The organism is Streptomyces hokutonensis, from assembly GCF_042751305.1.
Classification (GTDB): Bacteria; Actinomycetota; Actinomycetes; order Streptomycetales; family Streptomycetaceae; genus Streptomyces; species Streptomyces hokutonensis_A.
In genome coordinates, this window is sequence record NZ_JBHYWD010000001.1 from 513,598 (window position 1) to 568,857 (window position 55,260).

The 55,260-nt window shown below is 71.3% G+C and carries 54 protein-coding genes (2 of these 54 cut by a window edge); 25 read left to right on the plus strand and 29 right to left on the minus strand.

Annotated elements, in window-relative coordinates:
- Positions 1–153, minus strand: partial view of a lipase maturation factor family protein gene (locus ACFXC1_RS02295; RefSeq protein ID WP_381237576.1) — the 5' portion only. The gene continues 1,275 nt to the left of window position 1, outside the view; 153 of the gene's 1,428 nt are visible here — the first part of the coding sequence; it begins with the start codon at positions 151–153; its stop codon lies off the left edge, out of view.
- Between the two features lie 135 nt (positions 154–288).
- On the opposite strand from ACFXC1_RS02295, the gene ACFXC1_RS02300 reads away from it, so the two are divergent.
- The 3 genes from ACFXC1_RS02300 to ACFXC1_RS02310 all read left to right on the plus strand — a co-directional run bounded on the left by ACFXC1_RS02300 (position 289) and on the right by ACFXC1_RS02310 (position 4,629).
- Positions 289–1,572: a DUF6777 domain-containing protein gene (locus ACFXC1_RS02300; RefSeq protein ID WP_381237579.1), complete on the plus strand. Its 1,284-nt coding sequence runs from the start codon at positions 289–291 to the stop codon at positions 1,570–1,572.
- 86 nt (positions 1,573–1,658) lie between these two features.
- Positions 1,659–3,734, plus strand: a complete 2,076-nt coding sequence (locus ACFXC1_RS02305; protein ID WP_381237582.1) for a SpoIIE family protein phosphatase — start codon at positions 1,659–1,661, stop codon at positions 3,732–3,734.
- A gap of 31 nt (positions 3,735–3,765) precedes the next feature.
- Entirely contained in the window at positions 3,766–4,629 is an 864-nt protein-coding gene (locus ACFXC1_RS02310; protein ID WP_381237585.1) for an Fpg/Nei family DNA glycosylase, read from the plus strand.
- A 31-nt stretch (positions 4,630–4,660) separates the two neighbouring features.
- On the opposite strand, the gene ACFXC1_RS02315 is transcribed toward ACFXC1_RS02310, so the two are convergent.
- From ACFXC1_RS02315 to ACFXC1_RS02325, 3 genes are all read right to left on the minus strand, one after another.
- Positions 4,661–5,311, minus strand: a complete 651-nt coding sequence (locus ACFXC1_RS02315; RefSeq protein WP_381237588.1) for a zf-HC2 domain-containing protein — start codon at positions 5,309–5,311, stop codon at positions 4,661–4,663.
- Positions 5,312–5,452: 141 nt separating this feature from the next.
- Entirely contained in the window at positions 5,453–5,968 is a 516-nt protein-coding gene (locus ACFXC1_RS02320; RefSeq protein ID WP_019068324.1) for a hypothetical protein, read from the minus strand.
- Between the two features lie 157 nt (positions 5,969–6,125).
- Positions 6,126–6,671: a sigma-70 family RNA polymerase sigma factor gene (locus ACFXC1_RS02325; RefSeq protein ID WP_043670802.1), complete on the minus strand. Its 546-nt coding sequence runs from the start codon at positions 6,669–6,671 to the stop codon at positions 6,126–6,128.
- Positions 6,672–6,893: 222 nt separating this feature from the next.
- Between ACFXC1_RS02325 and ACFXC1_RS02330 the strand changes: the two genes are divergently transcribed.
- Entirely contained in the window at positions 6,894–8,033 is a 1,140-nt protein-coding gene (locus tag ACFXC1_RS02330; RefSeq protein WP_381237592.1) for a CapA family protein, read from the plus strand.
- A gap of 7 nt (positions 8,034–8,040) precedes the next feature.
- Here ACFXC1_RS02330 and ACFXC1_RS02335 read toward each other — a convergent pair whose 3' ends face one another.
- Positions 8,041–8,517 carry a MarR family winged helix-turn-helix transcriptional regulator gene (locus tag ACFXC1_RS02335; protein ID WP_381237595.1) on the minus strand — a complete coding sequence of 159 codons (477 nt, stop codon included), beginning with the start codon at positions 8,515–8,517 and terminating at the stop codon, positions 8,041–8,043.
- A 57-nt stretch (positions 8,518–8,574) separates the two neighbouring features.
- Between ACFXC1_RS02335 and ACFXC1_RS02340 the strand changes: the two genes are divergently transcribed.
- The gene (locus tag ACFXC1_RS02340) at positions 8,575–9,402 is read left to right on the plus strand and encodes an alpha/beta fold hydrolase (protein ID WP_381237598.1); all 828 of its coding nucleotides are present in this window, start codon (positions 8,575–8,577) and stop codon (positions 9,400–9,402) included.
- Between the two features lie 200 nt (positions 9,403–9,602).
- On the opposite strand, the gene ACFXC1_RS02345 is transcribed toward ACFXC1_RS02340, so the two are convergent.
- Entirely contained in the window at positions 9,603–10,064 is a 462-nt protein-coding gene (locus ACFXC1_RS02345; RefSeq protein WP_381237601.1) for a universal stress protein, read from the minus strand.
- A 90-nt stretch (positions 10,065–10,154) separates the two neighbouring features.
- Between ACFXC1_RS02345 and lysX the strand changes: the two genes are divergently transcribed.
- Together lysX and ACFXC1_RS02355 are read left to right on the plus strand one after the other, a co-directional pair.
- Positions 10,155–13,427 (plus strand): bifunctional lysylphosphatidylglycerol synthetase/lysine--tRNA ligase LysX, encoded by a 3,273-nt coding sequence (lysX, locus tag ACFXC1_RS02350; RefSeq protein WP_381237604.1) that lies wholly within the window; start codon positions 10,155–10,157, stop codon positions 13,425–13,427.
- Positions 13,428–13,518: 91 nt separating this feature from the next.
- A complete protein-coding gene (locus ACFXC1_RS02355; protein ID WP_381237606.1) occupies positions 13,519–14,358 on the plus strand; it encodes a polysaccharide deacetylase family protein in 840 nt (279 codons plus the stop codon).
- Positions 14,359–14,397: 39 nt separating this feature from the next.
- On the opposite strand, the gene ACFXC1_RS02360 is transcribed toward ACFXC1_RS02355, so the two are convergent.
- The gene (locus tag ACFXC1_RS02360) at positions 14,398–15,069 is read right to left on the minus strand and encodes a class F sortase (protein WP_093623622.1); all 672 of its coding nucleotides are present in this window, start codon (positions 15,067–15,069) and stop codon (positions 14,398–14,400) included.
- A gap of 332 nt (positions 15,070–15,401) precedes the next feature.
- Here ACFXC1_RS02360 and ACFXC1_RS02365 point away from each other — a divergent pair, with 332 nt between their 5' ends.
- Positions 15,402–15,905, plus strand: a complete 504-nt coding sequence (locus ACFXC1_RS02365; protein ID WP_381237609.1) for a hypothetical protein — start codon at positions 15,402–15,404, stop codon at positions 15,903–15,905.
- Positions 15,906–15,999: 94 nt separating this feature from the next.
- Here the strand turns inward: ACFXC1_RS02365 and ACFXC1_RS02370 are convergent, their stop codons facing one another.
- The 4 genes from ACFXC1_RS02370 to ACFXC1_RS02385 form a co-directional block, all read right to left on the minus strand.
- On the minus strand, positions 16,000–16,557 hold the full coding sequence (locus ACFXC1_RS02370) for a hypothetical protein (protein ID WP_381237612.1): 558 nt from the start codon (positions 16,555–16,557) through the stop codon (positions 16,000–16,002).
- A 234-nt stretch (positions 16,558–16,791) separates the two neighbouring features.
- The gene (locus ACFXC1_RS02375; RefSeq protein ID WP_381237613.1) at positions 16,792–17,556 is read right to left on the minus strand and encodes a bestrophin-like domain; all 765 of its coding nucleotides are present in this window, start codon (positions 17,554–17,556) and stop codon (positions 16,792–16,794) included.
- Positions 17,557–17,572: 16 nt separating this feature from the next.
- A complete protein-coding gene (locus tag ACFXC1_RS02380; protein ID WP_381237615.1) occupies positions 17,573–17,701 on the minus strand; it encodes a hypothetical protein in 129 nt (42 codons plus the stop codon).
- Positions 17,702–17,858: 157 nt separating this feature from the next.
- Positions 17,859–18,089, minus strand: coding sequence for a hypothetical protein (locus tag ACFXC1_RS02385; RefSeq protein WP_381237618.1), 231 nt, complete (start codon positions 18,087–18,089; stop codon positions 17,859–17,861).
- A gap of 379 nt (positions 18,090–18,468) precedes the next feature.
- Between ACFXC1_RS02385 and ACFXC1_RS02390 the strand changes: the two genes are divergently transcribed.
- From ACFXC1_RS02390 to ACFXC1_RS02400, 3 genes are all read left to right on the plus strand, one after another.
- Positions 18,469–19,428 (plus strand): SCO0930 family lipoprotein, encoded by a 960-nt coding sequence (locus tag ACFXC1_RS02390; protein WP_381237620.1) that lies wholly within the window; start codon positions 18,469–18,471, stop codon positions 19,426–19,428.
- Positions 19,429–19,768: 340 nt separating this feature from the next.
- Entirely contained in the window at positions 19,769–20,581 is an 813-nt protein-coding gene (locus ACFXC1_RS02395) for an SAM-dependent methyltransferase (RefSeq protein WP_381237622.1), read from the plus strand.
- Entirely contained in the window at positions 20,578–22,722 is a 2,145-nt protein-coding gene (locus ACFXC1_RS02400) for a putative bifunctional diguanylate cyclase/phosphodiesterase (protein ID WP_381237625.1), read from the plus strand. Before ACFXC1_RS02395 ends, ACFXC1_RS02400 begins: the two co-directional genes overlap by 4 nt.
- 12 nt (positions 22,723–22,734) lie before the next feature.
- Here ACFXC1_RS02400 and ACFXC1_RS02405 read toward each other — a convergent pair whose 3' ends face one another.
- Both ACFXC1_RS02405 and ACFXC1_RS02410 read right to left on the minus strand, forming a co-directional pair.
- On the minus strand, positions 22,735–23,961 hold the full coding sequence (locus tag ACFXC1_RS02405; protein ID WP_381237628.1) for an outer membrane protein assembly factor BamB family protein: 1,227 nt from the start codon (positions 23,959–23,961) through the stop codon (positions 22,735–22,737).
- A 44-nt stretch (positions 23,962–24,005) separates the two neighbouring features.
- Entirely contained in the window at positions 24,006–24,887 is an 882-nt protein-coding gene (locus ACFXC1_RS02410) for a LysR family transcriptional regulator (protein WP_381237631.1), read from the minus strand.
- 120 nt (positions 24,888–25,007) lie between these two features.
- Between ACFXC1_RS02410 and ACFXC1_RS02415 the strand changes: the two genes are divergently transcribed.
- From ACFXC1_RS02415 to ACFXC1_RS02445, 7 genes are all read left to right on the plus strand, one after another.
- Positions 25,008–25,679 carry a succinate dehydrogenase gene (locus tag ACFXC1_RS02415; protein ID WP_381239404.1) on the plus strand — a complete coding sequence of 224 codons (672 nt, stop codon included), beginning with the start codon at positions 25,008–25,010 and terminating at the stop codon, positions 25,677–25,679.
- Position 25,680: 1 nt separating this feature from the next.
- Positions 25,681–27,633, plus strand: a complete 1,953-nt coding sequence (locus ACFXC1_RS02420) for a fumarate reductase/succinate dehydrogenase flavoprotein subunit (protein ID WP_381237634.1) — start codon at positions 25,681–25,683, stop codon at positions 27,631–27,633.
- Positions 27,630–28,379, plus strand: coding sequence for a succinate dehydrogenase/fumarate reductase iron-sulfur subunit (locus ACFXC1_RS02425; protein ID WP_381237637.1), 750 nt, complete (start codon positions 27,630–27,632; stop codon positions 28,377–28,379). The genes ACFXC1_RS02420 and ACFXC1_RS02425 overlap by 4 nt, the downstream gene beginning before the upstream one ends.
- Before the next feature lie 122 nt (positions 28,380–28,501).
- Positions 28,502–29,527, plus strand: a complete 1,026-nt coding sequence (locus ACFXC1_RS02430; RefSeq protein WP_381237639.1) for a hypothetical protein — start codon at positions 28,502–28,504, stop codon at positions 29,525–29,527.
- A gap of 172 nt (positions 29,528–29,699) precedes the next feature.
- Entirely contained in the window at positions 29,700–30,473 is a 774-nt protein-coding gene (locus ACFXC1_RS02435; RefSeq protein ID WP_200709147.1) for a GNAT family N-acetyltransferase, read from the plus strand.
- Entirely contained in the window at positions 30,473–31,408 is a 936-nt protein-coding gene (locus tag ACFXC1_RS02440) for a lysophospholipid acyltransferase family protein (protein WP_381237642.1), read from the plus strand. Before ACFXC1_RS02435 ends, ACFXC1_RS02440 begins: the two co-directional genes overlap by 1 nt.
- 118 nt (positions 31,409–31,526) lie before the next feature.
- Positions 31,527–32,717 carry an alanine--tRNA ligase-related protein gene (locus ACFXC1_RS02445; protein WP_381237645.1) on the plus strand — a complete coding sequence of 397 codons (1,191 nt, stop codon included), beginning with the start codon at positions 31,527–31,529 and terminating at the stop codon, positions 32,715–32,717.
- On the opposite strand, the gene ACFXC1_RS02450 is transcribed toward ACFXC1_RS02445, so the two are convergent.
- Complete coding sequence (locus tag ACFXC1_RS02450) at positions 32,687–35,002, minus strand: ATP-binding cassette domain-containing protein (RefSeq protein ID WP_381237648.1); 2,316 nt, start codon at positions 35,000–35,002, stop codon at positions 32,687–32,689. The genes ACFXC1_RS02445 and ACFXC1_RS02450 overlap by 31 nt on opposite strands.
- Before the next feature lie 166 nt (positions 35,003–35,168).
- On the opposite strand from ACFXC1_RS02450, the gene ACFXC1_RS02455 reads away from it, so the two are divergent.
- Positions 35,169–36,191, plus strand: coding sequence for an alcohol dehydrogenase catalytic domain-containing protein (locus tag ACFXC1_RS02455; RefSeq protein WP_381237651.1), 1,023 nt, complete (start codon positions 35,169–35,171; stop codon positions 36,189–36,191).
- Here ACFXC1_RS02455 and ACFXC1_RS02460 read toward each other — a convergent pair.
- Both ACFXC1_RS02460 and ACFXC1_RS02465 read right to left on the minus strand, forming a co-directional pair.
- Positions 36,181–37,176: an LLM class flavin-dependent oxidoreductase gene (locus ACFXC1_RS02460; protein ID WP_381237654.1), complete on the minus strand. Its 996-nt coding sequence runs from the start codon at positions 37,174–37,176 to the stop codon at positions 36,181–36,183. The genes ACFXC1_RS02455 and ACFXC1_RS02460 overlap by 11 nt on opposite strands.
- Before the next feature lie 52 nt (positions 37,177–37,228).
- A complete protein-coding gene (locus ACFXC1_RS02465; RefSeq protein WP_381237657.1) occupies positions 37,229–37,651 on the minus strand; it encodes a (2Fe-2S) ferredoxin domain-containing protein in 423 nt (140 codons plus the stop codon).
- A gap of 68 nt (positions 37,652–37,719) precedes the next feature.
- Between ACFXC1_RS02465 and ACFXC1_RS02470 the strand changes: the two genes are divergently transcribed.
- From ACFXC1_RS02470 to ACFXC1_RS02485, 4 genes are all read left to right on the plus strand, one after another.
- Positions 37,720–38,211, plus strand: a complete 492-nt coding sequence (locus ACFXC1_RS02470) for a phosphatase domain-containing protein (protein WP_381237660.1) — start codon at positions 37,720–37,722, stop codon at positions 38,209–38,211.
- Between the two features lie 84 nt (positions 38,212–38,295).
- Positions 38,296–38,637, plus strand: coding sequence for an ArsR/SmtB family transcription factor (locus tag ACFXC1_RS02475; protein ID WP_381237663.1), 342 nt, complete (start codon positions 38,296–38,298; stop codon positions 38,635–38,637).
- 3 nt (positions 38,638–38,640) lie between these two features.
- Entirely contained in the window at positions 38,641–39,153 is a 513-nt protein-coding gene (locus tag ACFXC1_RS02480; RefSeq protein WP_381237666.1) for an SRPBCC family protein, read from the plus strand.
- Positions 39,153–39,821, plus strand: coding sequence for a dihydrofolate reductase family protein (locus ACFXC1_RS02485; RefSeq protein WP_381237669.1), 669 nt, complete (start codon positions 39,153–39,155; stop codon positions 39,819–39,821). Before ACFXC1_RS02480 ends, ACFXC1_RS02485 begins: the two co-directional genes overlap by 1 nt.
- A gap of 9 nt (positions 39,822–39,830) precedes the next feature.
- Here ACFXC1_RS02485 and ACFXC1_RS02490 read toward each other — a convergent pair whose 3' ends face one another.
- The 5 genes from ACFXC1_RS02490 to egtA all read right to left on the minus strand — a co-directional run bounded on the left by ACFXC1_RS02490 (position 39,831) and on the right by egtA (position 44,504).
- Positions 39,831–40,046 (minus strand): dodecin, encoded by a 216-nt coding sequence (locus ACFXC1_RS02490; RefSeq protein WP_019068358.1) that lies wholly within the window; start codon positions 40,044–40,046, stop codon positions 39,831–39,833.
- A 93-nt stretch (positions 40,047–40,139) separates the two neighbouring features.
- Positions 40,140–41,102, minus strand: a complete 963-nt coding sequence (gene egtD, locus ACFXC1_RS02495) for an L-histidine N(alpha)-methyltransferase (protein ID WP_381237672.1) — start codon at positions 41,100–41,102, stop codon at positions 40,140–40,142.
- The gene (gene egtC, locus ACFXC1_RS02500) at positions 41,099–41,872 is read right to left on the minus strand and encodes an ergothioneine biosynthesis protein EgtC (protein ID WP_381237675.1); all 774 of its coding nucleotides are present in this window, start codon (positions 41,870–41,872) and stop codon (positions 41,099–41,101) included. The genes egtD and egtC overlap by 4 nt, the downstream gene beginning before the upstream one ends.
- Positions 41,872–43,203, minus strand: a complete 1,332-nt coding sequence (gene egtB, locus ACFXC1_RS02505; RefSeq protein WP_381237678.1) for an ergothioneine biosynthesis protein EgtB — start codon at positions 43,201–43,203, stop codon at positions 41,872–41,874. The genes egtC and egtB overlap by 1 nt, the downstream gene beginning before the upstream one ends.
- Positions 43,200–44,504, minus strand: a complete 1,305-nt coding sequence (egtA, locus tag ACFXC1_RS02510; RefSeq protein ID WP_381237681.1) for an ergothioneine biosynthesis glutamate--cysteine ligase EgtA — start codon at positions 44,502–44,504, stop codon at positions 43,200–43,202. The genes egtB and egtA overlap by 4 nt, the downstream gene beginning before the upstream one ends.
- Positions 44,505–44,784: 280 nt before the next feature.
- Between egtA and ACFXC1_RS02515 the strand changes: the two genes are divergently transcribed.
- Positions 44,785–45,609 (plus strand): TIGR02452 family protein, encoded by an 825-nt coding sequence (locus ACFXC1_RS02515; protein ID WP_381237690.1) that lies wholly within the window; start codon positions 44,785–44,787, stop codon positions 45,607–45,609.
- 4 nt (positions 45,610–45,613) lie between these two features.
- Here the strand turns inward: ACFXC1_RS02515 and ACFXC1_RS02520 are convergent, their stop codons facing one another.
- From ACFXC1_RS02520 to ACFXC1_RS02535, 4 genes are all read right to left on the minus strand, one after another.
- The gene (locus ACFXC1_RS02520; protein ID WP_019068365.1) at positions 45,614–46,060 is read right to left on the minus strand and encodes a type II toxin-antitoxin system PemK/MazF family toxin; all 447 of its coding nucleotides are present in this window, start codon (positions 46,058–46,060) and stop codon (positions 45,614–45,616) included.
- Between the two features lie 55 nt (positions 46,061–46,115).
- Positions 46,116–47,603, minus strand: coding sequence for a flotillin family protein (locus tag ACFXC1_RS02525; protein WP_381237693.1), 1,488 nt, complete (start codon positions 47,601–47,603; stop codon positions 46,116–46,118).
- A 143-nt stretch (positions 47,604–47,746) separates the two neighbouring features.
- Complete coding sequence (locus ACFXC1_RS02530) at positions 47,747–47,965, minus strand: hypothetical protein (RefSeq protein WP_381237695.1); 219 nt, start codon at positions 47,963–47,965, stop codon at positions 47,747–47,749.
- Between the two features lie 2 nt (positions 47,966–47,967).
- Positions 47,968–49,413 (minus strand): amidase, encoded by a 1,446-nt coding sequence (locus tag ACFXC1_RS02535; protein WP_381237698.1) that lies wholly within the window; start codon positions 49,411–49,413, stop codon positions 47,968–47,970.
- A gap of 237 nt (positions 49,414–49,650) precedes the next feature.
- Between ACFXC1_RS02535 and ACFXC1_RS02540 the strand changes: the two genes are divergently transcribed.
- Positions 49,651–51,039, plus strand: a complete 1,389-nt coding sequence (locus tag ACFXC1_RS02540; RefSeq protein WP_381237701.1) for a glycoside hydrolase family 43 protein — start codon at positions 49,651–49,653, stop codon at positions 51,037–51,039.
- A gap of 13 nt (positions 51,040–51,052) precedes the next feature.
- Here ACFXC1_RS02540 and ACFXC1_RS02545 read toward each other — a convergent pair whose 3' ends face one another.
- The 4 genes from ACFXC1_RS02545 to ACFXC1_RS02560 form a co-directional block, all read right to left on the minus strand.
- Positions 51,053–51,484 (minus strand): PucR family transcriptional regulator, encoded by a 432-nt coding sequence (locus ACFXC1_RS02545; RefSeq protein WP_381237704.1) that lies wholly within the window; start codon positions 51,482–51,484, stop codon positions 51,053–51,055.
- 26 nt (positions 51,485–51,510) lie between these two features.
- Positions 51,511–52,041: a hypothetical protein gene (locus ACFXC1_RS02550; RefSeq protein WP_381237707.1), complete on the minus strand. Its 531-nt coding sequence runs from the start codon at positions 52,039–52,041 to the stop codon at positions 51,511–51,513.
- A gap of 135 nt (positions 52,042–52,176) precedes the next feature.
- Positions 52,177–53,481, minus strand: a complete 1,305-nt coding sequence (locus ACFXC1_RS02555; protein ID WP_381237710.1) for a cation:proton antiporter — start codon at positions 53,479–53,481, stop codon at positions 52,177–52,179.
- A gap of 883 nt (positions 53,482–54,364) precedes the next feature.
- On the minus strand, positions 54,365–55,260 hold the 3' portion of the coding sequence (locus ACFXC1_RS02560) for an MFS transporter (RefSeq protein WP_381237712.1). Its footprint extends 412 nt past the window's final position; 896 of the gene's 1,308 nt are visible here — the last part of the coding sequence; its start codon lies off the right edge, out of view — the gene reads right to left on this strand; its stop codon occupies positions 54,365–54,367.

Genomic DNA, 55,260 nt, shown 5'->3' on the forward strand with positions numbered 1-55,260 from the left:
GACGAACCGGGGGACCGGCAGCATGCCGTGCTCACCGATCAGCGCGCGGAACTGCAGCGCCGCCGTGAGGAACGCGACCAGATAGACACCGGCCAGGGCCCGCTGGAAGACCAGCCGGCTCAGCCAGTAGTCGGGTGCGGTGAACCATCCCACGACCGTGCGCTCCTCCCTCCATCGTCACACCTCGGCCTACCGTCACTCTGTGTCTTCCATGCCTCCGGTTGCGTAACCCGAGCGGGTGAAGCAGACAATAGTGGCGAATCACCCGGCTTGAGGCGGGAGAACACGGTGCGCACATCGACCGGAACCATCGCCACGGCCTGCGCGCTCTCGGCGGCGCTCCTCGTCGCCGGCTGCGGCGGCGACGGCGCCCAAGGCATGAAGTCGAGCGGCGAGGCCGCGAAGTCGAGCGGCGAGGTCTTCCTGCAGCCAGTCGCGGCACAGGGCCCCGACCCCTTCACGGACTCCACGGCCACCGTGCCGAGCGCCCCGCCGCGGGTCACCCGAACGCCGCAGTCGACGCCCACGGTGCCCGCGCCCGCGTCACCGACGCCCGCGCGGACCCTCTCCGGCGCCACACCCGGCCTCTACGGCGGCACCGCTCGGACCGGCAGCTGCGATGTCGAGCGGCAGATCGCCTATCTCACCCGCGACCGGGCCAAGGCCGGTGCCTTCGCGCAGGCCGAGGGGATCTCCCGGAGCGCGATTCCCGGCTATCTGCGCGGGCTGACCTCGGTCGTGCTGCGCGCCGACACCCAGGTCACCAACCACGGGTTCCGTGACGCCCGCGTGACCGGCTTCCAGTCGGTCCTCCAGGCCGGTACCGCCGTCCTCGTCGACAACCGGGGCGTGCCCCGCGTGCGCTGCGCCTGCGGCAACCCGCTCAAGGCGGGCGTGGCGGGCGGGAACTCCGGCAGCAGCGGTCAGGGCTGGTCCGGGTACCGGCCCGCCGAAGTGGTCGTGGTGACACCGGCGCCGCAGGTGATCACCAACATCACGATCGTCGACGTCGTGGACAACACGTGGATCGAACGGCCCCTCGGCCATCGCGGGCCGCACCACGACCACGTCGTAGGACCGCCGGACCATGTGCCGCCGACACGGCCCGGCACCACGCCGGCTCCGCACGGGAGCACGGCTCCGCACCCGCACGACCCGCGCCCGCACGACAGCGGGTCCAGCACCCCGTCCAGCGGGACGAGCACCTCACCGAGCCCTTCGTGGAGCACCTCGCCGGGCCGGTCGCCGGACCCCTCGCTGAGCGTCGGCCCGAGCGCCTCCCCGAGCGCCTCCCCGAGCGCCTCCTCGGGCGACGAGAGCGTGTCCCCTGGTGACGGCCGTACCGCCGCGCCGGACAAGTCCACCACCGGCTGCACACCCCCGACCGGCACCGTCACCCCGGGCGCGACCGGCGTCACGGGCTGCCCGACCGCCACCGTCACGGCCGCCCCGAGGACAATCGCGCCCCAGCCCTCCCAGGACCCCGGCTCCCCGGGCGAGATCGGCCCGCCGACCGTCCCGGGGACCACCGGCAGCATCCTCGACAGCCCCACGGACGTCGTCGCCGGCTGACGGCGCCCGCAGCGGCCGTGGCGGAGAGGGTGCCGTAGCGCTCGGACAAGTCGAATAATCGGGCAAATCCTGGCAAGGTGGGCCGCATGGTTGATCGGGGAGCGAGCGCCCTGTCACTCCCGGACGACTGGCCCGCCCACCCGGACCCGATCCTGGCGCTCAACCGCATGGGCAGCTTCGACTGGGACCTGGACAACGGCCTGTTCCACATGGACGCCCAGGCCCACGAGGTCTTCGACCTGCGCCCCGACGAATACGACGGACGGCCCGAGAGCCTCGCGATCCGGGTGCCGCCGCCGGAGAGCTACCGGCTCGACGGTCTCGTCTCCCAGGCGATGAAGGACGGCAGCGAGAACTACGGCGCCTACTTCCGTATGCGCCTGCGCGACGGCACCCTGCGCTGGACCCACACCCAGGGCTACATCCGGCGCGACGAGACCGGCCGCCCGCGCCGGATCATCGGCATCGTGCGGGACGCCACCCAGGAACTCGCCGAGAACGCGGCCCGCCGTGAACAGGCCGCACTGGACGCGGCCCGGCGCGACCAGACCAACGTCGTCCAGCTCACCACCGCCGCCCTCGCGCACGCCCGTACCGTCCAGGACGTCATCGACGTCCTCAAGGACACCCACGGTCTCGTCCACCTCGGCGCGACCAGCCTGGTCATGGGCCTGGTCGAGGCCGGCCGGATCCGGCTGGTCGCCGAAGGCCCCGAGGGCAGCTTCGTGCCCGGCACGGAGGTCACCCGGATCGACGAGCCCTACCCGATGGGGGAGGTCGTACGGACCCTCGCCCCGGCCTTCATCGAGTCGCCCGAGGAGTTCGCCGAGCGCTTTCCGCTGCTGTGGTCGGAGATCACCGACCTGAACATCACCGCCGCGGCCTATCTCCCGCTGATCGCCCAGGCGCGGCCGATCGGCGCGATGGGGCTGCTCTACAGCGACCGGCGCGGTTTCTCGGCGGAGGAGCGCAATGTCCTGGTCGCGCTGGGCAGCAGCATCGCGCAGAGTCTGCAGCGCGCCATGTTCTACGAGCAGGAGAAGGACCTCGCGCAGGGCCTCCAGCAGGCGATGCTGCCGCGGGCCATCCCGAGCGTGCCGGGCGCCGATGTCGCGGTCCGCTACCGGTCCGCGAAGCTCGGGCGGGACATCGGCGGTGACTGGTACGACCTGATCCCGCTGCCCGGCGGGCGGGTCGGCGCGGTCATCGGTGACGTCCAGGGCCACGACACGCATGCCGCCGCCGTCATGGGGCAGCTGCGGATCGTCCTCAAGGCGTACGCCGCCGAGGGGCACACCCCGGCCACCGTGATGGCCCGTGCCTCCGTCTTCCTGCACGAACTCGACACCGACCGCTTCGCCACCTGCCTCTACGCCGAGGCCGACCTGTCCACCGGAGTGGTCCAGGTGGTCCGGGCCGGTCACATCGACCCGCTGGTGCGGCAGTTGGACCGGACCTGCCGTCGGATGCCCGTCGTGGGCGGGCTGCCGCTGGGCCTGTCCGCCGAGTTCGGGCGGCTCGAATACCCCGTCTCCACTCTCGAACTCGACCCCGGCCAGACCCTGGTGCTGTGCACCGACGGCCTCGTGGAACAGCCCGGCGCGGATCTCGACGACGGACTGCAGACCCTCATCGCGCTCATCGCCTCCGGCCCCGACGACGTACGCGACCTCGCCGACCTGCTCATCGACGTGGCCGAGGAACGCGGCGGCGAGGACGACGTGGCGCTGCTCCTGCTGCGCCGCCGCGGCCTCGACACCCCGCGCTCCGGCGGCCGGCTCCAGCAGCATGTGGCGCCCGGCGACTCCGAGGCCCTCACCGAGGCCCGGCACATGATCCGGTCCGCCGTCCGGGCCTGGGGCGGGCGCGAGCGCACCGACGAGGTCGAACTCGTCGCCGACGAACTGATCACCAACGCCCTGATGCACACCGAGGGCGCCGCGATCGTCACCCTCAGGGTCCTCAACGGCCCCGACCGCCGGCTGCGCGTCGAGGTCGAGGACTCCTCCAGCGCGCTTCCGCGCCGCCGTGAGGCCGGTGAGGACGGGGTCTCCGGGCGCGGTCTCCTCCTCGTCGACCTGCTCACGGACGTGTGGGGTGTGGAGGCGCGCGGCAGCGGCAAGTGCGTGTGGTGCGAGTTCGTGGTGCCGGACCCGAGCTGACCCCACGGCCCTCCGATGGCACCCTGGACGTATGCCGGAACTCCCCGAGGTCGAAGCGCTGAAGGACTTCCTGACCGAACACCTCGTCGGCCACGAGATCGTACGGGTACTGCCCGTCGCCATCAGCGTCCTGAAGACGTACGACCCTCCGCCGACAGCGCTGGAGGGACACGAGGTGGTGGCCGTGCACCGCTACGGCAAGTTCCTGGACGTCGAGACGGACGGCGGCCCGCACTTCGTGACCCACCTCGCCCGCGCGGGCTGGCTGCACTGGAAGGACCGCCTCCCGGACGGCCCGCCCCGCCCCGGCAAGGGCCCGCTCGCGCTCCGCGTGGCCCTGGAGACCGGCGAGGGCTTCGACCTCACGGAGGCGGGCACGCAGAAGCGACTTGCGGTGTACGTCGTGACCGACCCGCAGTCCGTCCCCGGCGTCGCCCGCCTCGGCCCCGACCCCCTGGCCGACGACTTCGACGAACCGCGCTTCGCCGAACTCCTCAAGGACGAGCGCCGACAGCTCAAGGGCGCCCTCCGCGACCAGACCCTGATCGCCGGAGTCGGCAACGCGTACAGCGACGAGATCCTGCACGCGGCGAGGATGAGCCCCTTCAAACTGGCCGCGTCCCTGACCCCGGCCGAGACCCACACGCTCTACACGGCCCTGCGCACCACACTCCTCGACGCCATCGAGCGCTCCCGGGGCGTCGCCGCCGGCCGCCTGAAGGCGGAGAAGAAGAGCGGCCTACGCGTCCACGGCCGCACCGGCCGGCCCTGCCCGGTCTGCGGCGACACCATCCGCGAGGTCTCCTTCAGCGACTCCTCGCTCCAGTACTGCCCGACCTGCCAGACGGGCGGCAAGCCGCTCGCGGACCGCAGACTGTCGCGACTGCTGAAATAGCCGGAGCAACCGGCCGCCGCAGCGCGGGACTTCAGTGAGAGGTGAGCCGTACCAGCTGCCGGCCGTCGGCCGTGCGGACGTCGTAGTGGTCGATCTCGTCGGGGTGCATCGCCGCGCCGCCCTGCATCGTGATCATCGTGGCGTCGTGCGCGGGTACGTTCCAACTGGTCACGACCTGCTCGGAACCGTCCTTGCCGACGACCACGAGGCGACAGGAGCGGGGGCCCGCGCCGTCCTTGATCCTGAGGGACACGTCACTGCCGTAGTTCTCGTTCGCGGCCGTGACCTGTGCCCACACGCCCGACTTGGCGTCGGTCGCGGTGAGTTGCACCGCCCCGTCGCCGCCCCCGGCGAGCGTCGCCACCGCGGGGCCGCCCACGGCCAGTACCACCGAGGCGGCCACGGCGTACAGAAAACGCCGCCGTCCGGCCCGTTTACGGGCGGACACCTCGCCGAGCAACCGGTCGAGCAGCCGGGGCCCGGGTTGCGCCATGGGGTGCACGTAGCGCGGCGTCGCCCGCCGGTACAGCATCAACTGGCGTGACGCGGGACCGAATTCGGTCACATGAGCCGCGCAGCTGGTGCACTCCATGAGGTGATCCTCGAAGCGGAAGGCCTCCGCCTCGTCCAGCACGCCGAGCGCGTACGCGCCGACGTCGCGATGCCTTTCCAGGGACCTCATGACGAATCCTCGTGCCGTTAGGTGCGGGTGGGGTTACTCCTTGCTCCCATCGGTACGCACCAGCCCGTCGAATCACTCAAGGCGCACACAGAATCGCCATCACGAATTCGTAGCGGTCGAACCCGTGGATTGGTCCCTGTTTCAAAAAAGATGGATGGCGAGATGGCCGAGCGGCAGACCCAGCTGCCAGGCGGGCGTCCAGACCTTCGGGCCGTCGTCCTCACCGGTCACCGGACCGCCTCCCGGCACCGCGTCCAGATCGGGCGCGAGCAGCTCGGTCTCCTCCAGCCAGCGCCAGGCGTTCTCCGCCAGCGCGAGGTCCGGTGCGTCGACGCCGGCTTCGACCGCCTCCGCCGTCAACTTGGACATACGTTCGCCGACCCAGTCCTGCCACGGCTGGTCGTACGCCGTGAGCGAAAGCCAGGTCTCAAGTTGGGTGACCACTCTGATACCGGACAACTCGCCGTCCGTGTCGGACAGAAAGATGGTCAGCGCCAGCGCGTCCCGTCCCGCGCGGAACTCGAAGGACGTCGGCGGCATCAGGTCGCCGGTCCGCAGCAGTTCGTCGGCGATGTACTCGGCGTACAACCAGGCCATGGGGACGGTGAGTTCACCGCCGCCGGTGCCGTCCGTGCTCTCTTGACCTCTGTGCAGCATCCCTTCCTGCCTTCCTCCGGTGCGTGCGCGTCGCCCGGCCCGAGGCTCCGTCAGGAACCGCCGGGCCCCCCAGTCCGGAACACGGATGAGGACAGCCGATTACTCAACCAGGGTCCTGAGCAAGGCGCTTTACGGAGGTTTGACTAAGGAGTTGGTTTCACCGCAGGTCGGCCGCATAGCCGGGAAGCACCCGGCGCAGGGCGCGGAGCGCGTAATAGGCACGGGACTTCACCGTACCGGGCGGAATCCCGAGGGCCGCCGCGGCCTCCGCCACACTCGCCCCCTGGAAATACACGAGCACCAGGACTTCTCGGTGCTCCGGAGTGAGAGTCTTCACAGCCTCCCGCACATCGAGCGTCGCCGCCGACCGTTCCGCGTGATCGGCACACACCCGCGCGTTCTCCAGCACCGCGTCCCCGACCTCGGGCGGCCGCGCCTGCCGGGCCCGCCGCGCGTCGATGGCGAGCCGCCGCCCCACCGTCAGCAGCCAGGGCCGTACGGACTCGAAGTCGTCGGCGCGCAGGGCCTCGGGGTGCTGCCAGGCCCGTACCAGGGTCTCCTGGACGAGGTCCTCGGCGCGCTGGCGGTCGCCGTCGCAGAGCCGGAGCAGCAGCGCGAAGAGCGGCCTGCCGTGCTCGCGCTGCAGTGCGGCGAGCTCGTGCTCGGCGGTCGTTCCGTTGGTGAGCGTGGGTCCGGCCGTCATGGCCGTATGGCATCGCAGGGGGCCGTCCGGGGACAGAGGGCGCACGAGGGGCGTGCGGCGGACGGTCGATCGCGTCGGCGAACGGTGCGACGAACGGTCCGCGCCCCCGGGGATCCCCCACACGCGCACACCGGACGGGTCATCGGGGGCCGCAAGTCGTTTGCGGGGGCGCTGAGGTTCATACCTATCGGTGGGTAAATATGACCACAGTGGGGTGAATTGATGATCGCACGCAGACGACAGGTGGCCGTTGCCCTGGCGGGCATTCTCACCGCGGCCGCCGCCTGCCAGGCCCAGCACCACGACCCGAAGGCCGCCGGCCGCCCGGCACCCCCCGCCGCCCGCGGCTTCACCCTCGTCGCCGCCGGCGCCATCCTCCCGCACAGCGCCGTCCTCGACCGCGCCCGCTTCGACGCGGGCGGCACCGGCTACGACTTCGCGCCCATGCTCTCCGGTGTCCAACCCCTCGTCTCCCGGGCCGATCTGGCGCTGTGTCACATCGAGACGGCCTACGGCGACCGCACCGGTTCCCCGTTCTTCGACTCCCCGCCCGAGGAGGCCCGGGCCCTCGCCGCCACCGGCTACGACAGCTGCTCCACCGCCTCCGAGCACAGCCTGGACGACGGCCCCTTCGGCATCCAGCACACTCTCGACACCCTCGACGGCGCCGGCGTACGGCACGCGGGGACGGCGCGCGGCGACGTCGAGGCGCGCACGGTCACACTGCTGCGCGCCGGTCCGGCGAAGGTCGCCCACCTCGCCTACACCGCGAACACGAACGGCGTTCCGCTCCCGGCCGGCGAGCCCTGGTCCGTCAACCTTCTCGACCCGGCCCGCGTCCTCGCCGACGCCCGCAACGCCCGGCGCGCGGGCGCCGACGTGGTCGTCGTCTCGCTGCGCTGGGGCACACCGGGCCAGGACGCGCCCGACCCCCAACAGGTGGCCCTGGCCGGGGAACTCACCGCCGCCCGCACCGACGGCCGCCCCGACATCGACCTGATCCTCGGCACCCACGCCCGCACCCCGCAGCCGTACGAGAAGGTCAACGGCACCTGGGTGGTCTACGGGCTCGGCGACCAGGTCACCGGCGCGATGTACGACAACGCGGGCACCCAGGACCCCGGCGGCAACACGAGCACCCTCGCCCGCTTCACCTTCGTACCGCCCGTCCGGCCCGGCGCGCGGTGGGAGGTGGCCAGGGCGGAATTCGTCCCGCAACTCTTCGACGTCGACGCGGGCCGGGTCGTCGACGTCAACCGGGCGATCGCCCAGGGCGCCGAACTGACCCCCGACCGCGACCGCATCCGCGAGCTGGTGCTGAGCCGGGGCGCGGCGAAGGACGGGCTGGTGATGGGGAAGTGACGGACGGTCAGTCCGCGTCCACGTCCACGTGGTCGAAGGTTCTGAGGATCTCGGTGAGCACCCGCACGCACGCGCTCACCTCGGCGTCGGTCAGATCGCCGCCGACCTGGCGGTTCAGGCGGTGCTCGCGGCCGAGGACGGACGTGATGACGGACCGGCCCTCCTCGGTGAGCCGGATCAGTGAGGACCGCTGGTGCGCGGGGTTGGGCGTGACCTCCACCCAGCCATGGACCGCCGCCTCGTTGACCATGCGCTGCACGAACTGCCGGCTCAGGGCCAGGGTCCGGCCCATCTGGGGCACCGTCATGGGCCCGTGCTGTCGCAGCAGGTCCAGTACGGCGCGCACGCCGACGGAGACCCCCTCGACCGGTTCGCCCTGCTCGACCTTGCGCAGGGCGCGCCGGTAGAGCGGGCCCACCAGGTCGAACACCTCGGTGAGGCGGTGGCCGAGTTCGTCGGGGGACAGGGGAGCGGAGTCGTTCACGACCCCATCATGACACCTGGGTTGCCAACTCTCCCCAGAGATGACACCTTGGTTGTCATGACAGCTGCTTCGGAACTTGCTTCGGAACTGAGCTTCTTCGCATCTGCCGACGGGGACCTGGCCTACCTCGACGTGGGCACCGGCGACCCCGTGGTCCTCCTCCACTCCGGCTTCGCCGACCACCGCGTCTTCGACGACCAGATACCGGTCCTCGCCCGCGGCTTCCGCGTCATCGCCCCGGACACCCGCGGCCACGGCTTCTCCGCCAACGCGAGCAAACCGTTCCGCTGGGCCGACGACCTCGCCGCACTCCTGCACCACCTCGACCTGGGCCCCGCCGTCCTGGTCGGCCTGTGCATGGGCGCGGCCGTCGCCACCGACACCGCGCTGGAACACCCCGAGCTGGTCCGGGCGATCGTCGTCTCCGGCGCGGGCACCAGCGCGTTCGAGTACACCGACCCCCAGCTGCTCGAACGCCAGGCCCGCAGCGGGCAGTTGCTCGCCGCCGGTGACTTCACGGGCTGGCTCGACCACTTCGCCCAAGGCGTGGCGGGCCCGCACCGCACGCCGGCGGAGGTCGCCCCGTCCGTCCTCCGCCGCCTGCGCCAACTGACCACGCACACGCTCCTCAAGCACACGCCCGGCGAGAAGGACTGGTACGTCCCGCTGGGCGATCCCTGGCCCCGCGTCCCGCAACTCGACGTCCCGGTCATCGCGATCAACGGCGCCCTCGACTGGCCCGACAGCCTCGCCATGGCGAACCGCTTCACCGACACGGTCCCGAACGGCCGCTCGACCACGATCGAGGGCGCCGCCCACTACCCGAACATGGAGCAGCCGCACGCCTTCAACGAGATCCTGACGGAGTTTCTCGGCACACTCTGACGAAGCGGGGCGACGGGCCGACCGGGGCGCGGCCGTCGGCGACTACAGGTACGACTGGCTACGGCACGGCCGCTGCCGCGCCAGGGCGTCACCACCCCACCCTCGCATCGCCGGCGGAGGTCAGGTCGTCATCGCCCGGCCACCGCCCAACACCGCCGCCGGCCGCCCCTCTCCGGCCCTCCCCGTGTAACCGCCGGAGGCTACGGCACCACCGTCACCGGCCACCGCCCCGCCTTCACCAACCGCACCGCGACCGACCCGACGATGCGGTGGCCGGCCTGTTCGGAGGCGCCGACGATGACCGCGTCGGCCTTCAGCTGGTCGGCGGCCTTCACCAGGCCGCCGTAGGGGTCGCCGCGGAACGTGTGGAACTCCCAGCGGATGTCGAATATCCCCTTCACCCGCTCGGTCTCGTGCCGGATCTGGGCGACCAGGTCCTCGGCGATCTCGTCGGTCGTCTCGGCGACCGGTGCCCCCATGGCCGCGCCCGCCGCCAGCACCGGCTGCACGTACACGATGGCGAGCAGCGCGTGCTGCCGCCTGGCCAGACCCGCGGCATATGCCGCGGCCCGCAGCGAGGACTCGGAGCCGTCCACTCCCGCCACGATGACCTTCGGCCCGTCCGTGCCCCGCTCGAACTGAGTTGAGTGCTGTTCCGTCACGGCTGTGAGGCTATCGGAACCCGCAGGTCCCGAACCCGCCCGGGAGTTCCCGACGGGCGCGCGGCCCGCCCTGTTCCTACAGTCGGAAGCATGACTGCCACCGTGGAGGCGCCCGGGTCCAAGGGCACCAAGGCTCCTGTACGGCCGCCCGGCCACGGCTTCCTCAGCAGGGTGCCGGAGGGCTTCGCGACCTTCTTCGGCGCCCTCGGCCTGCTCTGCGTCCTGCTGGCCTTCATCGCCCCGCTGCGCCGCGCGCTCCGCCCCGTCGTCCGCTTCCTGGACCTCCTCATCGTCCCGGTCAGCGCCAACCTCGCCTATGCGGTCTTCCTGTTCCTGCTGGCCGCCGCGACCGCCGCCCGCAAGAAGATCGCCTGGTGGCTGGTCGTCGTCTACCTCGGCCTGCTGGTCCTGACAGCCGTACTCGGCGTGGCCCTCGGCCTGTACGCCGAGTCCCTCCCGTCGCTCATCGTGTGCGGTCTGCTGCTCGTCCTGCTGATCGTCGCCCGCAGGCAGTTCTACGCCGCCTCCCGCCGCGCGGCGGTACGACGGGCCCTCGCCGTCCTGTTCGGCGGGCTCGCCGTGGCGATCCTCGCCGGCTGGGGACTGGTCTCCCTGTTCCCCGGCACCCTGCCCGAGAGCCAGCACCTGGCCCTGGCGGCCAACCGCGTCTGCGGCGGCCTGGTCTCCGACCGCTCCTTCAACGGCCGCCCGCCCCGCGCCGTGTCCTTCCTGCTCGGTCTGTTCGGCGCGCTCGCCCTCCTCAACGCGGCCACCGTCCTCTTCCGCTCCCAACGCCTCGAAGCGGCCCTGCACGGCGACGAGGAGGACCGCATCCGCGCCCTCCTGAAGGCCTACGGCGGCCAGGACTCCCTCGGCTACTTCGCCACCCGGCGCGACAAGGCCGTCGTCTTCTCGCCCAGCGGCAAGGCCGCCGTCACCTACCGCGTCGAGGCCGGTGTCTGCCTCGCCAGCGGTGACCCGGTCGGCGACCGCGAGGCCTGGCCGCACGCCATCGCCGCCTGGCTCGACCTCGCCCGCCGGCACGCCTGGGCCCCCGCCGTGATGGGAGCGAGCGAGGACGGAGCACGAGCCTTCGCCCGCGCCGGGCTCGGTGCCCTCCAACTCGGCGACGAGGCGATCCTGCACGTCACCGGCTTCGACCTCGCAGGACGCGACATGCGCGTCACCCGCCAGGCCGTGGGCCGCGTCCGCCGCACCGGTGCCACCTGCCGCATCCGCCGCCACGCCACCCTCACCGACGCGGAGATGGAGGAGGTCGTCGACCGCGCCGACGCCTGGCGCGACACCGAGACCGAACGCGGCTTCTCCATGGCCCTCGACCGTCTCGGCGACCCGGCCGACGGTGACTGCCTCCTTGTCGAAGCACTGGGCGAGGACGGCAAGTTGCTCGCCCTGCTCTCCCTCGTCCCCTGGGGCAGCGACGGCGTCTCGCTCGACCTGATGCGCCGCGACCGCACCGCCCCCAACGGCGTCATGGAGTTCATGGTCGCCGAACTCTGCGCCGCCGCACCGAAGTTGGGCGTCCACCGCATCTCCCTCAACTTCGCCGTGTTCCGCTCGGCCTTCGAGGAGGGCGCCCGCATCGGCGCCGGCCCGGTGCTCCGCCTGTGGCGCCGCCTCCTGCTGTTCTTCTCCAAGTGGTGGCAGCTGGAGGCCCTTTACCGCTCCAACGCCAAGTACCACCCCGAGTGGTACCCCCGCTTCATCTGCTACGGCGAGACCGCCTCCCTGGCCCGGATCAGCCTCGCCTCCGGCATCGCCGAGGGCTTCGTCTCCGTACCGTCGCTGCGCCAACTCTGGGGAAAGGGACACCAGAAGAGCGGACAGCGGCCCGCGACCACCGCAGGGCTGCCGTCCCTGTCGGCGCTCGGCCTCGACAGCGAGGACGAGGCCGACGGCCCGGAGAGCGGTCTGCCCGAACAGGTCCGCGTCCGGCACCACAAACTCGACCTGCTGCGCGCCGAGGGCACCGACCCCTACCCGGTCGGCGTCCCACAGCGCACCCACACCCTCGCCGAGATCCGCGCGGGGGACCAAGTCACCGTCGCCGGGCGGGTGATGAGGGTGCGCGACCTCGGCGGCATCGTCTTCCTCACCCTGCGCGACTGGTCCGGCGACCACCAACTCGCCCTCACCCGCGCCGAGTCGGGCCCCGCCCTCGACCGCTTCGTCACGGACACCGACATCGGCGACCACATCACCGCCACCGGCCGCGCGGGCACCAGCGACAAGGGCGAACCCACCGTCTTCGTCTCCTCCTGGCAGCTCACGGGCAAGTGCCTGCGCCCCCTGCCCGACAAACGCCGCGGCCTCACCGACCCCGAGGCCAAGGTCCGCATGCGCTACCTCGACCTGGTCGCCAGCCCCGCCGCCCGCGACGTGGTCCGCGCCCGCTCCACCGCCGTACAGGCCCTGCGCCAGGGCCTGTTGGAGCGCGGCTACCTGGAGGTCGAGACCCCGATGCTGCAACAGATCCACGGCGGCGCCAACGCCCGACCCTTCACCACCCACATCAACGCCTACGACCTCGACCTGTACCTGCGCATCGCCCCCGAGCTGTACCTCAAGCGCCTCTGCGTCGGCGGCCTGGAGAAGGTCTTCGAGATGGGCCGCACCTTCCGCAACGAGGGCGTCTCCTACAAGCACAACCCCGAGTTCACGATGCTGGAGGCCTACCAGGCGTACGCCGACTACGACGTGATGCTCGACCTCGCCCGCGAACTCATCCAGGGCGCCGCCACCGCCGCCTTCGGCTCGCCCGTCGCCCGCAAGGACGGCCAGGAGTACGACATCTCGGGCCCGTGGCCGGTCAAGACCGTCTACGGCGCCATCTCCGAGGCGCTCGGCGAGGAGATCGACGCCGACACCGAACTGGCCCGCCTGCACCTGCTGTGCGACCGCGCGGGCGTGCCGTACGGCGCCGACGACGGCCGGGGAGACGTCGTACTGGAGATGTACGAGCGGCTGGTCGAGGAGCCGACGCGGCTGCCGACCTTCTACAAGGACTTCCCGACCGACGTCTCCCCGCTCACCCGCCAGCACCGCACCGACCCGCGGCTCGCCGAACGCTGGGACCTGGTCGCCTTCGGCACCGAACTCGGCACCGCCTACTCGGAGCTGACCGACCCCGTCGAACAGCGCCGCCGCCTCACCGCCCAGTCGCTGCTCGCCGCCGGGGGAGACCCCGAGGCGATGGAGCTCGACGAGGACTTCCTCGACGCCCTCGAATACGCGATGCCGCCCACCGGGGGACTCGGCATCGGCGTGGACCGACTGGTCATGTTCCTCACGGGTCTGACGATCCGTGAGACGCTGCCGTTCCCCCTCGTCCGGCGCCGCTGAGGGCTCGAACGCTGGGCCGGGCGGGTGTTTTCCTGCCGCCGCACCGGTGTCGACGTGGGGCGGCGGTCTCCCGCCGGGCGACTGATGAGTCATGAAGAAGGATCAGTCGCTCACGCGCCGACGGGCCCTGCTCGCCGGCGCCGCCGCCGTCGGGGCGGCCGGCACCGCCGGTCTGCTGTACTCCGGACTCTCGGACGACGCCCCCGTCCGGGCCGCCGCTCTCGCCGCCGGACCCCCACCGCGCCTGGCGCGCAAGCCCTCCGCCTACCGCCTCCAGCCCGTGGCCGGCTACGGCGCACCCCACACCACCCTCGCCCACGTCCCGGTACGGCACGAACCCTTCCTGCGCATGTCCGGACGCGGCAACACCATGGTGCTCACCTTCGACGACGGACCCGACCCCCGCTACACCCCGCACATCCTGGACACCCTCGCCGAGTACGACGTCCGCGCCACGTTCTTCGTGTGCGGCGAGATGGCCGACTGGAACCGCGACATCCTGGCCCGGATGTCCGACGAGGGCCACGTCGTCGGCAACCACACCTGGTCGCACCCCCTGCTCACCAAGCTGACCCGGAGCCAGATCCGCTCCGAGATGGAACGCACCAGCGATGTCATCGAGGACGCCTACGGGGAACGGCCCCTTTGGTTCCGCGCGCCCTACGGGGCCTGGAACCGGGCCGCCTTCCAACTCGGCTCCGAGCTGGGCATGGAACCCCTCGCGTGGACCGTCGACACCCTCGACTGGGACACACCCGGCGTCCGCCACATCGTCAACGCGGTCGAGGACGGCGCCGCCCCCGGCGTCGTGGTGCTCTCGCACGACGCCGGGGGCGACCGTACCCAGAGTGTGAAGGCGCTGCGTGAGTATCTGCCGCACCTGCTCGACTCCGGCTACCACATGACGCTGCCGCGCCGCCGGACCACCTGACGGGTTGACGGGTCTTCGCCCGCCCGGCCGGGGAAACGCTCAGCGGACCTCGACCAGGCGGGCGAAGACGACGACATTCCCGTCGTAGCCGTTCTGCTTGGAGAAACCGCCCCCGCACGTGATGACGCGCAGTTCCGGAGTTCCCTTCGAGGCGTAGACGCGGTCGCCGGGGAAGTTGCTCTTCTCGAAGACCTCGATGCCGTAGATCTCGAACACGGCCGTCTTTCCGTCCTTGCGCTCGACCTCGACGCGATTTCCCTTCTTGAGGGCCCCGAGTCCGTAGAACACGGCGGGGCCCATTTTGTTGTCGACGTGGCCGACGACGACCGCGGTGCCCTTCTCGCCGGGCGAGACGGCGCCGGTGAACCAGCCCGCCAGGTTCGGGTCCTCCGGCGGTGGCGCGCCGACCCAGCCGTCCGCGTCCAGGCCCACCGGCATGACGGGGGCGTCGACGCGGATCGCGGGAATCCTGACCCGGTCGGCCACGGAGTACGGGAGCGGGGCCGGGGCCTTGCCGAAGGTGCCGACGCCGGTACGGCTGTCGGCGGCCGCCGCCGAAGCCGGCTGCGGCGGCCCCACATCGAACTCTCCCGAACCATTCCGAATGAGCGCGAGACCGGTCAGCAGAACAAGCGCTATCACTCCCCACGGGGCGCGCTTCTTCTGCCGCTCCTCCTCTTCGGCAAGCTCGGACAGCTCGGACGCAGACATTCGCCATCCCCTCTCGACGAGGCCGTCGCCACGTCAATCGCGCATACGAGAACGCTAAGTCCCGAATGCGGAACCGGCGACGGGGCAGGCGCGAACGGGTGGCCCGGTCATCCTTATGTGCGCCATATGAGGAAAGGGCGGCAGGAATTTTCTGACGGTCCGTGACCTGCGGCAATATCCGATTGTCCGGTTCTCCCTCGGCGTGTCCCCTCACCAGGACGGACCATTCCCGAAATGCGGGCGCGTGCAAGGCATCTGAGGGTGCGTCTGGGAGGCGTTTTCTCGCCGATCGACCGGGGACGGGTCCCGGGGCGCCTTCCGCGGAGGATGACATGCGTACAACTCGTGCCCTGGCTGCCGCCAGTGCCGCGGTGGCCGTTCTGGGGCTCGCCGCCCCTGCGGCCCTCGCGGACGGCATGGGGGAGAGCCCCAGCAACATCGTCGCCCTGCCCAGCGTGATCGCCCGCGGCGGCCAGCTGACCGTGACGGTCGACGGTTGCTTCACCGGCGCCACCGCCAACTCGCCCGGCTTCGAACGTCCCGCGAACCTGTCCTCGCTCGTCGGCGGCGCCGGCCAGACCGCCAGCGGAACGGCACGGATCAGCAGAAACGCCGGTCCGGGCCCGTACAGCATCACCGTGCGCTGCCGGAACGGCTCCGTGCTGACCCGCGACTCCGCCTACACCGTCATCGGCGGTGTCCGCGGCGGTCTCGGCGGCAGCAGCGCCAGCGGGGCGACCCCGACCGACATGGCGATCGGCGGCGGCCTGGTCGCCGCGGCCGTCGTGGGCGGCGGGGTGTTCTGGATGCGCCGCCGCAGCGAGCGCGTCATCTGACCTCCCCCCTTCGGAGGTCGCGGCGCACGCAACAGGCCTTCGCCCCGGACCCTTTCGGGTTCCGGGGCGAAGGCCTGTGCGGGTGGTGGTGCGGTCAGGCGCCGTCCTCTCCGGTACGGCGACGGGAGAAGTGGTACGCCGCCCCGACCGAGCCCGCGATGAGGGCCGCGCCGATGCCGAGTTCCTTGAGGTCGAAGCCGGCGATGCTGCCGCCCTCACCGGCCCGTACCCCTCGCGGCATCTGCTGCGCCGGCTGGAGTGGCTGGATGTTGTTGCTGTTGTTGTTCGTGCGGCCGGAGGCGATGGTCAGACCCGTGGAGCCGCTCTCGCCGTTGCACGTGAACGTCACCTGGTACACCGCGCCCGGCCTGGCGTCCCAGTCGACCATCGCGGTCGCCGAGGACTGGCCCGGCGAGATCCTGACGGTGTCGAAGACCCCGGAGGAGACCGTGACGGAGCCCTTGCAGCCGCCGCTGTCGCGGTCGACCTGAAGGGTCACCTGGCCGCCCGCCGCGATCGTCGAGGGCAGGACGCTGAAGCCGAACGGCGTGATGTTGTGGTTGCCGTCGCCCTTCGCGACGGCGGCCGGCGCCGAGAGGGCGAGGGCGCTGATGCCCAGCAGTGCGGCCGAGGCGACGCGTATCGCGCGCATGGTGGTTCCTCCGGGTCCCCGAGGAGCAGCCGCGGACCTTTTCCGCTGGCGCCGTAAATGCACCTCGATGTCCGAAACGCTAGGAACATGTGTGCGCTCCCGCGATCCCAGTCGCGCGAATGGGGCAACCGTGTGGGCCGCACAGGGGACGCCGTTCCTGCGACCGGGGGACGGCCGCGGCGTGGCGGACGTCCCCCGGCGGGTGACCCGTCGACAGGTCCCGGTGAGGGGCCGTCAGTCCTTGATGTGCGGGAAGAGGTTCAGGAACGGCTGCGCCGAGGCCGTGATGCCACGGCTGTAGGGCGCGTCGAAGTCCCAGATCAGGAACAGCAGGAAGGCGATCAGCGCCGAGAACAGCCCGGCGAGGACCAGCTCCCGTGGCGTACGCCGGATCTGCAGCGCGAAGACCATGCCGATGGTGATCACCGCCCCGGCCAGCAGCCCGAACCACACCACCGCCGGCATCGTCGCCCCGGTGGAGTCCGCGCGGGCGCTGCGGGCCAGGTCGGCCGCGGCGACCTGCTCGACGAGCGGCTGGTAGGCCTGCGCCTGGAAGTCCGTCTTCGGCTGGTAGTCCGTGACATCCGCGCGGATGCGCTCCAGGAGGTCGGTGCCGCGCTGAGTCAGCTTCTGGTGGTCCGCCATCGTCTTCCACTCGGTGTTGACGACCTGTGAGACATAGGCGTCGACATCCGCCCGGATGCGGTCGCGCTCGTCCGGCGGATAGGCCCGCACCCGCTCCGAGATCTCGTGCAGCGCCTGCGCCTCCGCCTGCACATGGTCCTGGGCGGCGCTGCGTGCCTCCCAGACACCGGCGATCGCCAGACCCAGGACGATGGCGTACACCACGCCGATCCACATCGTCATGTACTCGATGACGTCCGGGGTCTCGCTGGGGTCCTCGTCCTCGGACGCCGCGCGTTCGCGCAGGAAGGTGACGATGACGACGACGACACAGGCCGCCGCCATCGCGAGGGCGAGAACAAGCCATTCCGACAAGGGGTTCCTCCGGGGATCAGCGCGGACGCAGCGCGGCGATGGCGACCACCGCGGGCAGGGTGATGAGCAGGACGTAGACGACCGGCGGCGTCCGGCCGGTGGCGGGCCGCTGGCGCGGCTGGGCGTGGTACTTCGGATAACTCACCGGGGTCGCCGCGGGATGCGGGGCGGGCCTCGGCTTCGGGGCCGGTTTCGGCGGCGGGGTCGGTGTGGGCGTGGGCGTCGGGGCCTGCCGGGGCAGCGGAGCCGCGGGCGCGGGGCGCGGGGGCGCCGGAGCCGGCGGCGGAGGCGTGGGCCGCGGCTCAGGGGGCGGCGTCGGCCTGGGCGTCGGTGTCGGAGTCGGGGTGGGCTTCGGTTTCGGCGGGGGCGGCGGCGTCGGTTTCGGCGGTGGCGGAGTGGGTGTCGGCGAGGGGCAGGGCGGCGGGGTCGGTTTCGGGGGCGGCTTCTGACAGGCCGGGGGTGTCGGCCAGGAGCCGCTGCCGGCCACCGCCACCGCCTGCGTGCCGTCCGGCCCGGTGGAGGCGTACGCGCACGCGTCGGCCGCCGCCGGGCCCGCCGGTGCGCCCGTCAGCAGCCAGGTGAGCGTCACCAGGGTCAACACCCTTGCGGCGAGGGCGGTTCGGGTCGGTTCGGGTCCATGCACGACGGAGATCATGAGGCCTCGCGGGGCCGCGCACGCGGGAGCGCGAGGGGATTGCCCCGAAGGAGTGGAAGGCGCAGTGCGACGGTTTGACGATCCGACTGTCGGGGGTGGCCGGATGCGTACGCACATGCGACGCGGCCGCTGTGTCACAGGTGTCGGAAAGAAATTTGTGCGGCCGTTGAACACTTCCGTGGTCCCCACCCGTACCTAGGACCGTGCGGCGGCACAGACGGGCGCTGCAACATCCAGGTGATTATGGGGAGTTGACGATGAAGACCTCCTGGCGGAGCGCCTCACTCGCGGCGACGGCCGTGTCCGTCATGGCGTTGACGGCGGCGTGCGGTTCGGAAAATGTGACCACACCTTCCTCTGCGGCACAGAACGTCGGTGCCACGGCGGCGGCCGGAGGTTATGGCAGCGTGGGGGCCGCCACGTCGAGCCCCAGCGCTTCGAGCAACGGCTACGGCGCCGACGGCCAGCAGGCCGCGGCGGCCGAGCCCGCGGGCCAGCTGACCGTTGCCAACAACCCCGACCTCGGCAAGGTGTTGAGCGACGGAGCGGGTCTCACCCTCTACCGTTTCGACGCCGACACGGCCAATCCCCCCAAGTCGAACTGTGACGGCGCCTGCGCCACCACCTGGCCGCCGGTTCCCGCCGACGACGCCACGGCCGGCGCCGGTATCGACAAGTCCCTCCTCGGCGAGGTGACCCGCTCCGACGGCACCAAGCAGCTGACCATCGGCGGCTGGCCCGCCTACCGCTACGCCAAGGACGTCAACGCCGGTGACGTCAACGGCCAGGGCGTGGGCGGCAAGTGGTACGCGCTCGCCCCCGACGGCAAGAAGGCGTCCCTCGCCTCGCTGCCCGGTCTCTCCGTCCGCAAGGACGCCAAGCTCGGTGACATCGTCGTCGACAAGAACGGCCACACGGTCTACCGCTTCCTCAAGGACAAGGCATGGCCCAAGTCCGTCTCGAACTGCGTCGGTGCCTGCGCGGAGAAGTGGCCGGCCGTCGGGATCGTCTCGGCGAACGACACCAAGGGCGTCGAGAAGAAGGGCCTCATGGGCTTCACCCGGTCCGACGGCGCCAAGCAGATGACCGTCGACTGCTGGCCGATCTACACCTTCTCCGGTGACACGGCCGCAGGACAGACCAACGGTCAGGGCGTGGGCGGCACTTGGTACGCCGTCTCCCCTGAAGGGAAAGCGGTCGGCGCGCCCGCGGCGTAGCGAGAACCTCCCCAGGGTTGATCGCTCCCCGCCCACTCGGCAACGGATACGCGGAAGGGAGGGACGCGGGCAAGCGACAAGAGTGCCGATACACAGCAGCGCGTACGACTACAGGTCCGCCCCCTCCGCACCGCACGGAGGGGGCGGGCCGCTTTGGCATTTCCCGTACAGCAATTCCGGCATTCTGCGCGCCTCTCCGCGTGTCCCCGCACGTCAATTCGGCACGTGCCGCAGGCAGTGACCGGGAACGGACGGTCAATTTCCGTTTCCGCTCGCTCCTTTGGCGGGCGATCAGTAGCCTCAGCTCGAACACCGGATCGCCTACGCCTTGGAGAGATACATGGAGCGTCCCGCCTGGGCACCACGAAGCATCGACATCTCGGTGCCGAGCGTTTCGCGTATCTACGACTACTACCTGGGCGGTTCGCACAACTTCGAGGTCGACCGGGAGGCGGCCCGCAAGGCCATGGAGTTCCTCCCGGGACTTCCCAAGATCATGCAGGCGAACCGGGCGTTCATGCGTCGCGCCGTGCGCTTCGCGGCGGCCGAGGGCATCACCCAGTTCCTCGACATCGGCTCCGGAATTCCCACCTTCGGAAACGTCCACGAGGTGGCCCAGCAGGCCAGCCCCGGCGCCCATGTCATGTACGTCGACCACGACCCGGTGGCGGTCGCGCACAGCCAGGCGGTCCTCGCGGGCAACGCCACCGCGGGCGTCGTCGCGGCCGACCTCCGCAAGCCCCAGGAGATCCTGGCGAGCGCCGAGGTTCAGCGCCTGATCGACGTGAATCGGCCAGTGGCCCTCCTTCTCGTTGCCATACTGCACTTCGTGGAAGACGCGGACGACCCGTACGGAGCGGTGGCACAGCTGCGCGAGGCACTCGCGCCCGGCAGCCTGCTGATCCTCACGCATGCCTCGTACGAGGGAATCCCGTTGCCACCGGAGCGGGCGGAGGGCGCGGTCGACGTGTACAAGGACATTCGCAATCCGCTGATCATGCGCTCGCGCGACGAGATCGCGCGGTTCTTCGAGGGGTACGACATGGTGGAACCCGGACTGGTGCCGATGCCGGACTGGCGGCCCGACACCGCACCGGAGGACGAGGATCCGTTTTCCTTCTCCGGTTTCGCCGGCGTAGGACGCACGGCGTGATCGCGGAGCCGGACGGGCCGGAGGACAGACTGCGCAGGTTCGCGACCATCTGGAGCCGGGCGGTGTTCCCGGCGACCTCGACCTCGCTGACCCGCCCGGAGTTCGAGGAGCGACTCCTGCCGCTGGCACGGCGGTTGAGCGACGCGCTGCGCGCCAGGACCTTCGAGGCCGAGGAGGGCAAGCAGGTCGGCGCCGCCCTCGTCGCCGCCCACTGCACCGACCCCGACGCCCTCAGCCGCACCCTGGAGTGCGTCGACGCCTACCTGGTGCTCTACTGCGGCGGCGACGGCTCCCAGGAGGACCTGCGGATCCGCTCCGCCCGCCTCCAGCACGCCATGGCCGCCGGCTTCGCCCAGGAGCTGCGTGAGCGGACCCTCGCCGAGCAGGAGGCCATCTCGGTGGCCGCCCTCCAGGCCCAGGGTGTCGTCGCGCAGGCCCTGCACGCGACGGAGGCCCGCTTCCGCGCGGTCTTCGAGGGCGCGGCCATAGGAATCGGCATGGCCGACCTCGAAGGCAACATCCTCCAGGTCAACGGCGCGCTGCTGCGCATGTTCGGGGTCTCCGACCAGACCATGGGCGGACGCAACGTCCGTGAGTGGACCCATCCCGACGACGCGCCCCAGACCTGGACCCTCTACGACGAACTCGTCCGCGGCGAGCGCGAGCACTACCACGTCGAGAAGGCGTTCTACCGGCCTGACGGAACGGTCCTGTGGACCAACCTCACCGTCTCCCTGCTGCGCGACGCCGACGGCAACCCGCAGTACCAGCTCGCCCTCATGGAGGACACCACCGAGCGCCGGCTTCTCAACCTGCGGCTGCGCTACGAGGCGACCCACGACGCCCTCACGGGCCTCCCCAACCGCACCCTGTTCTTCGAACGCCTGGAGAAGGCGCTCGGCGCGGGCGACAACCAGCGGTTCGGGCTCTGCTACCTCGACCTCGACGGCTTCAAGACCATCAACGACAGCCTCGGCCACGCGGCCGGCGACCGGCTGCTCGTCGAGGTCGCCGACCGGCTCCAGTCCTGCGCGACCGCGCCCGGCGAGATGGTCGCCCGGCTCGGCGGCGACGAGTTCGTGGCGCTTACCACGGGCCCCGACACCGAGCGCGAGGTCGACGAACTCGCCGGCCGCATCATGAACGCGCTCATCACCCCCGTCAGCATCGACGGCCGCGACCTCACCGTGCGCGGCTCCATCGGCATCGTCGAGGGCCCGGCCGGCGAGCGCGGCCCGGCGGAGGTGCTGCGCAGCGCCGACATCACGATGTACCGGGCCAAGTCGGCGGGCGGCAACCGCTTCGAACTCGCAGACCCGGAGGCCGACGCCCGCGCGATCACCCGCCACGGCCTGACGACCGCACTCCCGGCCGCCCTGGACCGCAACGAGTTCTTCATCGAGTACCAGCCCCTGGTCCACCTCGGCGACGGCAGCGTGCGCGGCGCCGAGGCCCTGGTCCGCTGGCTGCACCCGCAGCACGGCGTCCTCGGCCCCGACCGCTTCATCCCGCTCGCCGAACACACCGGCCTGATCGTGCCGTTGGGCCGCTGGGTCCTCGACCAGTCCGTACGGCAGGCCAAGCAGTGGCAGGAACGACACGGTGGCAACGACGCCACCGGCCCGCTGCGCATCAACGTCAACCTCTCGCCCTGCCAGCTCAGCCACCCCGGCCTGGTGCAGGACACCGTCGACATCCTGGAGCGCGCGGGCGTCAGCCCCGACGCGCTCTGCCTGGAGGTCACCGAGTCCGCGCTCATCGGTGCCGACGACGACCTGCTCAAGCCGCTGCGGCGCCTCGCCGAGATGGGCGTCGACATCGCCCTCGACGACTTCGGCACCGGTTACTCCAACCTCGCCAACCTCCGCCGCCTGCCCGTGAGCATCCTCAAGCTGGACCGCTCCTTCACCCAGGGCATGCAGCAGTTCCCGGCCGACCCCGTCGACCTCAAGATCGTCGAGGGGATCGTCTCCCTCGCCCACAGCCTGAACCTCGCGGTGACGGTCGAGGGCGTCGAAACGGGCGCGCAGGCCGAGCAGTTGCGGATACTCGGCTGCGACACCGCCCAGGGCTGGTACTACGCCCGCCCCGGCCCGCCGGAGCGGCTGCACGAACTGGCGCTGGTCGACGCGACGGGCTGAGCGACCGCTGCCTCAGGGCAGCGGGATCGACCGCAGGCTGCGATGGGTGCCCGCCTGCACGACGACATGGTCCGGGTCACCCCCCGGCACTGCGAGCCTGGGGTATTCCCCGCCCCTCGCCTGCGAGTACCGCGGGGACAGGTGCGGCGCGGCGTCGCCGGTCCCCTTCGGACCGGCGTGCAGGTCGATCGAGATCACCCGGTCCCTGACGGCGGCGTCGTTGCGCGGGGTGAAGGTGAGGAACCGGTCACCCGCCAACTCCCCCTCCTCCGTGGTGTCGTAGTAACTCCACAGCCTCTTGGGGTGGACGAGGTCGTACGCGTTCCAGGAACCGGCGCTGGAGTCCTCCGCGTTGGCCTCGTACAGCACGAGCACACCGTCGGACGAGATCGCCCCGCGCTCGGGCTTGTCTCCCGTGTCCTCGGCGGTCTTCATCGGCCGGAGCGTGTCCGGGTCCAGCCGCTGGAGCGGCGGAAAGGTGTCCCCGGCGGAGATCGGGCTGCCGGTGCACACGAGGTACTTGCCGCCGGAGATGAGGTACGAGCACTCGACGCCCTTGGGAGTGGTCGCCACGGTGGCGCCGGTGCGGGCGTCGCGGGCGGTGACCTTCGTGCCGTCGGTGGTGTAGACGCGGCCCCCGAAGGCGGCCATGTCCCCGTACGGATCCACCGCGACGTTGCGGTGCCACAGCGTCTTGCCGTCGGACGCCCGGAAGGCGGCGAGGGTGATGATCTTCGTGCCCGCGGTCGGGGTTTCGAGAACGTAGACGGTCCCCTCCGCGACCCTGATGGCCACCGGGAAGGTGGAGCCGTCGGTCAGCGGGCGGGTCCAGGCGACCTTGCCCGTGCGCAGATTCGCCGCGCGCAGCGTCTTGCCGGAGTTGGTCACGGCCCGTTCGGTGGCCGGGTCGACGACCAGCTCCGCGTCCTTGCCGCGGCCGGCCGGCGGGACGGACCAGGTGACCTCGCCGGTGCTGCGGGACCGCCCGACGAACCCGCCGGAACCGGTGCGGCACACGACCTGGTGAGCCGTCGCCTCACAACGGCCCTCCGCCGCGGAGTAGGAAGCGGTCCACGCATTCCACCCAGGGCCGGAGACGGGGGTCGGCGAGGCGCTGGGCGACGCGGATGCCGAAACCGTCGTACGACTCGACTCGCCGGAAGGCGTACTGCCCGAGCCCGAGCAGCCCGCGAGTATCAGCCCGACCAGCGGCGCACCGGCCAGCCATGTTCTGCGCATCCTTGGTTCCCCCCTCGTACGAGAAGGGTTCATCGTACGGACGGTCAGCGCTCCAGCAGCATCCGCTGCAACTCCCTCGCCGCACGCGGCGGCGCCACATCGCTGCGATGTGCGAGCGCGATCGTCCGGTGCAGTCCGGGCCGCGCCAGCGGGGTCACCCGCAGCCCCCGCCCGGACCTCGTCGCGACCATGCGCGGTACTACGGCCACGCCGAGCCCCGCCCGTACGAAGCCGAGGACCGCGTCCATCTCGCCGCCCTCCACCGCGAAGTCGGGCTCGAAGCCCTCGGCGCGGCACGCGGCGACGGTCAGTTCGCGCAGGTCGTAGCCGTGCCGGAACATCACCAGGCGCGCGCCCTCCAGATCGGAGATCCGCACCGTCCGCCCGCGGCCCGGCGCAGGCTCCTCCGGTGACGACACGACCACCAGGTCCTCGCGCAGCAGCTCCACCGTGGTCAGGGCCGGCGACGGGGTGGGCAGCGGCAGCACCACCAGGGCCAAGTCCAGGGCGCCGCGCGCGAGTTCGCGTACGAGATCGTGCGAACCGCCCTCCTCGATCAGCAGCCGGATGCCCGGATAGCGGTCGTGGAAGGCGCGCAGCACGTCCGGCAGCAGCCCCGTGCACAGGCTCGGCGTCGCGCCCAGGCGGACCCGGCCGCTGCGCAGCTGGACCAGCTCCAGGACCTCGTGCCGGGCCGTGTCCGCGTCGGCCAGGATGCGCCGGGCCAGCGGCAGCAGCGCTTCGCCCGCGTCGGTGAGCGTGATGTTGCCCCGGGCGCGCAGGAACAGATCCGCCCCCAACTCCCGCTCCAGCGCCTTGATCTGCTGGGACAGCGAGGGCTGCGCGACATGGACGAGATCGGCGGCCCGGGTGAAGTGCCGGGTCTCGGCGACGGCCACGAAGTACTGGAGCTGTTGGAACTGCATACAGCCACGATAGTCATAGCCTATGGAATCCAGGTGGATCATGTCTTGGACCGATCGACCTTCCGGGACCTAACGTCCGTAGGCATGGCTCTGGCAACGCGGACGGACCGACGGCCGTCGATGGCGCGCACGGTGTGGGACAGCTCCGTCGGCAAGAAGACAGTGATGGCGGTCAGCGGCCTGATCATGCTGCTGTACCTGGTCGTCCACATGATCGGGAACCTGAAGATCTTCTTCGGCGCGGGGGAGTTCAACCACTACGCCCACTGGCTGCGCACCGTCGGTGAACCCTTCATGCACTACGAGTGGACGCTCTGGCTGATCCGGATCGTCCTCGTCGTCGCCGTGGTCGCGCACGCCGTCTCCGCGTACCAGCTCAGCCGCCGCGACATCAGGGCGCGCCCCAGCAAGTACGTGCACAAGAAGCCCCGCGCGACCTACGCGACCCGCACCATGCGCTGGGGCGGGATCATCCTCGCCCTGTTCATCGTCTGGCACATCCTCGACCTGACGACCGGAACCGTGCACTCAGGCGGCTTCCAGGAGGGCCACCCGTACCAGAACGTCGTGGACACCTTCTCCACCTGGTACGGCGACACCATCTACATCGTCGCGATGCTCGCCCTCGGCCTGCACGTCCGGCACGGCTTCTGGAGCGCGGCCCAGACCCTCGGCGCGGGCAGCCGCAGCCGCGACCGCGCCCTGAAGACCATCGCCAATGTCCTCGCACTGCTGCTCACGGCCGGCTTCATCGCCGTGCCCGTGGGCGTCATGACCGGAGTGGTGAGCTGAAATGGCCCTTGAATACGCCGACTTCACGACCGGGGAACCCGTCACCGACACCAAGGCGCCAACCGGCCCGATCAACGAGCGCTGGGACACCCGCCGTTTCGAGGCCAAACTCGTCAACCCCGCCAACCGGCGCAAACACACGGTGATCGTCGTCGGCACCGGCCTCGCGGGCGGCTCCGCCGGCGCCACCCTCGCCGAACAGGGCTACCACGTCGTCCAGTTCTGCTACCAGGACTCCCCGCGCCGCGCCCACTCGATCGCCGCCCAGGGCGGCATCAACGCGGCGAAGAACTACCGAAACGACGGCGACTCCGTCCACCGCCTCTTCTACGACACCGTCAAGGGCGGCGACTTCAGGGCCCGCGAGTCCAACGTCCACCGCCTGGCGCAGATCTCGGTGGAGATCATCGACCAGTGCGTGGCGCAGGGCGTGCCGTTCGCGCGGGAGTACGGCGGCCTCCTCGACACCCGCTCCTTCGGCGGCGTCCAGGTGTCCCGCACCTTCTACGCCCGCGGCCAGACGGGCCAGCAACTCCTCCTCGGCGCCTATCAGGCCCTGTCCCGTCAGATCGCCGCCGGGAACGTCGAGATGCACCCGCGCACCGAGATGCTCGACCTGATCGTCATCGACGGGAAGGCACGCGGGATCGTGGCGCGGGATCTCATCAGCGGCCGTATCGACACGTACTTCGCGGACGCCGTCGTCCTCGCCAGCGGCGGCTACGGCAACGTCTTCTACCTGTCGACGAACGCCATGAACTCCAACGCCACCGCCGTCTGGCGGGCACACCGGCGCGGCGCGCTCTTCGCCAACCCGTGCTTCACACAGATCCATCCGACCTGTATCCCGCGCACCGGCGAGCACCAGTCCAAGCTGACCCTGATGAGCGAGTCGCTGCGCAACGACGGCCGGATCTGGGTACCGAAGGCCAAGGGTGACACGCGCCCCGCGAACCAGATCCCCGAGGACGAGCGCGACTACTACCTGGAGCGCATCTACCCGTCCTTCGGCAACCTGGTGCCGCGCGACATCGCCTCCCGCGCCGCGAAGAACGTGTGCGACGAGGGCAGGGGCGTCGGTCCCGGCGGACAGGGCGTCTACCTCGATTTTGCGGACGCCATCAAGCGGATGGGCCGCAAGGCCGTCGAGGAGAAGTACGGCAACCTCTTCGACATGTACGCCCGGATCACCGCCGAGGACCCGTACACGGTCCCGATGCGGATCTACCCCGCCGTGCACTACACGATGGGCGGCCTCTGGGTCGACTACGACCTCCAGACCACGATCCCGGGCCTGTTCGCGATCGGCGAGGCCAACTTCTCCGACCACGGCGCCAACCGGCTCGGTGCCTCCGCGCTGATGCAGGGCCTCGCCGACGGCTACTTCGTGCTCCCGGCGACCATCAACGACTATCTCGCCCGGCACCCCGGACACGAGGAGATCGACGTCCAACACCCCGCCGTACAGCAGGTGTTGGCCGAGACCGAGGACCGCATCAACCTGCTGCTGGCAGTGGACGGCGACCGCACCCCGGACTCCTTCCACCGTGAACTCGGCGAGCTCATGTGGGAGTTCTGCGGAATGGCCCGCAGCGACAGCGGACTGCGCAAGGCGCTGGAGCGCATCCCGCAGATCCGCGAGGAGTTCTGGCGGCGGATCAAGGTCCCGGGCACCGGAGAGGAGTTCAACCAGTCGCTGGAGAAGGCGAACCGCGTCGTCGACTACCTCGAACTCGCCGAGCTGATGTGCCTCGACGCGCTCAACCGCGCCGAGTCCTGCGGCGGCCACTTCCGCGAGGAGTCGCAGACCCCGGACGGCGAAGCGGCGCGCAGGGACGAGGAGTTCAGCTACGCGGCCGCCTGGGAGTTCACCGGTACGGGGTCATCTCCCGTGCTGCACAAGGAAGACCTGGTCTTCGAGTACGTCCACCCCACTCAGCGGAGCTACGCATGAAGCTCACCCTGCGCGTCTGGCGGCAACGCAACGCCGACGCCGAAGGCGCCATGTCCACCTACCAAGTGGACGGAATCTCCGGCGACATGTCGTTCCTGGAGATGCTCGACACCGTCAACGAGGAACTCATCCTCAAGGGCGAGGACCCGGTCGCCTTCGACCACGACTGCCGCGAGGGCATCTGCGGCGCGTGCAGCCTGGTCATCAACGGCGACGCGCACGGCCCCGAGCGCACCACCACCTGCCAGCTCCACATGCGGTCCTTCCAGGACGGCGACACGATCGACATCGAGCCGTGGCGCGCCTCGGCCTTCCCGGTCGTCAAGGACCTGGTGGTGGACCGGTCGGCCTTCGACAGGATCATCCAGGCCGGCGGCTACATCACCGCGCCGACGGGAGCGGCCCCTGAGGCCCATGCCACCCCTGTCCCCAAACCGGACGCCGACTTCGCCTTCGAGCACGCCGAGTGCATCGGCTGCGGGGCATGCGTTGCCGCGTGCCCCAACGGCGCGGCGATGCTGTTCACTTCGGCCAAGATCAACCACCTCAACGTGCTCCCGCAGGGCGCCCCCGAGCGCGAGACCCGCGTCCTCGACATGGTGGCCCAGATGGACGACGAGGGATTCGGCGGCTGCACGCTGGCCGGCGAATGCGCCACCGCCTGCCCGAAGGGCATCCCGCTGGTCTCCATCACCAGCATGAACAAGGAGTGGCTGCGGGCGACGCGCAAGGTCGCCAAGCGCTGAACACCCCTACGAACTCCCTTGGGGGACAAGAACGTTCGCCGACAGGATGCGGACGGGCGGGACCGGGAGTGGTGCTCATCCCCGGTCCCGCCAGGCATCGTGGCGCTCGGTAGGCTGCGCGCATGATCTTCACAGGCAGGGGGAGGGCGCGGTTTCCCGACGCGGTGGCGGCCTTCGAGACCGCCGTGCGCCAGGGGGACGGTGAGCGAGCGCAGCAGGCGATGCAGGACATCCAGCGGCACTTCGAGCACGCGGGGGACGCCGACCTCGCCGAGGTCGGCCCGCGTCTGGCGGCACTGCTGCCGACGGTGCCGCCCGGACCCCGCGCCCTGGTCGCCGTACTGGTCGGCGCCTGTGTCGAGCGGGGCGCGGACGCCGGCGCCTGCGCGCCGCACACCTTCGAAGGACTGGCCGAAGTACTCGGTGTCGCCCAGGAGTTCTGCGCACGCTGGGCGGCGACCGGCGGCGGAGACTTCCCCGATCCCGACCCGGCCGCCCTCACCGAGGCCGCCCTCGAACGGGTCGGACAGGACGCCGCCGTCGGCTGGATCACCTTGCCGCAGTGGGAGATGGCATCCAACGCCATGCTCAACCACCTCGCGGTGCGCACCACCTTCCCGCCCGAAGTACGCCTCCGACTCCTGCGCGCCCTGCACGAGATACAGGAGGCGTCCGGCCACGACTTCAAATGCCTGCGCTACGCCCTCCTCGTCCTCGACGACGAACCCCTCCTCGCCCTGCACCGCCCCACCGGCACCGGCTATCTGCTCCGGATGACCGGCATCGGCGACAACTTCCAGCTGCACACCCTCCTCGCCGACGTCCTGATCGGCGGCGGACACGTGCCCGGGCAGGCGCCCTCCGCGCAGGAGGCGGCCGTGTGCCGGGACGCCCCGGGGCAGGTGCCGACCACCGGGGCCTTCAACCTCGTGACCCCGGGCGGCGATTGGGTGTGGAACGAGGGAACTCCCACCGACATCCCGGTCGTTGAAGGCGTACGGGTGGTGGTCCTCGACCCGCCGCCGTACAAGCGAGGGTGGCCCGCGGGCCGGTTCTTCCCAGGGATGACCGGTGACCTGGTGCTGGAGCGGGTGCTCGGTGCCGACGAGACCCGGGAGTGGCTGGGGCGGTGCGCCCCGCCGAAGTGAGCGGCACACCCTGAGGACCCGGGTGTGGGGACGCCGTTCAACAACCCCACATCCCGGCTCCGGGCACAGGTCACGCGCAGGACGCCCGGCGTAGGAAGAACTGTTGCGGCTGGACATACGGAACCGGCCAGCTTGTTCCTTCGCCGAACCCGGCCCGTGATCAGGGAGAGCCATGACCGGCGTTTCCACCCTCGACCGTCCCTCGCAGCCCGCCGCGCCGACCCGCTACACCGTCACGCTCGCCCGAGACGAGGACGATGTGCGTGCCGCGCAGCGGCTGCGGCACGACGTCTTCGCCGGGGAGATGGGCGCCCACCTGTCCAGCCCGCAGCCCGGCCTGGACGTGGACGCCTTCGACGCCTACTGCGACCACCTCCTCGTCCGAGACACGGTCACCGGCCAGGTGGTCGGCACCTACCGGCTGCTGCCGCCGGAGCGCGCCGCGGTCGCCGGACGGCTCTACTCGGAGAGCGAGTTCGACCTCGCCCCCCTCGACTCGATCCGCCCGGGCCTCGTCGAGGTCGGCCGCTCCTGCGTCCACCCCGACCACCGCGACGGCACGGTCATCGGTCTCATCTGGGCAGGCATAGCCCGCTACATGGTCGACCGCGGCCACGAATGGCTCGCCGGCTGCTGCTCCATCCCGCTCGCCGACGGCGGCGCCCTCGCCGCCGGCACCTGGGACCGGGTCAGCGCCAAGCACCTCGCCCCCGAGGAGTTCCGGGTACGCCCGCTGCTCCCCTGGAGCCCGGACGGCGTCACCCGCCCCACCGACCGCGTCGAACTCCCGCCGCTGCTGCGCGGCTACGTCCGGCTCGGCGCCTGGGTCTGCGGCGAACCCGCCCACGACCCGGACTTCGGGGTCGCCGACCTGTACGTGCTGCTGTCGATGCGCCGGGTCAACCCGCGCTATCTGCGGCACTTCCTCTCGCTCGTCCCGGCCTGATGAGCGTCTGGCTGCCCAGCGCGCCCTGCACCCCCAGGACGTGCATAGAGTCGACGGGGTCCGTCACGGCCGTACCGCGCGCCGTGCTGAGATTCGTGGCCGTACTGGTCGTGGTGGCCGCCGGGGCCGCCCTCACCCCCATCGGCGGGCGCATCCCGGCCCGCGCGGTGCGCTGGTGGTGCCGGACGATCGTCCGGGCCGCCGGCATCCGGCTCCGCATCACCGGAAGCACCACGCCCACCGGCGGACTGCTGCTGGTCGCCAACCACATCTCGTGGCTGGACATCCCGCTGATGGCCGCCGTACGCCCGGCCCGCATGCTGGCCAAGGCCGAGATCCGGCACTGGCCCGTCGCGGGGACGCTCACCGCGGGCAGCGGCGCCCTGTTCATCGACCGTGACCGGCTGCGGGCCCTGCCCGAGACGGTCGCCGCCATCGCGGGCGCCCTGCGCGCCGGCGGAGCGGTCGCCGTCTTCCCCGAGGGCAGCACCTGGTGCGGCCTGGCCCAGGGGCACTTCCGGCGGGCCGTCTTCCAGGCCGCGCTGGACGCCGGAGTACCCGTCCAGCCGGTCGGCCTGCACTACCGGACCGACGGCGGTACGGCCAGCACCGCGCCCGCATTCGTCGGCAGCGACTCGCTGCTCACCTCGGTGTGGCGGGTGGTGTCGACGCGCGGACTGGTCGCCGACGTCGAGGTGGGGGAGACCATAGCGCCCGGCAGCCACCCCGACCGCCGCTCCCTCGCCCACGCGGCGCAGACCGGGGTGTCGGGCCGGGCCCACCACCCGGACCACTGCACCTCGGTGGTGCGGACCCCGGCGAAAATTCGCAGGACGACGCGGAGGCGTCCTGCTAGCGTCGCGGCCATGAGGATCATCAGGCACACCGGCACCGCTACCGCGCGAGCGACCAGCTCGCCGGCCGCCGACGTCTGACCTCACCACCTCTCCCGGCGGCCGGAAACGGACCGCCGGGACGTGTCGTTTCCAGCCTGTTCGCAGGTCTCTTCGCGGTCCTTTTCCGGTCCCCATCAGACCCGAAGGACCCACCGCCATGAATACCGAAGACACCGTCCGCACCTTCCTCGACTTCTACCGCGAACGCGGGCACGAGCCGATCACCGGCAGCACCCTCCTGCCACCGCCGTCCGACCCGGTCCTTTTCACCACCTCCGGCATGCACCCGCTCACGCCGTACCTCCAGGGCCGCCCCCATCCACAGGGCCGACGCCTGGTCAACGTCCAGCGCTGTCTGCGCACCACCGACCTCGACGAGGTCGGCGACCCCACCCACCTGACCGTGTTCGAGATGCTCGGCTCCTGGTCGCTGGGCGACTACGACCATCCGCAGAGTCTGCGCTGGGGGTACGAGCTGCTGCGGGACGGCTTCGGCATCCCGCGCGAGAAGCTGTACGTCACGGTCTTCGGCGGCGATGGGCGGATCGGCCCCGACCTTGAATCCCTGTACACCTGGCGGGAGTTGGGCCTCCCCGTGGAGCCGACCCGGGACGAGAACTGGTGGTCCAACGGACCGACCGGCCCCTGCGGCCCCGACTCCGAGATCTTCTTCTGGTCCGGCGACGGCCCGCCGGAAGGGAGTCCGACCACCGACTCGCGCTGGGTGGAGATCTGGAACCACGTGCACATGCGGTACGAGCGTGGCGAGGACGGCGAGCTGGTGCCGCTGCGGCGGGTCAACGTCGACACGGGCATGGGGCTGGAGCGGTTCGTCTCCGTGCTCCAAGGGTGCCGCTCGGTATATGAGACGGATCTGTTCGAGCCGTGGATGCGGCTGGTTCCACGGCTGTGGGATCTGGACGAGGGGTCCGTGCGGGTGGTCTGCGACCATCTGCGGTCGAGCGTCGTGGTCCTCGGCGACGGGGTACGGCCGTCCAACACCGGGCGTGGGTATGTCCTACGGCGGCTGGTGCGGCGGTTGCTCACGGTTTTGCGGCGCGATGATCCTTCGCGCACGCTGGGTGATCTGCCGGGGGAGCTTGTCGAGTACACGCTCGACCATTTTCGGCAGTCGCTCGGTGTCGATGTCGTGCGGGGCGTGTTGATGGACGAGGAGCGGCGGTTCGATCAACTTCTGGAGCGGGGGCGGCGGGTGTTGTCCCGACGGGAGTTTCGAGGTCCTCTGAGTGAGGAGAACTACCACTACCTGCACGACACTCATGGGTTGCCCCGTGAACTGGTCGACGGCCTGTGGGGTCAGGGCGTTGCCAGCGCCCTTCTCAAATAAGGAGCCGTAGCGCTTCCTGCCACTCCCGCCACATCCCTCGGTGGGCCCGTTGCCACGATCCGGCCGGCGTCCAAGTCGATCACCCAGTCCGCGCCCGCCACCACCGCCATGTCGTGTTCGACCACGATCACGGTGTGGCCGGCGTCGACCAGTCCGTGGAGTTGGCGTAGCAGGACCTCGACGTCGGCCGGGTGGAGGCCGGTGGTCGGTTCGTCGAGGAGGTAGAGGGTGTGGGCGCGTCGGGTGCGTTGCAACTCGCTTGCCAGTTTGATGCGCTGGGCCTCGCCGCCGGACAGCTCGGTGGCGGGCTGGCCCAGCCGGAGGTAGCCGAGGCCGACGTCCAGGAGTGTGGTGAGGCTGCGGGCCACGGCAGGGGTGTCCGTGTCCGCGAAGAAGTCCGCCGCGGCCTCCACCGTCAGGTCGAGCACCTGCGCGATGTTCCGTTCCCGGTACGTCACTTGGAGTGTCTCGGGGTTGTAGCGGGCGCCGCCGCAGTCGGGGCAGGGGGCGTAGGTGCTCGGGAGGAAGAGCAGTTCGACGCTGACGAATCCCTCGCCCTGGCAGGTCTCGCAGCGGCCGCCCGGCACGTTGAAGGAGAACCGGCCGACGCCGTAACCCCGTTGCCGTGCCTCGTCGGTGGCGGCGAACACCTTGCGGACGACGTCGAAGAGGCCGGTGTAGGTGGCGAGGTTGGAGCGCGGGGTGCGGCCGATCGGTTTCTGATCGACCGACACCAGGCGCCCCACGCCCGGAAGTTCCTCGGAGATCTCGCCGATGAGGGTCGACTTTCCGGAGCCCGAGACGCCGGTGACCGCGGTGAACACGCCCAACGGGAACTCCGCGGTCACGTCCCGCAGGTTGTGCCGGGTGGCCGGCCCGACCTTCAACTCGCCCAGCGGGGAACGGACTTCGCGGGCGGGGACTGGTGAGTGGTCGAAGAGGAACCGGGCCGTCGCCGACTCCTTCACCTTCGCCAGGTCGGCCACCGGGCCGCTGTGCAGCACCCGCCCGCCGTGCTCGCCGGCCCGCGGGCCCACGTCCACCAGCCAGTCGGCGGCGCGCATCACGTCGAGGTGGTGCTCCACCGCGAACACCGAGTTGCCCGCCGACTTCAGTCGCGCCAGCACCGTGAGCAGGGCCTCGGTGTCGGCGGGGTGCAGTCCGGCGGAGGGTTCGTCGAGCACGTAGACGACACCGAAGAGACCGGAGCGCAACTGCGTTGCCAGGCGCAGGCGTTGGAGTTCCCCGGTGGAGAGGGTCGGGGTCGCGCGGTCAAGGCTGAGGTGGCCGAGGCCGAGTTCGAGGACGGGGGAGATGCGGGAGGTGAGGTCCTCGGTGAGGACGCGGGCCGCCTCCGAGGTACCGCCCAGCGCGCCCGCCAACTCCGCCAGCGGCAGGGCGGCCAGGTCGGCGATCGTGCGGCCCGCGACGGTCACCGCCATGGACTCGGGGCGCAGTCTGCTGCCTCCGCAGACCGGGCAGGGGGCGCTGGTCAGGAAGCGTTCCGCCTTGGCCCGGAGCGTGGGGCTCTTCGTGTCCGCGAAGGTCTTCATGACATAGCGGTGGGCGCTCATGTACGTGCCCTGGTACGGGCGTTGGATGCGGTCGGCGTCCCGGACCGGATGGACCGTGACCACCGGCTGCTCGTCCGTGAACAGGATCCACTCCCGCTCCTCGGCGGGGAGCTCGCGCCATGGCACGTCCACGTCGTGGCCGAGGGTGTCGAGGATGTCGCGCAGGTTCTTGCCCTGCCAGGCGCCCGGCCAGGCGGCGATCGCGCCCTCGCGGATCGAGAGGGAGGGGTCGGGGACCAGGGACTCCTCGGTCGTGCGGTGCACCCGGCCGAGGCCGTGGCACTCGGGGCACGCGCCCGCCGCCGTATTGGGGGAGAAGGCGTCCGAGTCGAGGCGTTCGGCGCCGGGCGGGTAGTCGCCGGCGCGGGAGAACAGCATGCGGAGAGAGTTGGAGAGGTTGGTGACCGTGCCGACCGAGGAGCGGGAGGTGGGGGTCGAGCGGCGCTGCTGGAGCGAGACGGCGGGCGGGAGGCCGGTGATCTCGCCGACCTTCGGGGCGCCGATCTGGTGGATCAGCCTGCGGGCGTACGGCGCGACCGACTCGAAGTAGCGGCGCTGCGCCTCGGCGTAGATCGTGCCGAAGGCGAGGGACGACTTCCCGGAACCGGAGACGCCCGTGAACACGGCCAGCACGTCCCGGGGGATGTCGACGTCGACGCCCTGGAGGTTGTGCTCGCGGGCGCCGCGGACGCGGACGTAGGGGCTGTGCATGACCCGGCGAGTCTATGCGACCGCGCCGGGTGACGCCCGCTGACCTGCGGGGGTGCGGTGGCGTCCGTGCTGTGCCACGTTGGAAGACACGGATACCGGCGTCGGCCGGCGCGGCAGACGGCCTACCACGGGTCGAGCTGTAGTCGCATCCCTCCGGGAGACAGGTATGAGCAGCTATCGAGTCGCGCAAGTCGGTGTCGCCGGCGGCGAGTTCGAGGTCGTCGAGCGCGATGTGCGGCAACCGGGCCCCGGCCATGTGCGGATCGCCGTGGAGGCCTGCGGGATCTGTCACAGCGACACCTTCTTCGTCAACGCCGGGGTGCCGGGCGTGAGCTTCCCGCTCGTCACCGGGCACGAGATCGCCGGACGGATCGACGCGCTCGGCGAGGGCACCTCGGACCGGGGCTGGCGGGTCGGCGACCGGGTGGCGGTCGGCTGGTTCGGCGGCAGCTGCGGCTACTGTCTCCCTTGCCGGCAGGGCGACTTCATCGTCTGCGAGAACCTGAAGGTGCCCGGCTGGGCGTACGACGGCGGCTTCGCCGAGATGACGATCGCGCCCACCGACGCGCTCGCCCGGATCCCCGAGAGCATGTCGGCCAGTGCCGCCGCGCCCATGGGCTGCGCGGGCGTGACCACCTTCAACGGGCTGCGGCACAGCGCGGCGGGACCGGGCGACCTGGTGGCCGTACTCGGACTCGGCGGCCTCGGTCACCTCGGTGTGCAGTACGCGGTCGCGATGGGATTCGAGACCGTGGCGATCGCGCGCGGCGCCGAAAAGGCCGACTTCGCCAAGCAGTTGGGCGCACACCACTACGTCGACAGCACGGCGGACACCGAAGTCGCCGAGGCGCTGCGGGCGTTGGGCGGCGCGAAGGTGGTACTGGCCACGGCGGGCAACGCCGGCGCCGCCGCGGCGACCGTGGAGGGGCTGCGGCCCCGCGGCGAACTGGTGGTCATCGGCGCGGACAACGCGCCGTTGGAGATCAGCCCGCTCCAACTCCTCATGAGCGCCAAGGTGGTTCGGGGCCATCCGTCCGGCACCGCCCAGGACGTGCGGGACACGCTGGCCTTCAGCGCCCTGCACGGGATCCACCCGATGGTGGAGACCGTGCCGCTGGACCAGGTCGGCGCGGCCTATGAGCGGATGCTGTCCGGCGCGGCGCGCTTCCGGATGGTGCTCACCCCCTGAGTGAGGCCAGCCGCCGGTAGGAGTCCAGCAGCGCTTCGCGGTCGTAGGTGCTGGTGGTGACGAGGACCTCGTCCGCGCCCGTCTCCTTCAGTACGGTCTCCAGTTCGTGGGCCACCTGCTCCTCGGTGCCCGCGAGCTGTCCGGTGAGCCCGGCCTCGTAGAAGCCGAACTCCTTGTCGGACATGGCCAGTTGCTCCACCCGCTCGGCGGGCGGCAGCGGCGGGAACGTGCCGTGGGTGCGCGAGTACGCCATCGACCAGGCCTCCGGGACGAGGAGCCGTCGGGCCGCCTCGGGGGTGGCGGCCACGGCGATCGTGCCCGAGACGACGACATACGGCTCGGCGGCCCAGGGGGAGGGGCGAAACCGGGCGCGGTAGTGGTCGATGCCGCGCCGCATCTTGTCCCGGTTGCGCAGGTCGCCGATCACCATCGGCAGCCCGGCCCGGGCCGCGATGTCGGCGCCCTCGCCCATCGCGAGCACGAACGGCGGGACGTTCAGCCCCTCCGAGGGGCGTGCGTGCGCGCCGGTCGGCGAGGCGCCCCGGAACCAGCCGAGGAGTTCGTCGAGCTGTCCGGCGAAGTCGTCGGCGTCGTCCTTGTCGCGGCCCAACGCCTTGCGCACGCCGTCGGTGAAGCCGACCGAGCGGCCCAGGCCCATGTCGATCCGGCCGGGGAAGAGTGACTCCAGCACGCCGAACTGCTCGGCCACGACCAGGGGTTGGTGATTGGGCAGCATCACCCCGCCCGTCCCCACCCGGATGTTCCGGGTGGCCGAGGCGACGGCGGCGGCCAGCACGGTCGGCGCGGAACCGGCGACTCCCGGCACACTGTGGTGCTCCGACACCCAGAACCGGTGATAGCCCAGCTCCTCGACCTCCCGCGCCAGCCGCACGGTGTCACGCAGCGCCTCACCGGCCGTGTGCCCCTCACGGGTGCGGGAGCGGTCGAGCACGGAGAACGGGGTCGAGGCGATCAAGGAGCTCACATGGTGTTCAACGCCCGCAGGCCCCCGGCATTCCCCGGGTCGGTCGGTGCCGTCACCGCCGGGACCGTACGCGTGCGTCCCGAGGCGGGTCGATGAACTGCAGCTCCAGCGTCACGGGCGGCTCCGCGAGCCCCGGCCCGCCCGCCGCCGCCCACTCCAGCACTTCCTCCGTGCAGTCGTCCTCCATCGCGAACCCGACCCAGGTCGGCCGCCCGCCGGCCCGCCGCCCCGCGGCCGACGGCTGGACCACGATCACGTTGGCCTGGTCGCACGGGCCGAGGCAGTCCGTCGTACGCACCGCGAAACCGTGTTCGGCCGCACCCGACCGCAGCCGTTCCAACTGCCAGACGTGGTCCGTGCCCGGGTGCTTGCGCGGGTCGCCGCAGCAGCATCCCCGGCAGACGACGAGAGTGCAGGGCCGTTCTCGGGCGGCGCCTATGAGGAACGTACGGGGAGCGGGAGTTGGGGCAGACATACGAGAAGCATGAGGCCAGGGCCTCGGACGCCCGCCGCCGGGGTGCGCGGGCTGTCTATGGTGGCCCGGTGACAGCAGACAGCAGGCGGCCCCTCGCCGTGTTCGACCTCGACAACACCCTCGCCGATACGGCCCACCGGCAGCGGTTCCTGGAGAACAAGCCGCGCGACTGGGACGGCTTCTTCGGCGCCGCGCCCGACGACCCGCCGCTGGCGCAGGGTGTCGCGCTCGCGCTGGAGAGTGCCGAGGAGTGCGAGGTCGTCTATCTGACCGGGCGGCCCGAGCGCTGCCGGCGCGACACGCTCGACTGGCTCGCCGCGCAGGGACTGCCCGAGGGGCGGGTCTTCATGCGGCGCAACGACGACCGCAGGCCGGCCCGGCGCACCAAGCTGGAGATCCTCAAGCGGCTCGCCAGGGACCGGGACATCCGGGTTCTCGTGGACGACGACGAGCTGGTGTGCGACGACGCCGAGCGGGCCGGGTTCAGGGTCGTACGGGCCCGCTGGACCGTTCCATCCGCCGCGCTGGAGGCGGCGCAGGAGGGGGAGGGCCGGACCTGAGAGGGCCGTACCCGCGTCGTCCGACAGGGCGCGCCAGGGTCCCGGTCCGCTTGACGCATTCCCATATCGGCATACGATGGCCGCATGGCACGAGCAGCGACGACGTCGGACGTCTTCAACGCGATCGCCGAGCCGCAGCGCCGGGAGATCCTGGCGCTGTTGCGGGCGGGCGAGCGGCCGGTGACCGAGTTGGCGCACGAGCTGGGGATGAGCCAGCCGGGGGCGTCCAAGCATCTGCGGGTGCTCCGGGAGGTAGGCCTGGTGCGGGTCCGCGAGGCGGGCAAGCAGCGGCTGTACGGCCTGGACGCCCGCGGGCTGCGGCCCGTCCACGAGTGGGCCGGCGGATTCGAGCGGTTCTGGAACGAGAGTTTCGACCGGCTGGACAGCTATGTGCAGGACCTCAAGCAGGCACGGCAGGAGGAATGACCGATGGCAGGGACAAGGCAGGAGACGGGGGCGGGGGCGGAGTCGGCCACGGACGACCGGGAGATCGTGATCTCCCGGGTCGTCGACGCCCCGCAGGAGCTGGTGTTCGAGGCGTTCACCGAGGTGCGGCATCTGTCGCGGTGGTGGGGGCCGGACGGGTTCACCACCACCACGCGGTCCTTCGAGTTCCGCGAGGGCGGGGAGTGGGTCTTCGTGCTGCACGGGCCGGACGGGACCGACTACTCCGAGTGGATCCGCTGGACGCGGATCGTCCCGCCGGAGCGGATCGAGCTGCTGCACGGTGAGACCCGCGACGACCCCAACGCATTCGAGTCGGTCCTGACCCTCGCGGCGGACGGCTCGGCGACCCGGATCGTCATGCGCACCCTGTTCCCCAGCAAGGAACTGCGCGACGAGGCGGCCGAGAAGTACCACGCGATCGAGGGCGGCGAGCAGACCCTGAGCAGCCTCGCGGCCTACGTCGCCGACCTCGCGCGGAAGGGGGCGGAGGGCTGATGGCCGGGAAGGTGTTCTTCAGCGTGTCGATGTCGCTGGACGGCTTCGTCGCACCCGAGCCCGTGCCCGACCCGGACACGCTCTTCGCGCCCGGGAGACGGGACGACCCGGATGTGCGGCGCTGGCTGGCGCAGTGGACGGAACTGCAGCAGTGGGTGTTCCCGCTGCGGTTCTTCCGGGAGAACCTCAAATTGGGCGAGGGCGGCGAGGAGGGCCTCGACAACGACATGGCGCGGGAGACGTTCGAGCGCACCGGCGCGAGCGTCATGGGCAGGCGCATGTTCGACCTCGGCGAGCGGTCCTGGCCGGAGGAGGCGCCCTTCCACACCCCGGTCTTCGTGGTGACGCACACCAAGCGCGACCCGTGGGAGCGGCCCGGCGGCACCACGTTCCACTTCGTCGACGACGGCATCGAGCACGCCCTCGACCAGGCCCGCGAGGCCGCCGGCGACCGCGACGTCCGCATCGCAGGCGGCGGCACGACGATCCTGGAGTACCTGAACGCGGGCCTGGTCGACGAGTTCTCGATCACGCTGGCGCCGGTGCTCTTCGGCACCGGCACCCGGCTGTTCGACGGCGTGGAAGCGTCCAGGATCGCGCTGGAGCCGGTCCGTTCGCAGCCGTCTTCGCGGGTGACGCACCTGACCTACGCGGTGCGCCCACGCTAGTTCCGGCCGTCAGTCCTCGTCCTCGATGCGGAAGCCGACCTTCAGGCCGACCTGGTAGTGCTCGATCTGCCCGTTCTCGATCTGGCCCCTGACCTGCGTCACCTCGAACCAGTCGAGGCTGCGCAGGGTCTGCGCGGCGCGGGCGACGCCGTTGCGGATGGCCTGGTCGATGCCCTCGTGAGAGGTGCCGACGATCTCGGTGACCCGGTACGTGTGGTTGGACATGCGGGTACTCCTCTCGGCCGTGACGGGCGCGTCACGCGTCACTCCACCGTGCCCCAAGGTGCGGCGGTACGCGAGACGGCCCGTCACCCGAGGTCAGCGCACCACGCTCAGTGACAGCGCGAAGCGGCCCTCCCGGTCGGTCCACCAGTGGGCCAACTCCAGCCCGGCCGCCGCCAGTTCGCTCCGCACACCCTCCTTGCGGAACTTCGCCGAGATCTCCGTGCGCAGTTCCTCGTCGGCCGCGAAGTCGACGGCGAGATCGAGCGCCGGGATCTTCACGGTCTGGTCCGTGCGGGACCGCAGCCGCATCTCGATCCACTCGTTGCCGGCGTCCCAGAGGGCCACGTGGTCGAAGGCGGCGGTGTCGAAGTCGGCGCCCAGTTCGCGGTCGACCACGGTCAGGACGTTCTTGTTGAACGCTGCCGTCACCCCGGCCGCGTCGTCGTAGGCCCTGACCAGGACCTGTTCGTCCTTGACCAGGTCCGTGCCCAGCAGCAGCGCGTCGCCGGGAGAGAGCAACGCGCGGAGACCGGCGAAGAACGTGGCGCGTTCGGCCGGCAGCAGGTTGCCGATCGTGCCGCCGAGGAACGCCAGCAGGCGCGGTCCCGGAGTCTCCGGGAGCGTGATCGCGCCGGTGAAGTCGGCGATCAGGGCGTGTACGTCGAGCCCCGGCCGCTCCTCGATGAGGGCGTGCCCGGCCTGGGTGAGCGCGCTCTCGCTGACGTCGACGGGCACGTACAGGGCCAGATCGGTGAACGCGTCGAGGAGGTGGCGCGTCTTGTCCGAGGAGCCGGAGCCCAGCTCGACGAGCGTCCGCGCGCCGGTCGCGGCGGCGATCTCGGCGGCCCGGTCGATGAGGATCTCCCGTTCCGCGCGGGTCGGGTAGTACTCGGGCAACTCGGTTATCCGCTCGAAGAGTTCGCTGCCGTGGGCGTCGTAGAACCACTTCGGCGGGAGGGTCTTCGGGGTGCGGGTGAGGCCGTGCAGGACGTCGGCGCGCAGGGCCGCGTCGGTGGCGTCCTCGGGCAGGGTGCGGGTGAGAAGGAACGGACTCACGTGCGGGGCTCCTTCGGTGGTGCGAGGTCTTTCAGGGGGGTGAGGAGGACCTCGGCGCGGTTCGCGGTGAGCAGAGTGCGGTCGGGGACCTCCTGCCAGTGCGGGTCGTCGTCGTAGGGCTCGGAGGCCACGACCGTGCGGCGGCCGGGCCCCGAGAGGTACCAGAGGGTGTCCCCCCAGGCCGTCGCGGCGATCGACTCGCCGTTGGTGACAAGGAGGTTGAGGCGCGAGCCGGGGGCGGCATGGGCCACCTCCAGCACCGTGTCGGCCAGCGCCTGGCTCTCCTCGTCGCCCGCCCGCAGCCGGCCGAGGACCAGTGCCCACACCAGCGCCGAGTCGCAGCGGGCCTCAAGGGACAACAGGTCGACCGGCGGCAGCCGTTGGGCGAGAGCGGCGAGCGTCTGGGGCCAGCCGGTGACGGCGCCGTTGTGGCTGAACAGCCAGGGGCCCGCGGCGAACGGCGCCGCCGCGGCCTCCCCGTCCGCACCCGCGAACGTCGCGTCCCGTACGGCGGCCAGCAGCGCCCCCGTACGGACCACGCGGGCCAGGTCGGCGAAGGACTGGTCGCCCCAGATGGGTACGGCCCGCCGGTAGCGGCCCGGCACCGGGTCGCCCTCGGCGTACCAACCCACCCCGAAACCATCGGCGTTGACCGTCCCGTGCTTCTGGCTGCGCGGTTCCCAGGACTGGCGGTACAGGCTGTGTTCCGGGTCCACGAGGAGCCGGCCGAGCGGCTCCTCGGGTCCCAGGTACGCCAGGTGACGGCACATCAGACGGCTCCCGAGCGGGCGGTGCGGAACCCGGAGAAGATCTGCCGCCGGATCGGATAGTCCCAGTTGCGGAACGTGCCCCGGCAGGCCACCTCGTCCACGGCGAACGAACCGCCGCGCAGCACCTTGTACTCGGGACCGAAGAACACCTCCGAGTACTCCTTGTACGGGAACGCCCTGAACCCCGGGTAGGGCAGGAAGTCGCTCGACGTCCACTCCCACACGTCACCGATCAACTGGCGTACGCCCAGCGGTGATTCGCCCGCCGGATAGCTGCCCGCGGGTGCCGGGCGGAGGTGCCGTTGGCCGAGGTTGGCGTGTTCCGGCGCCGGGTCTGCGTCGCCCCACGGGTAGCGCATCGAGCGGTCGGACGTCGGGTCGTGGCGGGCGGCCTTCTCCCACTCCGCCTCGGTGGGCAGCCGGCGTCCGGCCCAGCGGGCGTAGGCGTCGGCCTCGTACCAGCACACGTGCACCACCGGCTCGTCGAGCGGCACGGCCTCCGTGACACCGAACCGGCGCCGCAGCCACTGGCCCGCCTCACGGCGCCAGAACAGCGGCGCGACAACGGAGTTGCGGCGGATGTGCGCCCAGCCCTCCTTCGTCCACCAACGCGAGTCGTCGTAGCCGCCGTCCTCGATGAACGCCAGATACGCGCCGTTCGTCACCGGGGTCGTGTCGATGTAGAAGGGCGCCACCTCACGCCGGTGCGCGGGCTTCTCGTTGTCCAGGGCCCACGGCTCGGTGGAGGTGCCCATCGTGAACGGGCCGCCGGGGACGAGGACTTCGGCCGGGCCGGTGAACAGCGGTACCGGTTCCGGGTCCGGAGCCGTCAACGCCTGCGGCCCCGTACGGAGCTGATGGGTGATCAGCATCGTTTCGTCGTGCTGCTGTTCGTGCTGGGCGACCATCCCGAAGGCGAATCCCGCCTCCGTCAGCCGCGACCCGCGGAACGCCGAATCGGCGAGTACGTCCGTCACCCGGCCGCGCACCTCGGCCGCGTACTGCCGGGCCTCCGCGGGCGGCAGCAGCGGCAGCGAGGGGCGTTCGGAACGCGGGTGCTCGAACGCGTCGTAGAGGCCGTCGATCTCGGGGCGCATCGCGTCCCGGCCGCCGACGGCCCGCAGCAGCCACAGCTCCTCCTGGTTGCCGATGTGCGCGAGGTCCCAGACCAGCGGGGACATCAACGGCGAGACCTGCGCGGTGAGTTCGGGCTCGTCCACGCAGCTCGTCAGGAGTGTGGTGCGGTCCCGGGCCGTGGTGAGGGTGGTCAGCGCCCGTTCCCTGAGCGCCTCGATATCGATGTCATCAACGGTGGTGTCGGCGTCGGTCATGTGCGGATGTCCTTCCCGTGCGGGCGGCTGTCCGTGCCACGCACGCGGTCGAGCAGATCGTCGGCGGGGCAGCGGCCCCGGATGACATAGCGGTCGAAGTACGCGCGGACGGCGTCCACGACCCCGGCGCTCGCGCCCAGCTGGGGCAGCGCCTCCAGTGCCGTCGCGAAGCAGACGAGCGCCACCTCGTGCAGCTCCGGGTCGGACAGTCCGTAGCGGGCCGCGTCGATCCACAGCGGATTGTGCGGCGCGGGCAGCCCGAGGGACCGCTCGGCCAGCGGCTTCACGGCCCGGTACGCGGTCTCGGCGGCCTCCGGGTCGTCGAACAGCGCCGTCGTCACCGCCAGCGGCACGATCCAGCCGTCGTCCCCGGGCTGCGCGTCGATCATGCGCAGTTCGAGATGGCCACGCGGTCTGACCGGCGGGAACAGGGTCGTGAGGTGGTAGTCGAGGTCGTCACGGGTCGGGGGTGTGGACGAACGGGTCCACTCCCGGAAGGTCAGTCCCTCGGGCACGTCCCACGGGCCGTCCTCGCGCCGGACGCACATCACCGGCGAGTCGAGGACGTGCTCCGCCCAGGCGCCGCGCGGTTCCGCGTCCAGCGGGGGCGCGCCCGCCCGGCCGGGGCCGATCTCCATCCAGATCAGCTGCCGGGAGGAACGCCAGCCCGTGGGGCTGCGGCCGACCAGCGGGGAGTTGGCGAACGCGGCCACCAGCACCGCGCCCAGCTGGTGCGCCAGCCACCAGCGCCGCCCGTGGCCGAGCGGTCCCGGCTCCTCGTAGCCGGCGTCCAGGCACACCTGCACGGAGGCCGAGCTGCACATCATGCGGCGGCCGGCGGGGCCTGTGCGGTCGAGGTGGCGCTCCATCGCGTCGTAGCGCGGCTCGTGCAGGAACCGGCGCGGCGGGTGCCAGGGGTCGTGGCCGACGCCGACCAGCCCCAGGTTGTCGCGGGCCAGCACCGCGCGGACGGTGTCGAGGTCTTCGGAGACGGAACCGATGCACTCCATCAGGGAGGTGGCGGGCGACGAGCTCAGTTCCAGCTGGCCGCCGGGCTCGACGGTGAGCGCCGACCTCAGGTGCACGGTCTTCAACGCGGCATAGGCCGCTTCGAGTCGTTCGGGTGTCACAGGGAGCTGCGGCAGCCGCAGCTCGTGGACGAGCCATTCCACTTCGACCCCGAGCGTTCGGGGCGGACCGGTCTTGAAGCAGATGCCCCTGACCAGGGCCTCCACCTCGGGTTCGGTGACCGCGGTACGGGGCTCCGTACAGTCGCCACAGTCACTTGCCGTATCGGACATGTCGGGATCCTCCTGAGATTCCACCATGCCACCGGCCCGGTTTCGGTTGGGCCCGGGCCGGCACACCTGTCCCACCCAAGACCCTCGCGGCTGGTCGCACAAGGGTGCGTATTGCCACGTTCGGGATCGGTAATCTCCGGTTCGCCGACCGTTCGCGGAGCCCGGAAACTCCGTTGCACCGCACCACCAGCATCGCTCAGGATGCTGGTATGAGCACGACGGGGGAGAACACGGGGGAGATCGCGGGGCGCGCTCTCATGGCGTACACGGGGGTTATGCCATGAGCGCGCGCCTGCGCGGCATCGCGCACCAGACCGAGCAGATCGTGGCGGCCGGGGGGTACCGCACGGCGGACGGGCGCGAGGTGTCCGTCGCGGACGGGATCGAGACGGCCCGGGCGGGCACCGGCCTGCACGGACCGGAGCCGGTGCGCATACCGGCGTTCTCTCCGGTGGACACGTTCATCGAGGTCACGGGCGAGAGCAGCCTGGAGGCCGCCCGCCGGCTCACCGGCCCGGTCGCGGTACTCAACTTCGCCTCGGCCCGCAATCCGGGCGGCGGCTTCCTGAACGGCGCCCAGGCCCAGGAGGAGGCCCTGTGCCGCGCCTCCGCGCTGTACACCTGCCTGCTGGAGGCCCGCGGCTTCTACGACCACCACCGCGCCCACCGCGACCCGTTCTACACCGACCGGGTCATCCACTCACCGGCCGTCCCCGTCTTCCGCGACGACAAGGGCACTCTCCTCGACGAGCCGTACACCGCCGGCTTCCTGACCGCCGCCGCGCCGAACGCGGGAGTCGTGCTGCGCACGGCACCGGAGCGCGCGGCCGAGCTGCCGGGCGCCGTCGCCGTACGGGCGGAGCGGGTGCTGGAGACGGCCGTGGCGCACGGCTACCGGCGGCTGGTCCTGGGGGCCTGGGGCTGCGGGGTCTTCCAGAACGACCCGGCGCAGGTCGCGGGCGCCTTCCACGCGCTGCTCGGGCCGGGCGGACGGTTCGCCGCGGCCTTCGAGCACGTGGTGTTCGGCGTCCTGGACCGCACACCGGGTGCGACGGTCCGGGACGCCTTCGTACGGGCCTTTCCGGAGCGCCGGCTCCAGAGCTAGCCCGTCAGGTCCAGCCGTAGCGCTCGTGCAGCCGGTGGCGGACGAGGTTGAAGCGCATCTGGTCGATCGCGCACGCCTCGCGGCGCATGCCGTCCTCGTGCAGGCGCAGGACGCGGTCCACGTCGACCCAGGAGTCACGGCCCGACTTGTCCCACGGGCCGTTGCCGATCGCCACCCACTCGCGGTCGGCGTCGTGCCGCTTGCTGGAGAGCTGCACGGCCAGCAGCGTCCCGCCGGGCTCACGGGCCACGACGAGCACCGGGCGGTCCTTGCCCCGGCCGTCGTTCTCCTCGAACGGCACCCAGGTCCAGACGATCTCACCGGGGTCCGGGTCCCCGTCGTGCGCGGGGGAGTACTCGGTACGCACCTTGCCGACCTCGCGCGGGTCGGCCTCGGTGGTGGCGGAGGGGCCGAAGCGGCCCGGGACGTTCTCATCGGTAAACGCGGTCACGGGGGGCACCTTAGAGGGTGTCCCCCGTGACCCGTACGTCAGCCTCCCGCTGACGTCACTTCTCGTCCTTCTCCACCGGCACCTTCTGCGACGGCGGTGCCACGCTCCCGTTGAGGGCCGAAGTCCCGTTCGGGGTCTGCCCGTTCTGGTTCATCGTGGCGAGCAGCTGGCGGGCGAGCCCGAGGCCCGTGCCGCCCATGGTGAGCGCCTTGGCGAGCATCTCCGCCATGCCGTCGGCCCCGTTGAGGACCACCATGTTGTCGACGCTGCCGAACGCGGACGCGCCGGCCCGCACGATCTCCGGCCAGTTCTCGGCGAGTTGCTGCGCGACCACCGCTTCCTGGTTCTCGGCGAGGGCCGCGGCCCGCGCCTTGATGGCCTCCGCCTCGGCGAGACCCTGGGCCCGGGTCGCCTCGGCGGCGGCCAGACCCTTCGCCTGGGCGGCTGCGGCCTCGGCCTCACCGGTGGCCCTGGTGGCCGTCGCGGCGGCGGCACCTCGTGCCTGGGTCGCCTCGGCCTCGGCGTTCGCGGCCGTCTTGATCCGGCTCGCCTCGGCCAGGGCCGCCAACTCGGTCTCCTTGGCCTTGGCCTGCGCGGCGGAGATCCGCGCGTCACGCTCGGCCTCGGCCCGGGCCCGGGTCTCGTACGCCTGGGCGTCCGCGGGCTTGCGGACGTCCGCCTGGAGCTGCTGCTCCCGGCGCAGGGCGTCGAGTTCGGCGATCCGGGTCTCCTGTACGACGACGTCCTGCCGGGCGGCGGCGTCCGCGAGCGGTCCGGCCTGCCGGGCCTTTGCCGCCGCCTTGTCGCGCTCGGCCTGGTAGCCGGCCTGGAGGATCTCGCTGTCCCGGGTGGCCTCCGACATCCGTGCCGCGGCCTTCTGTTCGGCCTCGGTGGCCAGACGGTTCGCCTCGGCCTGCGCGATACGCGCGTCCCGCTGCACGGCCGCCGCGTGCGGCATCGCGAGGTTCTTGATGTATCCGGTCGGGTCCTCGATCTCGTGGATCTGCAGCGAGTCCACGATCAGCCCCAGCTTCTCCATCTCCGTACCGCACGCGGCACGGGTCTGGCCGGTCAGCTTCTCCCGGTCGCGGATCATGTCCTCGACCGTCAACCCGCCCACGATGGACCGGAGATGACCGGCGAACACGTTGTGCACGCGCTCCGACATCATCTTCTGCTGGTCGAGGAAACGGCGGCCCGCGTTGGCGATCGACACGAAGTCGTCGCCCACCTTGAAGATGACCACGCCCCGCACCTTGAGCGGAATGCCCTGGGTGGTCACGCAGTCCACGTGCAGTTCGGTCTCGTTGAGGTCCAGCGAGATCTTGCGCACCGCCTGCACACCCGGCAGCACCAGCGTGCCGCGCCCCGTGACGATGCGGAACCCCATGCCCTCTTCGAGGCCTTCGGTACGGTGTTTCGAGCCGGAGATGATGAGTGCCTCGTTGGGCTCGGCGACCCGCCACATCGACTTGAACAGACCGATCAGTACGAGAACGGCGAGTACCGCCACCCCCGCTACGACGCCGATGACCATCGGCATACGCCCCCTTTTGATGGTGCCCTTTCGGCACCGAACGAAGGGAGTGTGCGCCTGTGCGACACCGGGGTACAGACGCTGACGGATCCTTGTTGCAATCTTGACGCATACGCCGCTGAAACGCTCTCACCTGCGAAGGAGGCGGCTCAACTGTCGTATGCCTGCGTGACGTAGACCGTCCTCGGCGGCAGGTAGTCCACCACCATCACCACGGTCCCCCGCTCGATCCGGTCCGTGCCGGTGGCGGCGTACGCGAGGAAGTGCTCGGCGCCCCCGCGCACCCGGACGATCACCTCACCTACGAGCCCGGGTCCGACCGTCCCGGTGACCCGCCCCATCAGCCCGACCATCGACGCGTCTTCCATGGTCACAGGGTACGGGCCGAACCCGCCTGTGCCGCCGGGGAATCCGTGTCGATCGGCTCCGGCCACCGCTCGTGCCAGCGCAGCTCCGCCTCCAGTTGGGCGGCCAGCGACAGCAGCAGCGGTTCGCTGTTCGCCGGGCCCAACAGCTGGGCGCCGACCGGGAGTCCGTCCGCGACGAACCCGGCGGGGACGTTGACGCCGGGCCAGCCGAGGATGTTCCACGGCCAGGCGTAGGGGCAGGCGGCGATCATCGCGCGGTCGGTGGCCAGGCCGTCCAGGTCGAGCATCGCGCCGATGAGCGGCGGGGGAGCGGCAGTTGTCGGGGCGAGGACCAGGTCGTACCTCCCGAAGAACGCGCCGAACCGGTCGTGCAGGGTCGCCTCGGCGCGCCGGGCCGCCCGCAGCGGGGCCCCGCCGAGCAGCCGGCCGAGGCGGGCGGCCTCCAGGGTGCGGCGGTCGAGGAGTCCGGGGTGCGGTGCCTCGCGGACCCGCTCGGCGAGACCGACGGTGGCCCGGGGGAGGAAGGTCAGCCCGATCTGGCCGTAGGGCGGATCATCCTCTACGACCGTGTGGCCCAACTGGGCCAGTTTCTCGGCGAGTTCGAGGACTCGAGCCCGTACTTCCGGGCGCAGCCGGGCGGGTAGCGCGGTGAACGGCGGTTTCAGGGAGAGCGCGATGCGCAGTCGGCCGGGGTCGCGCCCCACGGCCTCGGACATTCGCAACGTGGGCGGCCGGTGCGGGTCCTGGGGGTGATTGCCGCTCGCCGCGTCCAGCAGCAGGGCCGCGTCCGCGACCGTACGGGCGAGGGTGCCGTTGACGGTGATGCCCTGGAAGGACTCGCCGCGCGGCCAGGTCGAGATGCGTCCGCGCTGCGGTTTGACGCCGATGAGGTGGGTCCAGGCGGCGGGGATGCGCACCGATCCGGCGCCGTCCGAGCCGAGCGCGGCCGGTACCAGTCCCGCCGCGACCGCCGCCGCCGAGCCGCCGGACGAACCCCCGGGCGTATGACGGGAGTTCCAGGGGTTGCGGGTCGCGCCGAACGCGGGTCCCTCGGTGAACGGCCACTGTCCGAGCTCGCAGGTGTTCGTCTTCCCGACGATGACGGCACCGGCCGCCCGCAGCCGCCGTACGGCTTCTCCGTCCTCGGCCGCCGGCGGGAACTCGCCCCGGCAGCCGAACGCGGTCGGCTCGCCCGCCACGTCCGTGTCGTCCTTGACGGCGACCGGCACGCCGATCAGCGACTTGCGTACTCCGGCGGCCAGTTCGCGGTCCGCGGCGTCGGCCTCGGCGAGCGCCGCCTCCCGCCGTACGATCCGAAAGGCGTTGAGGGAGGCCTGAGTTGCCTCGATCCGGGCCAGTGCCCGTTCGGTCAGGGTGCGTGATGTCACCTCGCCCGCGGCCAGCGCGCGGGCGGACTCGGCGAGGCCGGCGGAGCGGTCGGGCGTCATGGCGGCACCTCCGGAGCGGGTGGTCTGCCGAACGGTAACGGCAGTACGCCCGGTGTGGTGCGGTTGCGGCAACTTCCCCCGTGGCGTGCACGGTTGACGGATCGCCACAGGCTTCCCACAGAGATCGTCCGGCACTGCACAAACCATTGACGTGTTCCTGACTCACCCCTACCTTCTGATCGAATTCACGAACCACGTTCGACATGGCGAACGTCCGAGTCTCCGGGAGAGCCGCCCGTGACCACACGTCCCCCCACCCCGTCCCGCCGCGCCCTGCTGCGCGCGATGGCGGCCCTGCCCGTCTCGGCACTCGTCCTGGGCGAGGCCCCCGGACTGCTCGGCACGGCCCTGGCAGCCGCCCCCGCCGCCGGCTACGCCACCCGGTACACGATCGTCCCGTTCCTCAACAGCGACGACGGCACCGTCAACGTCTACCAGTCCGACGACGCCACCGACTTCCGCCTCGTCCAGGCCTCCGCCTACACCCCGCCCGGCAACCGCATCCGCGACGCCAGCGTGTTCAAGCACACCGACGGTTACTACTACCTGACGTACACCACCCACACCTGGGAGGACGTCAGCACCACCATCGGCTTCGCCCGCAGCACCGACCGCGTCAACTGGACGTTCCTGTACGACTACACGGTCCCGATCACCAACCTGTCCCGCGCCTGGGCCCCCGAGTGGTTCGTCGACAGCGACGGCAGTGTCAACGTCATCGTGTCCTGCTCCACCACCGACGACGAGTGGATCTTCACCCCGTACCGGCTGCAGGCCGCCAACTCCGCGCTCACCGCCTGGAGTTCACCGGTCGCGCTGTCCGGCATCGGCTCCAACCACATCGACACCTACATCGTGCGCATCGGCTCGACCTACCACGCGTTCACGAAGAACGAGACGGCGAAGTACATCGAGTACGGCACCGCCTCCAGCCTCACCGGTCCCTACACGATCTCCAAGACCGGCGACTGGGCCGGCTGGGGCAGCTACCGCGAGGGTCCCTCGGTCGTCCAGCTCGACAACGGCGGCTGGCGGATCTTCTTCGACGGCTACGGCGACGGCAACTACTACTACAGCGACAGCTACGACACCTTCGCGACCTGGTCCGCGCCGACCGCGCTGACCACGCTCTCCGGTACGGCACGCCACTTCACCGTCATCAAGGAGACGGTGTCCGGCGGCCCGAGCCTGGCGACCGGAGTCACCCGCTCCTTCCAGTCCGTCAACTACACCACCCGCTACTGGCAGGAGGTGTCCTCGCTGCTCAACCTCCCGGTGGTGACCAGCGCCGGCACCACCGCGCTGAAGCAGGCGTCCACGTTCACCGTCGTCGCCGGCCTCGCCGACGCGACCGGCTACTCCTTCCGGGACAGCGCGGGCAACTACCTGCGCCACTACGACTTCCGGGGCCGCTTCGACGCCAACGACGGCACGACGACGTTCGCGAAGGACGCCACGTTCTACGCCCGGACCGGCACCACGACCGGCTCGCTCCGCTTCGAGTCGTACAACTACCCCGGCCACTACCTGCGCCACTACAACTACCAACTGCGGGTGGACCCGACCGACGGCACGGACCTCTTCCGTACGGACAGCTCGTTCGTGCCGGTGACGGCCTGGGCCTGAGTGAAGGCGGTGCTCAGTCGGTGAGGCCCAGCGCCCCCGTCGCCTGGATCGCCGGCCAGACCTCGGCCAGCGCCCCCGCCGACGTCAGGTCGCGGTGGGTGAGGGTGCCGAAGCGGCGCAGCCGGTAGGCGAGGGTGTTCGGATGGATGTGCAGGGCCGCCGCGGCCGTGTCGGTGCGGCGGTCCCGCTCCACCCAGGTACGGGCGGAGACCAGCAGCTGCGAGTCGTGGGCCGCGTCGTAGCGCAGCACCTCGCCGAGCACATGCTCGACCAGCGCCGTCAGGACGGCCGGGTCGTCGGGCAGCCAGCGGCCGGTCGCGTCGTCGCCGTAGCGGACGACGGGACGGCCCGACTCCATCGCCTTGGAGACCGCCCAGAGCGCCTCGCGCTGGGCGACCCGCAGCGCGGCTCCTGGTAGGAAGGGGCGGCTCATCCCGGCCGCCACGCCCGGCAGTTCACCGATGGCGACGGTCAGCTCCGGCGCGCCCAGGACATAGCGGTCCTCGCCCCGGGTGAGCAGCAGATGGGAGTGGTCCGGCAGCGCAGCAACGCCTCGTCGGTGGTGTGGCGCACCACGAGGAGCACGGTGTCGCCGTCGATCGCGTGCCGGGCGATCCTGCGGCGCGCGGCCTCCGGGTCGAGGACCTCCTGAAGGAGTTCGGCCGAGGTTTCCGCGCCCTCGCGGCGCAGCGTCTCGCGTTCGTTGCGCACCATCGCGAGGCGCAGTGCCGCGACGGTGGCGATGTGCTGGGCGACGGCGAGACCGGCGGGCTGGGCGCCCTGCCGTTCGTAGGCGACGCGGAGGTAGCCGACCGCCAGCGCGGGACAGTCCTCGAACAGCTCGCCGTCGACCAACACCGTGCGGATGCCGGGCAGTTGCGAGGACACCCCCATCTCCGGGTCGTCGGCGAGCTGCCCCGCCACGGCTTTCAGCGCGTAGGGAGCACCGGCCCCGAACCCGGCGGCGGTGTCCCGCACGAGGGCGGGTATCTCGACGTCCACGGTCCGGCGCTCCTTGCGGTCGGGGAAGGGCGATGCGCCCCACACCCTGGGACGCCCACGACACTCGGGCCGCGAGCCCCGCCCAACTCATCGGGAACGCGCGGCCGTTGGCCACCGAACCGTGCGGTCCGGTCGCTACGACGGATCGTGCGGGCGTGGCGCTCCGGCGCGGGCGTCGCCGACGGTGACCGGCTCCCGGTGTCTGCGGGTCATGTCCTGGGGGGTGGCCCGCAGCGCGAGGGCGCGGGGGTAGACCGCCTGGAGCAGCGGGCCCGTCATGGCGGTGGTCAGTACCGCCATGACCACCATCAGGGAGTACAACCGCTCGTCCAGGATGCCGAGTTGGCGGCCGATGCTGAGGATGACGAGTTCGGTGAGGCCGCGGGTGTTCATCAGGACGGCCAGCGCGGAGGAGATGCGCCGGTCGAGACCGTTGGCGTAGGCGCCCGCGTACGCGCCGGCGAGCTTGCCGCCCACCGCCACCAGGAGGATCAGCGCCAACTCGCCGAGGTCGGACCAGCCGAGCCGGGACAGGTCCACCTGGAGGCCGGCGACCAGGAAGAACACCGGGAGCAGCAGCACGTTGTTGACGAGCCCGACCCGTTCGTGCAGATCGGCCCGCAGCCGCTCCGACCCCGAGCGCGGGACGACCGCCCCGAACAGGAACGCCCCGAAGATGAAGTGCAGCCCCATCCACTCGGTCGCGGCCCCCGACACCAGCAGCCCGGCGAACGCCGTGGCCAGCAGCACCGCGGTCGGCTGCCCGGTCACCCCCGGCCGCTTCAACAGCCGCCCCAGCAGCCACCGTACGGGGTAGAGCATCAGCAGCAGATACGGCAGGAACAGCAGCGCCCGCTCGGGATTCCCGCCCGGCGCGACGATCGCCACCACCACGGCCAGCAGCGACCAGGCCAGTACGTCGGCGAGCGCGGCGCAGCACAGCGCCAGCGCGCCGAGCGGGGTGTGGTCCAGGTTCCGGTCGGTCAGGATCCGGGCCAGCACCGGGAACGCGGTGATGGACATGGCCGCGCCCATGAAGAGGACGAAGCCCAGATGGTTGGGGCTGGGATGGTCCCGCAGGAGGCAGGTGCCGAGCGCCATGCCCAGGCCGCACGGCAGCAGCAGCGAGGCCAGGGAGACGGAGGCGGCGATCCGGCCGGTGCCGCGCACCATGCCGCGGTCGAACTCCAGGCCCACCAGGAACATGAAGACGGCGACCCCGACATCGGCGAGGGCCGTCAGGAACGGCCGGATGTCGGTCGGCAGCAGCGCCCGTGAGACGGCGCCGTCGAACAGGGTGGGGCCGAGCAGGATGCCGGCCAGGATCTCGCCGACGACCGGGGGCTGGCCGAGTCTGCGCGCGAGGGTGCCGAACAGGGCCGCGGCGACGATGACGACGGCGAGGCCGGCCAGTAACGCGGATGCTTGGGAGGAGGTCATGGCGCGAAGGACTCCTTGTGCCGGGGCGCCGCTACGGGCGCCGGGCGGTGTCGAAACGGAAGTCGACGACCTGGGCGTCCGGTTGTAGTGGCGGGCCGGGAAACACAATGACAACCCGCATGGTTTTCCTTCCCTGTTGAGGTCCGCGGTGGTGCCCTGGATTGTGTGGCGCCTTGCATCGGCAGGATTTCGCGAGGGTCGAATCGGTGTTTGGCCCGGCCGAAATCGTGCCACCTCAAACCGAAGCGACGGCGCCAGTCCTCCCACGACATCGGCACTGCGTTAAGGGGAGGGCAAGCGTGGACGGATTGTTCCCGAGCGCGTCGCCGCGTTTCGGCCAGGCAGGCGTCGAGGAGTTGACGGGTGTCGGTGCCGATGCCGTAGCGCTCCCTGCCGCTCTTGGCGACGGCGGGCAGGGTGCGGAACGACCGGGGCGCGGTGTCCACGGGGCTGTCGAAGGTCGGGCAGCGGCCCGGGGGCGGTCTGTCAGGGCGGACAGGTCCAGCGGATACGTCTCGAACCGACCCGCCAGCTGCTCCAGCCGGTTCCGCCACTCGCACAGCCCGGCGACCACCCGGTCCAGGGTCGCCTCCGGTGTGTCCACCGAGTGCGAGGGACAGCACCAGCTGCGGACCGGCCCGCCGTCGAATTCGCCCTCGTCGTGCGCCCACCGCCGGCCCACGGCCCAGCCGCCGTAGTGCTCCGCGAGGGCATGCGACATGGCGTCGGCCCTGGGCCGCGCCGCCGACCCGCTGCCGAAGGGGTGCCGGGCCGGGTCCGCCTCGTCCCAGCTCAGGGCTCTCGGGTTCAGCTCGGTCGGCACCGCGCAAGCCGCACACCCGCCCGGTGCGCGCTCAACCGAACTGGCTCCGGGCGCGGCCCGTCAACGCGGCGTCGCCGACGGCTCGTTGGGGAGGGCGGCCCTCGGAGGTCCGTCGGCGGTCGCGCGTAGCGTGGGTTCGTTGCGCAGTCGTACGAAGGTGATGGCCAGGGCGACCGCCTGGACGGCGGCGCAGCACAGGACGGCCGTGCCGAGGTGGGCCGGCGGGGTGAGGGCGACGAGGATGCCGGCCACCGGGAACGGCAGCAGCAGGAGCAGCATGGTCAGGGAGAGCGTGGTGCCGAAGGCCGTGGCAGGGATGACCAGGGAACGCAGGGTGCGCAGTACGACGGTGAGGCCGCCGTCGCCCGCCATGAACAGCGCGACGAGGACCGTGTACGCGGCGTAGGACGGGGCCTGCGGGAGAGCGAGGCAGGCCGCCGAAGCGAAGGTCGCGCACACCACCCCCACGCCCCACAGGTCGAGCCGGCTCAGCGCGAGCCGGCAGCAGGTGACCGCCAGCAGGGTCGCCGCCGCGGCGGCGGACCACAGGGTGCCGACATCGGCGGAGGAGCGGCCGAAGTTCTCCACCACGATCACGGGGCTGGCCGACTGGAGCAGCCCGAGCGCGAGATTGGAGCAGGCCAGACCCGCCACCAGCCAGCGCAGGGAGGGCAGTCGGCGCAGCATCCGCAGCCCGGTCCGCAGCCCGCCGGGTGTCCGCTCGCCGTCCGGCCGCGCTGAGCGCAGCGGGGTGGGCGGGGTCTGCAACCCGAGCACGGCGGCCAGCAGGGACAGCGCGGTCAGACACCCGAGCATCCAGCCCGGTCCGACCAGCAGCAGGAAGCCCGCGAGCAGGGGGCCGACCAGCATGGCGGTCTGGTCGATGCCGATGAGGACCGACTGCACTCCGTGCGGCCGGTGTTGGGCCCGCCGGGTCACGATCGCGCCCACCGCCT

Excerpts from the sequence above, each read along its gene's own strand:
- egtA (WP_381237681.1), bottom strand. The coding sequence starts at position 44,504 with ATGTCCGATACGGCAAGTGACTGTGGCGACTGTACGGAGCCCCGTACC.
- ACFXC1_RS02530 (WP_381237695.1), bottom strand. The coding sequence starts at position 47,965 with ATGGAAGACGCGTCGATGGTCGGGCTGATGGGGCGGGTCACCGGGACG.
- ACFXC1_RS02325 (WP_043670802.1), bottom strand. The coding sequence starts at position 6,671 with ATGACGGCCGGACCCACGCTCACCAACGGAACGACCGCCGAGCACGAG.
- ACFXC1_RS02435 (WP_200709147.1), top strand. The coding sequence starts at position 29,700 with ATGACCGGCGTTTCCACCCTCGACCGTCCCTCGCAGCCCGCCGCGCCG.
- ACFXC1_RS02305 (WP_381237582.1), top strand. The coding sequence starts at position 1,659 with ATGGTTGATCGGGGAGCGAGCGCCCTGTCACTCCCGGACGACTGGCCC.
- ACFXC1_RS02365 (WP_381237609.1), top strand. The coding sequence starts at position 15,402 with ATGCGTACAACTCGTGCCCTGGCTGCCGCCAGTGCCGCGGTGGCCGTT.
- ACFXC1_RS02465 (WP_381237657.1), bottom strand. The coding sequence starts at position 37,651 with ATGTCTGCCCCAACTCCCGCTCCCCGTACGTTCCTCATAGGCGCCGCC.
- ACFXC1_RS02485 (WP_381237669.1), top strand. The coding sequence starts at position 39,153 with ATGGCCGGGAAGGTGTTCTTCAGCGTGTCGATGTCGCTGGACGGCTTC.
- ACFXC1_RS02515 (WP_381237690.1), top strand. The coding sequence starts at position 44,785 with ATGAGCGCGCGCCTGCGCGGCATCGCGCACCAGACCGAGCAGATCGTG.
- ACFXC1_RS02450 (WP_381237648.1), bottom strand. The coding sequence starts at position 35,002 with ATGCACAGCCCCTACGTCCGCGTCCGCGGCGCCCGCGAGCACAACCTC.
- ACFXC1_RS02425 (WP_381237637.1), top strand. The coding sequence starts at position 27,630 with ATGAAGCTCACCCTGCGCGTCTGGCGGCAACGCAACGCCGACGCCGAA.
- ACFXC1_RS02420 (WP_381237634.1), top strand. The coding sequence starts at position 25,681 with ATGGCCCTTGAATACGCCGACTTCACGACCGGGGAACCCGTCACCGAC.
- ACFXC1_RS02330 (WP_381237592.1), top strand. The coding sequence starts at position 6,894 with ATGATCGCACGCAGACGACAGGTGGCCGTTGCCCTGGCGGGCATTCTC.
- ACFXC1_RS02415 (WP_381239404.1), top strand. The coding sequence starts at position 25,008 with ATGGCGCGCACGGTGTGGGACAGCTCCGTCGGCAAGAAGACAGTGATG.
- egtC (WP_381237675.1), bottom strand. The coding sequence starts at position 41,872 with ATGTGCCGTCACCTGGCGTACCTGGGACCCGAGGAGCCGCTCGGCCGG.
- ACFXC1_RS02405 (WP_381237628.1), bottom strand. The coding sequence starts at position 23,961 with ATGCGCAGAACATGGCTGGCCGGTGCGCCGCTGGTCGGGCTGATACTC.
- ACFXC1_RS02310 (WP_381237585.1), top strand. The coding sequence starts at position 3,766 with ATGCCGGAACTCCCCGAGGTCGAAGCGCTGAAGGACTTCCTGACCGAA.
- ACFXC1_RS02440 (WP_381237642.1), top strand. The coding sequence starts at position 30,473 with ATGAGCGTCTGGCTGCCCAGCGCGCCCTGCACCCCCAGGACGTGCATA.
- lysX (WP_381237604.1), top strand. The coding sequence starts at position 10,155 with ATGACTGCCACCGTGGAGGCGCCCGGGTCCAAGGGCACCAAGGCTCCT.
- ACFXC1_RS02480 (WP_381237666.1), top strand. The coding sequence starts at position 38,641 with ATGGCAGGGACAAGGCAGGAGACGGGGGCGGGGGCGGAGTCGGCCACG.
- ACFXC1_RS02430 (WP_381237639.1), top strand. The coding sequence starts at position 28,502 with ATGATCTTCACAGGCAGGGGGAGGGCGCGGTTTCCCGACGCGGTGGCG.
- ACFXC1_RS02555 (WP_381237710.1), bottom strand. The coding sequence starts at position 53,481 with ATGACCTCCTCCCAAGCATCCGCGTTACTGGCCGGCCTCGCCGTCGTC.
- ACFXC1_RS02490 (WP_019068358.1), bottom strand. The coding sequence starts at position 40,046 with ATGTCCAACCACACGTACCGGGTCACCGAGATCGTCGGCACCTCTCAC.
- ACFXC1_RS02445 (WP_381237645.1), top strand. The coding sequence starts at position 31,527 with ATGAATACCGAAGACACCGTCCGCACCTTCCTCGACTTCTACCGCGAA.
- egtB (WP_381237678.1), bottom strand. The coding sequence starts at position 43,203 with ATGACCGACGCCGACACCACCGTTGATGACATCGATATCGAGGCGCTC.
- ACFXC1_RS02475 (WP_381237663.1), top strand. The coding sequence starts at position 38,296 with ATGGCACGAGCAGCGACGACGTCGGACGTCTTCAACGCGATCGCCGAG.
- ACFXC1_RS02395 (WP_381237622.1), top strand. The coding sequence starts at position 19,769 with ATGGAGCGTCCCGCCTGGGCACCACGAAGCATCGACATCTCGGTGCCG.
- ACFXC1_RS02535 (WP_381237698.1), bottom strand. The coding sequence starts at position 49,413 with ATGACGCCCGACCGCTCCGCCGGCCTCGCCGAGTCCGCCCGCGCGCTG.
- ACFXC1_RS02525 (WP_381237693.1), bottom strand. The coding sequence starts at position 47,603 with ATGCCGATGGTCATCGGCGTCGTAGCGGGGGTGGCGGTACTCGCCGTT.
- ACFXC1_RS02455 (WP_381237651.1), top strand. The coding sequence starts at position 35,169 with ATGAGCAGCTATCGAGTCGCGCAAGTCGGTGTCGCCGGCGGCGAGTTC.
- ACFXC1_RS02370 (WP_381237612.1), bottom strand. The coding sequence starts at position 16,557 with ATGCGCGCGATACGCGTCGCCTCGGCCGCACTGCTGGGCATCAGCGCC.
- ACFXC1_RS02320 (WP_019068324.1), bottom strand. The coding sequence starts at position 5,968 with ATGCTGCACAGAGGTCAAGAGAGCACGGACGGCACCGGCGGCGGTGAA.
- ACFXC1_RS02360 (WP_093623622.1), bottom strand. The coding sequence starts at position 15,069 with ATGTCTGCGTCCGAGCTGTCCGAGCTTGCCGAAGAGGAGGAGCGGCAG.
- ACFXC1_RS02410 (WP_381237631.1), bottom strand. The coding sequence starts at position 24,887 with ATGCAGTTCCAACAGCTCCAGTACTTCGTGGCCGTCGCCGAGACCCGG.
- ACFXC1_RS02340 (WP_381237598.1), top strand. The coding sequence starts at position 8,575 with ATGACAGCTGCTTCGGAACTTGCTTCGGAACTGAGCTTCTTCGCATCT.
- ACFXC1_RS02390 (WP_381237620.1), top strand. The coding sequence starts at position 18,469 with ATGAAGACCTCCTGGCGGAGCGCCTCACTCGCGGCGACGGCCGTGTCC.
- ACFXC1_RS02355 (WP_381237606.1), top strand. The coding sequence starts at position 13,519 with ATGAAGAAGGATCAGTCGCTCACGCGCCGACGGGCCCTGCTCGCCGGC.
- ACFXC1_RS02315 (WP_381237588.1), bottom strand. The coding sequence starts at position 5,311 with ATGAGGTCCCTGGAAAGGCATCGCGACGTCGGCGCGTACGCGCTCGGC.